This is a genomic window from Acidomonas methanolica (genome assembly GCF_004346035.1).
Classification (GTDB): Bacteria; Pseudomonadota; Alphaproteobacteria; order Acetobacterales; family Acetobacteraceae; genus Acidomonas; species Acidomonas methanolica.
Map to the genome: position 1 here is coordinate 1 of NZ_SLZN01000014.1, position 56,651 is coordinate 56,651.

Sequence of the window (56,651 nt, forward strand, 5' to 3'; positions counted from 1 at the left end):
CCATGTTCGGAAGAGCAGGCTTCGAACTCCTCAGGGCGCGTGTCCTTCAGCCCGCATAATCAAAAAACATCATCACGAAAAGTGCGGAAGAACCCGTTTTCCTCATAATCCAAAACGACGGCGGCATGCGGCTGGACGCCCGCAGTACCCTGTCCGGACTGGCCGGAAGGCGCTACGGGGTAGGCGCCCATTTCCTGACTTTTCGCATCCGGCGCGGTGTTTTGCCCAGCGTCCGCCGCCTCGTCCGTTATCGCCGCGGCGATGCTGGCAAGGATGGCCGCGTTCGCCGGCGTCGTCATGATCGCCGTATCGGATGACAGGAACCGCATGCCGGGCATCGCCGTCCCGCCTGTGCCCGGGACGGGCGGCATCGTCATGGTCGCGGCAGAGGCTGCCGGCGTGAACAGCGCCATCAAAGTCCGCAGATCGGTGGAGTGGGCCTGATAATCGTATTCGGCATGGCGTGGCGTCACCGATGTTCCACTGCCACCCGCGAGAAGCGCCAAGTAGGGGTCGGACGACGGGGATGAGGAAGACGACGCGACGAGGCCGGAGAGGTGCGTCTGGGTGCCGGGCACTGGGGGCAGGAGGTGTGTGCCGGCGGAGTCAGGCGCCAGGCCTGCTGGAACAAGTATCGTCGGGTCGGGCACTATGACTTATCCTTGCGAAGCGTATCACAACGTAAGCAGGAATAAATTATCGTTTAGTTTTGTCAATCTACACCAGCCAGGACGGCCAATCCTTTTCCGCGGCTCTGTCACAGAATTTGGCCACGTGACGTGACGATGTGTATGGATGCTGCTGTTTATTGGACAGCATGCGTGAGTGGAATTGCGAGTCGATCGCGGCAACGCCCTGCGCCACACGCGACCCGCAATTTCGCCCAGACCCTCCCGCAGAAGCCGGCGCACCGCCTCCTTCTTTCGGCGACGCGACATCCGGCCGCCATGCCCAGGCCGTTTTGCCTCGATCTTCAGATCGTTCGTCATCCTGACATTTCCGCACATTCCTCACGTGCTTATCGGGAGTCTCAGAAGACCAGGAGGCCGGAGAGTGGGGAATACCTATAAGAGACATAAAATAAAACTGATATTACAATTCCGTACTATCGGATATGGATAACTCCCCAACAGGCATCATTGAATGAGAAATAATGGTGCCCAACCTGCTTCCGGAGTAGTACACATGACAAAAAAGAGAAAGGTCGTTGCATTTATACTATGCGGAACGATCCTTGGTTCGGTGAGCCCTCACGCGCTCGCAGATGGAATCGAAAAACCGAACCAGTTTTACTGGCCCACGAGCCTCGATCTGGGGCCACTCCGTTTTCATAATGTGGAGTCAAATCCTTATGGCGCCGACTACCAGCGCGAGTATCACAAGAAGTTTTCGACGCTGAACCTCGCCGAAGTCCGCGCGGATATCCTCAAGGTCATTACCACGTCGCAGGACTGGTGGCCGGCGGATTACGGCAATTATGGACCGTTCTTCATTCGTATGGCGTGGCATAACGCGGGAACCTATCGCACTCTCGATGGACGTGGCGGAGAGGAAGGCGCGCAACAGCGTTTCGCCGAGCTCAATAGCTGGCCCGACAACGCGAGTCTGGACAAGGCGCGGCGCCTGCTGTGGCCGGTGAAGCAGAAATATGGCGAAAAACTCTCATGGGGCGATCTGATCGTTCTGACGGGTGATGTCGCGCTGACCTCCATGGGGTTCAAGACGCTCGGCTTCGTGGGCGGACGCCCGGACGACTGGCAATCCGAACTGGTCTATTGGGGGCCAGGCACGACGTTTTTCCCGAGCAAGTCCGCCATTCAAGGCAAGTTCGATGCGCACGGCGAGGCGCACCTCGAAAAGCCGCTGGGCGCCACGAACAAGGGGCTGATCTACGTCAACCCCGAAGGGCCCGGCGGCGTTCCCGATCCGGCTGCGGCGGCCAAGATGATCCGCCTCGCATTCGGTCGCATGGCGATGGACGACGAAGAGACGGTCGCGCTGATCGCCGGCGGCCACACCTTCGGCAAGGCTCATGGCGCGGCCCCGTCAAGCTGCGTCGGCCCGGCGCCGGAAGCCGCCCCGGTCGAGCAGCAGGGTCTCGGCTGGAAGAACAACTGCGTCAAGAGCCCGTTGAAGGCGACGGACGCGATCACCAGCGGCCTCGAAGGCGCATGGTCGTCCGATCCGATCCACTTCACCAGTCAGTATCTCGTCAATCTGCTGGCTTATGACTGGGTCCAGACGAAGAGTCCGGCAGGGGCCACGCAGTGGGTGCCCAAGAATGCGGCGAACGTCGTTCCCGATGCGAGCGAACCGACCAACCGTGCAAAAATGCACCCGCTGATGATGTTCACCACCGATATCGCCCTAAAGACGGACCCCGCCTATCGCGCCATCATCGAGCGCTGGGCCAAGAACCCAAAAGAGTTCGCCGATGCGTTCGCGCGCGCCTGGTTCAAGCTCGTCGTGCGCGACATGGGGCCGCAATCGCGCTATTTCGGGTCTGAAATGCCGTCGCAGACGTTCCTCTGGCAGGATCCCCTGCCGAAGGCAGAATACGCGCAGATCAATCAGGCGGATATTGCGATCCTGAAGTCTGCCATCGCCGCGTCCGGCCTGTCGAACCGAGAGATGATCAAGACGGCATGGGCGGCCGCGGCCTCGCACCGCACGACGGACCATCGCGGCGGCGCCAATGGTGCCCGCGTCGCTCTGGAGCCTCAAGACAACTGGGCCGTGAACGATCCGGAGGAACTGAAGGGCGTTCTGGCCAAACTCAAAGCTGTGAAGGATCACTTCAACGCGGGCCAGCATGGCGGACGTCAGGTTTCCCTTGCCGATGTGATCGTTCTGGCAGGCAATGTCGGTCTCGAAGCGGCGGCACATCAGGCCGGTGTGACCATCCACGTTCCCTTTGCTCCGGGCCGCGTCGACGCGACGCAGGCGCAGACGGACGTCGCTTCCTTCGCCGTGCTTGAGCCGACCGCGGACGCGTTCCGTAACTACTACCGCAGCGTGCCGGACGAAAAGTCGCCGACTGAAGCGCTGGTCGATCGTGCCAGCACGCTCGATCTCACGATCCCGGAGATGACGGTTCTCCTCGGTGGCATGCGCTCGCTCGATGTCAATGCCGGTCACTCTCCGAACGGTGTTCTCACCAACCGTCCGGGCCAACTGACCAACGACTTCCTCGTCAATGTCCTGAGCATGGACACGCGCTGGGAGAAGGCGGCCGATCAGCAGGGTGTTTATGAGGGCTTCGACCGCAAGACCGGCGCGAAACGCTGGACGGCGACGGATGTCGATCTGGTGTTCGGCGCGAACTCCGAACTGCGCGCCACCGCCGAGGCCTATGCCTCCGCGGACTCGCAGCAGAAGTTCTACAGCGATTTCGTAAAGGCCTGGACCAAGGTCATGACGCTCGATCGCTTCGATCTTCAGCGCTGAGGCCGATCGCAATATCCCGTCGCCGTGCCGGCGACGGGATCACAGGAGTGTAGCCCTGCGCGCTTCAGAGCGTTTTGGGCGGTCGATCTGGAGACGATGGGAGCAGATACCATCGTCGAAGCCGCGTCGAGACGAAAATGCACGGTATCAAGCGTCTCGGGCAGCGTCTGACGGCACGGGATTTCGACCGTCAGATCGCCGAACTTCTCGTCCGTATCGCCATCCTCAATCGATTTACAACGCCCGGAACCCGCTCACACACGCCGTCAGGTAAATAATAGACAATCCCGGCGCTCAACACGCTCAATTAACGAATTGTGCAACAAAGCCGTGCCAGCACGCCGCAGAGTGCCGCAAGCCATATCGGTTTCCGGTGCGCCGCCGACGCGGCCGCCTGCACCGGAGAACATGAGAAAAACCGCAATATGAAAAGGACCGGTCCCGATTTGCGGCCTGAGCATGCGATCGTGCGTCCGAAAGACTGATCGACGTCGGCAGGAGGCGTTCCCTGTTCTTTTTTCCGCATGCTGCGGAAACGGGCACCACGCCGCGACGGAAAATGTGTTCATGACCGTGCAAGGAGGTAAGTCAGTGACGAAGAGGCCATCATGACACCTGTCTTTCGCGCTTCCCCACTCCTTGCCGTCACGCTGTTTGCCATACCGGCAGCGGCGCAATCGCTCCCCGGCTCCGCGACTGCCGCGCCCGCACAGGGCGTTACGAGCGCACAGTTTATCGCCCATCACGTGGATCATTTCATGGCGGCCGACAAGGACGGCGACGGGAAGGTCAGTCTTTCGGAACTGGAAGCGTCTGGTCGCGGCAAGCATAAGGTCGCTCGTCTGTTCCAGCAGATGGATGCCAATCACGACGGGTTTGTGGATCGGAACGAGGCGCAGGCCTATTTCGCACAGCGTTTTCAGCATCTCGACCGGAATGGCGACGGCGTTCTGGAACCGGACGAACGACATCCGGCAAAGGGCGCCAGTGCGCGTGCCGAACCGGCAACGGTCGGGCCCTGATCCTTTGCGCCCCAACATGGGCCATGCGGACGAAACCGCCTGATGGAGGTCCGAGATCCTGATGTGGAACTTCTCCGGCAGGTCGCTCAGGGGGACGAACGGGCAGCGCGGCGGCTTGTGGCTGCCAGGTTGCCGCGCGTCCTCGCCTTCGCAACACGGGTTCTGGGCGAACGGAGTGATGCCGAGGACGTCGCCCAGGAGGTCTTTCTCCGCGTCTGGCGCCATGCGGGCCGCTGGCGTGCCGGAACGGCGCGCTTCGACACCTGGTTGCACACGGTGACCCTCAACCTGTGCCGGGACCGGATCCGCCGGCGTCGTGAGACACTGATCGCGGAACCGCCCGATCTTCCCGATCCGACCCCGGACGCACAGGCCCGGATGGAGGCGGCGGCCGGCGCGCGGTCCGTCGCAACGGCGATAGCGTCTCTGCCGGAACGTCAAAAGCTGGCGATTATCCTCGTCCATTACCAGGAGATGTCCAATATCGAAGCCGCGACTATCATGTCTGTCAGCGTCGAGGCTCTGGAAAGCCTGCTTTCCCGCGGTCGACGTACCTTGCGACACAGTCTCACCGGGGAGGAAAGACGTCATGACTGAACCATTGTCTCTCGCACGTTTCGCCGAACTGGCGGAGACTTATGGCGCACTTGCCCGCTGGCCGCAGGCCGAGCGCGACGCCGGCCGGGAGATGGCCGACACGCCGGAAGCGGCGGCGTTTCTGGCACGGGCGGCGGCGCTCGACGACCTGCTCGATCAATGGGCGGTCGCGCCTCCGGACGCGTCTTTGCGCGAGGCGATCATGGCTGGCCATCTCCGCCCGCTGCGCCGTCGCATCCGGGTGTGGTGGTCGGCGGTCGGTCTGGCAAGCGCGCTGGCTGGGGCCGTGGCGGGCGTCCTCGTCGTGGAGGCCGATCCCGCAGGATATCACGCGACCGAGGACACCGCTTTTGGCAGTCTTGTCGTTCAGGAGAAGTAGATGATTTTTCGTTCGTCCCGGGTCGTCTGCGCCATTTCCATCCTGATCAATATTTTTCTGATCGTCGGGGTGATCGCAGGCGTCGCCACGCTGCACGCGGGGCGTGTCCGCCTGCGGGCGGGTGCGATGCATATCGCCGGTTCCGAATTGCCGAAAACCGAGCGGGATGCCTTCCACCGAACGCTCCGCATGGCGCGTCAGGATGCCTGGCCGCTTATCCGCGCCGACCGGCAGGCACGGCAGGAAACCGCCGATCTTTTGCAATCTCGCGACGTGGACCCGCGTGCCCTTGCGGCCGCCCTCGCCCGGCTGCGGACCGCAGACATGGCCTTGCGCGCCTTCATCGAGGATCGTGCAAGCGCCTTCATCGTCACCTTGCCGGCCGCCGATCGCGCCAGGGTCGCCGAGAACATGGAACGCAAAGGCGCCGCATCCTCGCCATGAACGCGCGACGGAAACGACGCGTCGACACGTCTAAACAACAGAGTTGTCGCATTGGATGCGATGGCGGAAACCATGGGAGGATCTTTATGAAGCAAAGCGGCATCGTGAGAGCAGCGTCCCTCGTTGCGATCATGGCGGGTGCGTTGGCGGGCTGCGCGCCGACGTCATATGCGGCGCAGGGATGCGGGATCGGGTGGCATCGCGGCCCGTATGGCAGATGTGATCCCAATCGCCCCCCGCCGCCAGTCGTGGTCGCCGCCCCGCCCGGGCCGCTGGTTGTCGCTCGGCCTCCACCGGCGATCGGGGTCTATTATCGTGGTCGCGGCTGGTGGGACGGCCATCGCTACTGGTGGCATCGCTATCGGTGGCACGGCGGCTGGCGTTACCGCTGATGTCGCAAGTCCTTTCCAAACCCGGTGCCTGAGCGAACCGCCCCTGGACTCGACCGTCTTTCAGGGGCGCTTCGGATCGGCCACCTTTACCCGAGGATATTTTTGTCGCGCCCATATGCGATCGACACTTTATTTAGCGGCAGCCGGAAAATAGCATCTTGCCATGAGCAATGGCATTAGCCTCGCCGAGGCCAGGGTGCTGATCGAAGCGTGGCGGGTGCCATTACAATACTGTGCGCCCTCACAGCAGTCTCGGTTACCACCCGCGGACCCCGGAGGCCGGCCATGGCAAAGAGGCAGTCATGCACTAACAATCAAGCCGCCCCCCCTGGCGGCCGCTCATCCGATCCGATCATCATGGTGATGGAATCACGAAACCTCCACTGACTGACGTTCCATCAGCCTCTGCGCGACCCCGGTAAGGGTTGCCCGCCTCGCTGCCTGTGAGAAGAGGGGCGCGCCAATCATGAGTTCGTCGGGCTGATGCTGTTTTATGAAAGAGGAAATGCCGGCCGCGACGACATCAGCCGTTCCTGTGAATGTATAGCGGAGGGTCCGATCAATGAGAGCTCGCTCCTGTTCATTCCATGAGACAGATCGCGGTGCCGGGAACTGTGTCGGACGTCCACGGCGCAATGCAATAAAATGCTGCTCGAGTGAGGTGGCTGCATGCTGCGCCTCAGCGGGCGTTTCTCCGATAACCGCATTGACGGCCAACATCGCATAAGGCTTCTGAAGACGTTCCGAAGGTTCAAAACGCTGGCGATAAAGCACAAGGGCGTCTTCCATCAGATCCGGTGCGAAATGACTGGCGAATGCAAACGGCAGGCCCATGATCGCCGCCAGATGCGCGGAAAACAGGGAGGACCCCAGTAGCCAGACCGGCACACTCAATCCGGCTCCCGGCACGGCAAAGACCGTCTGACCCGGTTGAGCCTCCTCGAAATAATGCAGGAGTTCGGCCACATCCTGCGGAAAACGATCGGCGGAGCCGGGATCACGCCTCAACGCCCGCATGGTCGCCTGATCTGAGCCGGGAGCACGTCCCAGTCCAAGATCGATCCGTCCGGGATAAAGGGACTCCAGTGTTCCGAACGATTCGGCGACGGCGAGCGGTGCGTGGTTGGGCAGCATGATGCCACCTGCCCCCACCCGAATGGTTTTCGTCGCCCCCGCAACATAACCGATAGCCACAGCGGTCGCTGCCGAAGCAATACCCGGCATTGCATGATGTTCAGCCAGCCAGAAACGGCGAAACCCCAGACTTTCTGCGTGCAGAGCAAGGTCCGCGCTGCGATGCAGCGCATCTGCAGCCGAACTGCCTTCATTGATGAACGCAAGATCGAGAATTGAAAGCGGAATCATGCGGGGCCCCTTTCCTGTTCGCCGGATTATTATGTGGGGTCGTCACCGCGCCATACCAGAGTGCCTATGAAAGCATAGAAAATCGCGAAGATTCGGCTTCAGGGCGTCGCACAAAGGCGTGTGCGCGCCACATTTTCAATGATCGGCTGCCCCTTTTCCATGTCACGGACAAAGAAAACGATCAGCACAGACAGTCAGAAAGCAAAACCCTCAGCCCCAAGATCAGCGGTTAAAGGACGACATGTCGTAGTTCCATCGCAAGGCGCTCGCCGACATACTCCCGATTACGCCGGGAGGTGGGAAACGCCCTGACGGCGGACAATCCGGTCAGCCAGCCCGCGCGCCAGCAACCTTGGTGCGCAGATCACGCAGTTCGTTGAAACGGGCTGTGACGTCGCGCAGGATGGCACCTATGCCTACGATCCCGCCATCCTGATCGTGCAGGATCAGGATGGTGAACTCGACCGATATGCGGCGGCCGTCGGATGTCATCGCGGGGACGGAAAGCATCTGATCTGCCGCATAACGACTTCTGCTGGTCTGAACCACCCGTTTCCATCCTTCCCAGTGCCGCGCCCGCAGTTTTTCAGGAATGATGATATCGAGTGATCGACCGATCGCCTGATCTTCCGCGAAACCGAAGATCCTTATCGCGCCGGGATTCCAGAACCGGATGATCCCTTCCGGATCGGCGGCGAGGATCGCATCGGCGCGTGTTCCAAGCAATGCCTGAGCGAGGCGTAAGGAAAAATCGACCGGTTGCGTCATGACAGGCCCTTCCGTTTATGGTCCGGAGCGGGTACGGGCGCGGAATCGCACAGAAAATCCCGAAGAACGAGCGCATGATTATGGAGAGGGTCGTGCGCCGCATAAAGAAGCGTGACCCTGCCGTTCCGTGCGAACTCCACAAGGCGGGCAATCTCGGCATTTCCGCTTGAAAGCTCCTGACGGTATCGCAGCCGGAACTCGTCCCAATGCGCCGGATCATGACCGAACCACTGACGCAGACCCGGGCTCGGGGCCACATCCTTCAGCCACAGATCCATCTTCATATCGGTTTTGCGCAGCCCGCGCGGCCAGAGCCGGTCCACCAGCACGCGCAGGCCGTCGTCGGGCGTGGCCGCATCATAGACACGCTTGAGCCTCACATCCGGAATGTCATGCTTCACCGTCATGATGCGCTCCCCGTCGCGCGGCTCGCGGCCCGCGCCTTCGCGCCGGGGACGAGCCGCCGCATCCAGCCCGGATAGACCGGCGCGAGCTTGACGAAGAAGTCCCACGCCATGATCAGCGCGCCGGCTGCGAAGACGACGTCGCCCGGCAACCGCATCCATTGCCAGAAGAGGGTCTTGTCGTAGAATGCGGCACTGCGGGCGTAAGCATAACCATGCTCGTAAACCGCGAGCAGTTGAGGCCAGCCGATCGGGAAGAAGTTCAGCACCGTCCACAGGACCAGCCCCGTGTTGTAGAGCCAGAACGCCCACAGGCCGGCGCGCTCGGAGAAGCGGGACTCTTCGGCATGAAGGTAACGCAGGCAGAAATAGATCAGGCCGATCGCCAGTTCCCCGAAAGCGCCGAAAAGGGACGAATGTGCATGATTGAGCGTCAGGAACGTACCGTGCTCATAATAGTTCACCAGCGGCGCATTCAGCAGACCGCCCCCATAGACGCCGGCTCCGACGAAGTTCCAGAACGCCGCGCCGATGACGTAGATGGTGCCGAGCCGGTAGCGGAAATCCTCGCGCCCCTTGATCATCCGATAGTGGCTGATTCCCTCCATGACGAGCAGTACGAGCGGAAGCACCTCAATGAAGGAAAACATCGTGCCGAACGGAATCCACAGGCTCGGCGCGCCCGCCCAGTAGAGATGATGCCCGGTGCCGATCACGCCGCCCAGAAAGATCAGGATGACTTCGAAATACATGCCCCGTTCGGCAAGACGGCGCGAGATCAGGCCCGTGGCCATCAACGTCCAGGCGGTCATCGCCGCGGCGAAGAATTCGAAGGACTGTTCCACCCAGAGGTGGACGACCCACCAGCGCCAGAAATCCGAAATCGTGAAGGATTTCTCGATGCCCGTCAGCGGAATCATGCCGCAGGCATACAGCACGGCGACATTGACGGTCGACGCCCAGATGAGATGTTCGAGCCGAATGTGACCGGACCAGAAATCACGCGCCGCGCGGGTCCATAGCGAAACCGATGGCCACAGAGCGCGCATGACGAGGACGCTCCACAGGGCCAGGCCCGCAAAGAAGCCGATCTGCCAGAAGCGGCCGAGCTGGATATAGGATCGCCCCTGATTTCCGAACCAGAACCAGTTCCCGTCGATCACACCCAGAACGCCGAGATAATTCCCCGCCAGACCGCACACCACCACAAAGACCGTCGTCCAGAACAACGCGTCCACGAGCCAGCCCTGACCTCTGGCCTCCTTTCCGCCGGCGATGACCGGCGCGAGGAACAGCGCCGCGCCGATCCACGACAGCCCGATCCAGACGATCGGCGCCTGAATATGGAGATCGCGCATGACATTGAACGGAACGTAGCGATTGATGTCGAACCCGTAGAAACTCGTCCGATCGTAATACAGATGCGCCATGATGGAGCCGACGAGGATCTGTACCAGCAGGAGCACCGCAACCAGAAGGAAATACTTCCAGACTTTCTTCTGACTCGGCGTCAGCGGATGAACGACGAGAAGCTCGGCATCCCTCACCTCCGTATCCGCGTCGTCAAGCCAAAATTCATAGATGAACAGCACCACGCCGAAAGCCAGGAAGACGAAGCCGAAGCTGGCCCATGTCCAGATGAAGGTCTCGCCCGTCGGCGCGTTACCCACCAATGGTTCGTAAGGCCAGTTCTGCGTCCATGAATACTCTGTGCCGGGGCGCCAGGCGACCGTCGTCAGGGCCGAATAGATCAAGAAATCGGCCGTCTTGTCCGCAAGCGCGGGCGAGAGGCTCTCCGCCGCGGTCCAGCCGACCTTGCGATCTGGATGGAGCAGACCGTTCGCGGTCGCCGCGCGGATGGATACGATCGCCGCCGCAAGCTCGTCCGGCACCGTCACCGTCGGCGCGGTCAGATCGAGATGATGAAGGTCGCTGCGCATTTTCGCCGTGATGGCGTCCTGCCGTTCCGCAGGAAGGCTTGCGAACGCCGCGTGGTCGCTCGCGCTCGCAATGTTGTCGCGCGTGGCGAGCGCCAGCCGCTTCATGATCGAGGCGGTGTAATCCTCGCCATAATAGGAGCCCATGCCGTAGAGGCTGCCATAATCCATCAGGTCGGCTTTCTGGAAGCCACTCTCGCCCGAAACGATATCCGCGTCCGTCATGAGAACGACGCCCTCGGCCGAGACGAACGTCCCCGGCTGGGGAGGCGCGCCCCTGTAGGTCGCTGCCGTGGTCCAGATGAGAAGCGCTGCGGTGAGAACGCCGGTCGCGAGAAGAATCCATTTCAGGACGGTACTGATCGGATCCGCGGCCGGCCTGACGATGGAGGATGAGTCCGACATCGCACGAAGCTCCAGATATGGTCGTGCGAGGGAGTGCGATCCCTCGCACGGTGAGTGCCAAAAAAGAGTCAGGCGGCGGAAAGAACGAGAGCGGGATCGGAGGCGGACCCGAAGAACTCGTAGCGGATCTGCTCAGGCGCCAGTTTCTCGGCCCTCAGCGCGTCGACCATATCCCTCATGAAGGAATCCGGCCCGCAGACGTAATAAGTGGCGGAACGGTCGAGGTTCTCCGTCACCCAGGCGGCCGTGACCCGCCCCGCATGCGCGGCCACGCCGCGACGCCCAACGGGAGCATTCTCTTTCGCATAGAAGAAATCCGCCGTCAGAACGCCCCGGTCGACGAGCGCCTCGATTTCCGGGCGGAAAGCCGCCAGCGCCGTGGTATCCGCCCCGTGAACGTAGCGAATCTTGCGGCTCGAAGATGTCTGGGCGAGTGCGCCAAGCATCGATATCACCGGCGTGAGACCGACGCCGGCGGTCAGGAAGACGACAGGCAATTCACTCGACTCATCAAGGAAAAAATCTCCGGCGGGATTGGCGACCTGGAGTTGGTCTCCCACTTTGACGGTGTCATGCAACCACGTCGAGACAACGCCGTCGTCCTGCCGCCGCACGCTGATGCGATAGTGATCCGCGCCGGGCGCTGAGGAGATGCTGTAGTTCCGGCGCTGGGAGCCGTGACCGGGAACATCCAGCTTGAAGCTGAGATACTGCCCGGCCTTGTGGCGGAAGAGAGCGCCGCCATCGACGGGAGCCAGCTCGAAGGAGGCGATTGTCGACGTCTCGTTATGACGGGAGCGGACGCGGAAAGCGCGCCAGCCGGCCCAGCCGCCCGGTGCGTCTTCATGCTCCTCGTAAATCTGCTTCTCGCGACCGATGAGGATATCCGCCAGGAACCAATAGGCTTTGCCCCATGCCTCGGCGATCTCCGGCGTCGCGGCATCCCCGAGGACGTGGCCGATCGCGCCGAGCAACGCCTCGGCCACGTAGGGATAATGCTCGGGCAGGATATTGAGGCCGACATGCTTCTCGGCGATCCGCTCGACCATGCCGCCGAGCGCGCCGAGATCGTTGATATGCTCGGCATAGCACAGCACGGCCAGCGCCAGCGCCTTGGGCTGCTCGCCATCCTGCTGATGGGAGAGGTTGAACAGGTCGCGGATGGCCGGAGTGGAGAGCAGGCGCTTGTACATTTCCGTCGTAATCGCCGTTCCGTGCGCCTTCAGCGCGGGGACGGTCGCGGAGATGATCGCGCGTGTCCTGTCGTCGAGAGGGGCGGACATCGAGTCCTCCTTTAAGGTTTACGTTCCGCACATCTTTTCGAACGTATTGGAAAACCTGTCAAGATGGTGCATCTTTAACGGGCCATGAAACTGACGTTGCAAACCGACTATGCCCTGCGCGCGTTGATCTATCTGGGCGTCCGGACCGAACGACTCTGCTCCATTCGCGAAATCGCCGGGGCGTACGGGATATCCGAGGCGCATATGGTCAAGGTCGTCCATAAACTGGGCCAGGGAGGCTTTGCTGAAACCCTGCGCGGCCGTAACGGCGGGCTGCGGCTGGGACGTGCGGCAGACGAAATCGTGATCGGCGACGTCGTGTGCTATTTCGAAGAAAACATGGCTCTGCTCGCATGCATGGAAAACGGCGCGGCGGCGACCCTCTGCAAGCTGATGCCCGCCTGCCGCCTGCAGAACGTCCTGATTCAGGCGAGACGGGCGATGATGGCGGTTCTAAACGACCATACCTTGGCGGACGTGATTACGGCATTTGAAATCAATCGATTGACGAAAGATGAAAACTCTCAATCGTTCACTCTTACCGGTCGGTAAGTGAGTGTGATCGGAAGTGTAGAATCCGGCCGCAACCGCCCGGCATAGCGCCGGGAGACGAGCTTCCGGCAGAAAGCACGCAGTTGTCCCCGGTTTCGAAATGCTTGAAAACCGTGCGCTTTTTGAGCGTCCAATACCAACGCTTGATCTTCCCCAGCGTCTGGAGACCGCTCGCTTGTCCAATTTTCAAAGGGCGGCTTTTTCTACAAAAATGAACATATTTTTTGGTTCTACAGATTTTTTGAATGTTTTCCCGCCCGCCTGATTGCTTTCCGAGGCACACTGGCCTTGGGGCGCGGATCGAATGAGGAGACCCTCCGAGTTTCCTGATCCAATTCGCAAGAAACAGACTGCTTTCCCAGCCCGACGTCAGTCTTGGAAGGGAGTGCGTGCCACCAAATGATGCGTCTGAAAGATATCAAAGTGATCAGGGGCATGACTCCCGTAGGCGAGCCGCTCGACATAGCCCCAGAAATTCGGCGTCCCCTCCCGGTCCGTCGCCTTGTAACTCCAGATCGTCCAGCTCAGACGGGTGGCGTCGAGGCAGGTCGTGCAGAGGACGGCAAGCACGAGGCTTCCGGTTCGGAACCTGGACATTCGATGGCCTCAGTGGCAGTGCGAGAGACGGAAACGCCTTGTCGATTCCAAACGCGACATTTTTAAGGTGCGTCCGGCGACCGCTCCGCGAAAGCAGACGTGCCACGTGCGTCTTCGTCCCGGACATCTGGTGTTGCGTTTGATTGGCTGCAAAACCGGCAGCGAGCCGGCCCGCTCCTACGACACACTCATTCGACTGGTCAAATCACGCGTTTTCTGTTATTACTATGATATAGTCGAAACCAAATCGGCTTAACCCACCGCTTTTCACAATTTAAGCTCGCATCCATTCCGACCCCATGTCGGGCGTCGGCCCACTATACGACACGCAAAGCTCGCCCTCACCGGCGGGCTTTTTTTGTGTCCGCGTCACAGGATAGTCCATGTCCGAAACGGATCAGCATCCCGCCCTCACCTTCGTCATGAGCGCACATCACCTGCTCAGCGTCGTCAGGCGTCATTTCCCCAGTCAGGAGACCGTCATCCGCCTCGACGGGCTCGCGCGAACCGGCTTCGGAGCGGCCGAAATGGCCGGGGGCACCGCGCTGCTCGCCGATCCGGACCCGATCCTCAGCAAGATCGGCGGGGCCGCGCTCGTCGCACACGGGATGGACATGATCGCCTCAGGAAACCGCGCCTGGAACACCGGCCAGGCTTCGCCGACGATGACCGAGCGGGCGGCACGCGCCGCCGCTCTCATGGCCCATGCCTCACCGATCGTGGCCGACATGGCGGGGGCGACCGCCGATGCGATCGTCCCCATCGGCATCCTTCACATGGTCGGGGCGTTCGCGGCGACGCGCGCCATCCGGGTCGCCTCGGCCGATGCGCATCATCTCATCTTCGAGCACAGCGACATCCACCCGGAGCATTTCCACCAGCCTGCCCCGGCGTTCGGGCAGCCGGCCAACAGGAACCTGATCTTGCCACATCGGCAGAGCCGCCTGAACCTCGCCGATCATGAGGCGCCTCCCCATAACCGCAAAGCAGGCGGCCACGTCCTGCAGAAACATGTCACCCCGACCGAGGAGTATATCGAACGACGCTTCACGAAAGGGAAGCAACCCCTCGTATCTTTCTTCACTTCGAAACACGAGGCCGAGCGAGTCATCCATCAGGTTTTGCAGGATAATGCCCATCTGATCGATCGCTGGCTCGAAACGGCCGAAAAAGAGGTAAAATTCAATATTACGACTCATATTTCAGGACGCGGGACTGTCGTCATCCAGCAAGCCGATCGGGTAAGAAAGGAAGCGCGGCGAGTTGAGGTCACAATCAGGAACACTGAACATAACGGAATGATCTACCATGTTTTCACCGTCAAACTTTTCCCACGATGACATCCGGAACGAGTTTCCGAGGCTGTCTGATTTAGGGGCCGGCCCTTTAGGCGAGGACGCCGACATGTACGGCGACACACTGGACGAGGCCATTCAGGAGGGGGTGAACTGCCACGATCTCCAGTTCAACCTGCAAACGATCGAAGAACTACACAAGCTCCTGTCCTTCACCGACGAGGACATCGACCGGATCACCCGGACATGGGCTCTGAACTCGATCGACCCGACGGCTGATGTCGAGGAGCCTCCGAACTGGGGCCGGTATCCGACATACAGAGCGTTCTGGGAGGCGGTCCTGCGCGCCTTCGAAAACGACCCCGAAGTGCAGGAGCACAGGAGCGCCTGATCTCGGTCGCCCCTGTCACTGTCATCCGCCGCGATGAGCGATGTCGGTTATCAGGGTCACAATAAGGAACATTGAACATAACAGGATGATCTACCATGTTTTCGCCGTCAAATTTTTCCCACGATGACATCTGGAACGAGTTTCCCCGACTCACCAATCTGGGCGCCAGTTCCTTGGGCGAGGATGCCGACATGTGCGGCGACACGCTGGATGAAGCCATTCAGGACGGGCCAAGAGGGCGTAATATCGAATTCAAACAGCAGACAATTCAGGAACTACACAAGCTCCTGTCCTTCACCGACGAGGAGATCGACCGGATCACCCAGACATGGGTTCTGCTCTCGATCGACCCGACGGCTGATGTCGAGGAGCCTCCGAACTGGGGCCGATATCCGACGTACAGAGCGTTCTGGGAGGCGGTCCTGCGCGCCTTCGAAAACGACCCCGAAGTGCAGGAGCACAGGAGCGCCTGATCTCGGTCGCCCCTGTCACTGTCATCCGCCGCGATGAGCGATGTCGGTTATCAGGGTCACAATAAGGAACATTGAACATAACAGGATGATCTACCATGTTTTCGCCGTCAAATTTTTCCCACGATGACATCTGGAACGAGTTTCCCCGACTCACCAATCTGGGCGCCAGTTCCTTGGGCGAGGATGCCGACATGTGCGGCGACACGCTGGATGAAGCCATTCAGGACGGGCCAAGAGGGCGTAATATCGAATTCAAACAGCAGACAATTCAGGAACTACACAAGCTCCTGTCCTTCACCGACGAGGAGATTGACCGCCTCACTCAGACCGGAGTTCTGAACTCGATCGACCCGACGGCTGATGTCGAGGAGCCTCCGAACTGGGGCCGATATCCGACGTACAGAGCGTTCTGGGAGGCGGTCCTGCGCGCCTTCGAAAACGACCCCGAAGTGCAGGAGCACAGGAGCGCCTGATCTCGATCGCTTCTCCCGAACGGTTCGGACAGACAGGCACACGCATGGCGACAGGTTCCTGGCAATTCGGCCAGACGATCTGTGATCTCGGTTTTGCTGAAATGCCCGCGCTTGCTGGCGTAACCGAGCGGGAGTTCAGTCTCGATATGCATCAGCCCAATCGCTTTCGAGGCCAAAGCCGCTTGACAAGAACACATACCGGCACAAAACCGTATCACGTCCAGTGTTCGGCCTCGGCCATCCACTGCACAGCGTCTTCACCGGCTGCAATTTTGAGCGGTGCGCCCGGATCGGTGGCTGCCCGCCAGACCGCCGCCGCCACATCGACAGCATGGGTGATCGGACCACTTTCCTCGCGAAAGTTCGCGATCATGCCCTCGATCATCGGCTTGTAGTCGGCATTATCCAGGCCGCGCAGATGCGGCAGGGCGTTATTGCCGAAGCTCGTCTCGGGCGAGCGACCGGGAAGGACGATGTGCACACGCACGCCAAACGGCTCCATTTCGACGGCAAGACTCTCGGTGAGCGCGTTCACCGCCGCCTTGCTCGCCCGATAGACGCTGACCAGCGGCAGCGGCTTGAGGGTGACTGTCGACGTGACGTTGATGATCGTACCGCCGCGGCGTTCGCGGAATGCCGGCAAGACCGCCTGCATCATCGCCAGCGTGCCGAGCGTGTTGGTCTCGAACAATTCGCGCGCGGTGTCCGGCTCGATCAGTTCGACCGGCACGGCCGCGCCGAACCCCGCATTGTTGACCAGCACGTCGATATCGCCAATTTGCTCGACCGCTTTCCGGATACTGGCCGGATCGGTGACGTCGAGCGGCAGGACGGTCAGATGATCCGACACGGGCAGGATATCGGGCGTGGGCCGGCGCATCGTCGCGACGACCTTCCAGCCTTTCTCGAGGAACAGCTTCGCGGTCTCCAGACCGAAGCCCGAGGAACAGCCGGTGATGAGAACGGTAGGCATGAGCGCACTCCGATTTGGTTTGTGGTGATCCAGATATGGCCGTGAACCGCGAGACCATCTATGCTTGACCATCTCGAATTCATTGGCGATCGTCCTGTTATGACCGTTGACCCGCTTGCCGAGATCGTGACCCTGCTCCAGCCCTCGGCCAGCTACTCCAAGCTCGTCGAATATGCGGGGCGGTGGCGCCTCCATCGCAACGTCGAAGGCAAGCCGGTTTTTTTCGCGGTCCTGGAGGGCGAATGCCGAGTCGTGTCGTCCGGTCGACCGCCAGTCATCGTACGGAGCGGCGATTTCGTGCTGTCTCCTTCGACCAACGATCACGTCGTCGAGAGCATCGATGCGCCGCCCCGTGGAATCATCATGGTGCCGATGGAGATGGGCGAAGGACGTTTTCGGGTCGGGCCGCCCGACGAGCCGGTGACTCTCAGGATGCAGGTCGGTATTTGCAGCTTCGCTTCGCCTGACGCCGCGTTGCTCGTCTCCCTGTTGCCGACCATGATCGTCGCCAGTGGCGAACCGAGGCTCGCGCTTCTGCTGCAACTGGTGGCCGATGAGACGCGTCAGTCCCGGCCGGGGCGCGAGGTCGTTTTGGAACGTCTTCTCGAGGTGCTGCTCATCGAGGCCCTTCGGTGCGGCGCCGACGTCATGTCGATTCCGAGCCTCTCCCGGGGGCTGGCGGATGATCGTCTGGTCTCGGCCTTGCGGTCCATGCATGCGCGTCCGGCGCATGGCTGGACCGTCGTCGAGCTTGCCGCCGCTGCCGGAATGTCGCGTTCGGCATTCTTCGCGCGCTTCACGCGCGTCGTGGGACATCCGCCGATGGAATATCTGCTGTCATGGCGCATGGCGCTCGCCAAGCGGCGGCTGCGCACACGCGAGTCGGCGATCGAACATATCGCCGCGCAGGTCGGCTATGGCTCGGCGAGCACGTTCAGCACCGCCTTTGCCCGTCACGTCGGCATGTCGCCAACGCGGTACATTCGGGCGGTTGGGGATGCTGAATGACGGCCGTCATGTCCCGTGTCCAGGATACTGGAGAATTCCGAGGCTCCGAAACTGCCTCCATGGCTGGAAACGCGCTATGATCCACGGATCATGATCAAACGACTTATAACGTCCGTTGACGTCGCACGGCATGCGGGCGTCTCGCAATCGGCGGTATCACGCGCCTTCTCCTCGAACGCCAGTATTTCTCCGGCAACGCGCGCCAAGGTTTTCGAGGCCGCCGCAGCACTCAACTATCGTCCCAACCGCATTCCCGCCATCATGCTTTCGGGTCGCTCCGGCATGATCGGTGTCGTCGTCGGTGGATTGTCCAATCCTTTTTATGCGCTTGCTCTCGAGCATCTTACCATATCATTGCGCGATGCCGGCTTTCAGATCATGCTCGTTCATGTCGACGACGCCCTGACGTTCGACACAGCGTTAGATCAGTTGGCCAGCTACCGCGTGGATGCCGTGATTACTGCCCTGGCCGTTGGCACACGTGAGACCGCCCGTTCTCTGACTGAGCTCAATATTCCGGCAATTTGCTTCAATTCTCGAATCATAGGGCCCGGTATTTCCACCATCCTGTCGAACAACTACGCGTCCGGCTCTCTTGCGGCGCACATCATGCAGGAACAGGGTGTCGCTCGACCCGTATGGTTGGCCGGGCCGACCCGAAATGCGGCGTCACGGGAGCGGCGGCGGGGCTTCCTCGAAGCGTTTTCCGCCCGTCAGGGGACAGGAAAAATCGTCACCGAATTGCAGGGCGACGACACGTACGAAAGCGGCTTCACCGCCATTCGTGAATACCTCAGGCAAGATCATCGGCCCGACGGATTATTCTGCAGCAATGACCTCATGGCATGTGGTGCCTTGGACGCCCTGCGCGATCATGGCGTTTTTTCCTGTCCGGAAGACGTGATGGTGATCGGATATGATAATATCCCGCAAGGGGCATGGCATGCCTATCAACTGACAACTTTCAGTCAGAACCTTGCGGCACTGGTCGAGGCCGCAACTGAAATCCTGGCGAAAATCTTCTCCGCGCCTGCCGCCCGGATCTCGCAGCGGCGCGTCATTGAGGCCGACCTGATCGTTCGTCGCAGCACGAAGCGGACTGCGCCCACCTCCTGACTTGCCGGAATTTACAGCAAAAACTTGACAGATGACGCGTTTGCATAGCTATGCAAACATCTGCCGGGCAAACCACCCCTCAGGAGCGACAGTATGACGAACCGCAATTTCCGCGCCATTCTGACCGGATCATTCTCCAGCCCATGTGCCGACAATCCCACCGTGGCCATGATGGAGGCCGCGTATGCGCATGATGGCATCGACGCGCGTTATATCAATTGCGAGGTCACGCCGGACAACCTCGGGGCGGCGGTTAAAGGCGCGCTCGCCATGGGGTGGATCGGCTTCAACTGCTCGCTGCCTCATAAGGTCGCCGTCATGGCACATCTGGACGAGATCGCGGAAGCGGCCAAGATCATCGGTGCGGTGAACTGCGTCCGTATCCGCGACAAGCGGCTCATCGGCGATAATACGGATGGCAAGGGCTTTCTCGCTTCCCTCAGGACGGTGACGGACCCTGCGGGGAAGAAGGTGCTCCTGCTCGGCGCCGGGGGCGCGGCACGTGCTATTGCGGTGGAGCTGGGCCTTTCCGGCGCAAAGAGTATGACGATCGCCAATCGGAAGCCGGAAAAGGCAGAAGCCATCGCGGATCTGATCCGCAAGAATACGGAATGCGGGGCGGAGGCTGTTGTCTGGACGGGTGACATTCGCGTGCCCGAGGGCGTGGACATCGTCATCAACGCCACGTCGATCGGGTTGGGAGACAAAGACGCGCTGCCCCCCATCGAGCTGACCTCACTGACGGAAAAAATGATCGTCGCCGACGTTATTCCCAACCCGCCGATGACCAGACTGCTGACAGAAGCCAAATCGCGCGGCGGCACGACGCTCGACGGTCTTGGCATGCTGGTCAATCAGGGATTGATCGGCGCGGAGCTATGGTTCGGACGCAAGTTCTCGGCGGCCGTCATGGAGCGCACTCTGGAAGATATCTTCGGGGCCGCCGACTGAAAGGTCGTTCTTGAACCGGCATGATGAGACGGGCCTATGTCAGATGGGCGTGTCCATCGGGTCCGTGTCAAGCCAGAAGGAAAACGCGTCATGTCCTCAGCCGCCCATGTGTCTCAGGAACACGCTCGACGTCGCAACCTTATGCGGTCCCGGGTGTCCGAATTGCTGCCGGGGTTTTCGCATCTTGAAGATCGGCGAAAGGAGGCGGCTTCCAGCGCGGTATGGCCATGGGCGCCGACCGTGTTGACCCCGTCCGGAAGCGCCCTGGCATCGGCCAGCGCGCCGCGCACGGAACCGAGCAGGACCGCGTCGATGAACTGCCGTTGTGGACCCTCGGGGAAAGCAAGCCGAAAATGGCGGGAATCCGGCACATCCTCGTCATCGCTCTCTTGTGCATGCGCGCCCGCCGCCATCAGACAGAGAACGAGGACCGCCAGCACGATTCGGCGCAGCCTCCGGGCGATCTTCCAGTCTGTCATCGGGGCGGCCAGCGCCCGGCTTTTCGCGCTTCGAGAACCTGCTGGGGCGAAGGCGGCGGCCAGGGGAAACCTCGGCGCCGCAGGAGTGCGACCGTGCGGTCGAGCGCCTCGCGTTCGGGAGGCGGTTGAATGGCGGCGATCCGGGGCTCCAGATAGGTTTGTGCAGCATAACCCAAATTGTCTCCGAATCGATCGGTGACCCACGGATCGCCACCGTGGTGCAGCATCCACTCGACGATCGACCACCCGCCGGTGTCAGCCGCGTCAAGCAGAGGTGCCGGATAGCCGCCATGTCCATGATTCATGTCTGCGTGAAGAGCCGCGAGTGCCTCGACTGCGGCGAGATTTCCGTGCCGGGCCATGAGCCACATCAACGTAGCGCCATAGCTTGAGCCATCCACGTTCGCTCCAGCTTTCACGAGCACATTGACGGTGGCGATCCCGACGTCGGTGTCTTTCCGCGTGAACGCCAGCCCGATAGGGGCCCTGTCGGGAGCCCCGTCAGGCTTGGCACCTGCTGCGAGAAGGGCCGTGACCATCTTCAGATCGCCGCGATAGGAGGCGGCTTCCAGCGCGGTATGGCCATGGGCGCCGACCGTGTTGACCCCGTCCGGAAGCGCCCTGGCATCGGCCAGCGCGCCGCGCACGGAACCGAGCAGGACCGCGTCGATGAACTGCCGTTGTGGACCCTCGGGGAAAGCAAGTCGAAAATGGCGGGAATCCGGCGCATCCTCGTCATCCTCCTGCGCGTACGCACCCACCGTCGCCAGGAAAACAATCATGACCGCCGCCAGAAGTCGGAACAGTAGCCCGGCCATCCGCCCGCCTTTCCGACCTGTTCTTCTCACCGACATTGCAGAACGATCCGGAGTTGATCGAGATCGCGCTCGACGCGCCCGATCGAATGCCGGTCCATCATGGCTCCTAGCATTCCCTGCCTGGCGACTTTCCGATCCGGGACGGTTATCGAGCGTCCGTAGGCCGGAGGTATGGCGCCACCAAGCGGATCGCCGAATATCAGATAGGAAGGCCAGGTAACCGCCGGCAAATAGCTGAAAGCGGCCCAGGACAGGACGAGGCGCATCCTTGTCTGGAGAAACGTCAGCGGATCGCCATCCACGCTGTAAGCATCTACGGAAGGCGGCTTTACCCCTTTCGGAATATTGTTACGGTGCAATCCGGCAGAATTGAATATAACAGCCGGGCGGCCGCTATAAAACGCCGCCTCCGTCGCAAGCCCACCGCCGAGAGAATGTCCGGTGAGCACGATGGGAATAGTGGACGGAATCAAATGCAACTTATAACCGATTGAGCTCGCATCACGGTATTGGCTCGTATCGTAACCGAATGCTTGCTCAATATCGGCTTCATCATCTTCGGCATTGGTTGGATCGGTGCCGGCAAACGCTACTACATAATGTGTGATGGAACCCTGCACGGACGAAAACACACGTGCTCGAAAATGATCATCACTGACGTTGAGCAGCGCCGGCGTCAGGTTTAACTTCGCCAAAGCATGAGAATCATGGGTGATATCGATATAACCATAAGGCAATACACGCTTCTTCCCGTAAGCAAGATCGGCCAGCCGGGCAAGCGTCGAGGCCTGGACGAGGGCCTGGCAAGACATCTGCTGACTGGCAACCAACCGTATCTGAAGAGACGGGATTGCGGGCCGCCGCCCGGCAGGCGGGAGACGGACTGGGGAAAAGCCCCCGCGCGGGGCGCCTAGATACTCGGACACTGCTCCCTCCTACCCGTCCAGATCCCTCAAGCCCGTCACATCCGGGAATGCCACCAGCAGCGCAAAAATCCTCCCTCGTCAGCTTGACGCCCCATCCCGGAGCGGACCGGGGATCACCAACTCTACAAGGTTTATGCAAATCGGTCTCCGCTAATCCCTGGGCGATTCAATCCATTCCATGTAACGCCCCTCCTATGCAGCCCTCAAGATCATTGGCAGCGCTGCGTGACTCAAAGCAACTGGCCTCCGGAAAACTGGGACGCTTCACATGGGCGATCGGGGCACCGCTGAGTGAAGCGGTTCGCTTCCATGACACTATCGCCGGCCGCCCGCCAAGGTGACGCTGCGGGACGGGATGTCAAAAAAAGCTCTGGGACCTGACGGCACTATAATCGGGCCGATACGGCGGATCGCCGTGCCCTCCGTCAGAGCACGCCATGCGCGTGAATTAGATATGCTACACTTTGATACGCCGCGCGTCACATCAGCGTGAAGGCATGACGGTTGTGACGCGGCGCCCGGGGGCCGAGCGCGGATAAAGTGGCGCTCCCGGGCGCGCGGTGTCGTGCGTCCGGGCATGGGACGATCGGAGTTGAAAAAACATGTCTCTCTCAGGAAAAGTTGCCCTCGTGACAGGCGCAGGTCAGGGGATCGGGCGTGGTATCGCGCTGCGCCTGGCGCGGGACGGGGCCGATATCGCGATCGTCGATATCAACGGCAGCAACATGGAAAAGGTGGCGGGCGAGGTCGTCGCACTGGGACGGAAGGCCACGATCTTTCGCGCCGATGTGGGCGATCGCGCCCAGGTTTACGCGGCTGTCGACCACGCTGAATCGGCACTGGGCGGCTTCGACGTGATGATCAACAATGCCGGGATCGCGGCAATCGGCCCCATCGCGTCGGTCACGCAGGAAGAAGTGGACCGCCTGGTCCGCATCAACATGGAAGGTGTTTTGTGGGGCATCCAGGCGGCGGCGGCGAAGTTCAAGGCTCGTGGCCAGAAGGGCAAGATCGTCAGCGCGTCGTCCGTGGCCGGCCATGACGGGTTCGCGATGCTGGGCATATATTCGGCGACGAAATTCGCGGTGCGTGGCCTGACTCAGGCGGCCGCGCGGGAATATGCCAGCGACGGGATCACGGTGAATGCCTATTGCCCCGGCATCGTGGGCACGGACATGTGGGTCACGATCGACAGGCGTTTTTCGGAGCTCACCGGCGTGCCGCTGGGTGCCACCTACGCCAAATATGTGGAAGGCATCGCGTTGGGCCGCCCCGAAACTCCCGACGACGTGGCAGCCCTGGTGTCGTTCCTGGCGCAGACCGATTCCGATTACATCACCGGGCAGTCCATCATCACCGACGGTGGCCTCGTCTATCGCTGACATGGCAGCGTCAGCGGCTATTTTACCCTTCCGCTATAGTTGCGCGATCTCAGTCGAGGCACGGGAGCCCATGCCGCCATTTCTCGCCACGGCCTACAGGCAGAGGCGATGGACCTGCGTCGGAAAGATGGAGAGTTTCTGATGCCTTGAGGGGAGATCGGGGAGGATTTCGGGGTCAGTCTGTCGACCTTGACACAGTGGCTGTCTCAGAGACGGTCCGGAAGATGGAGGGCCCGGATCGGTGACCGCCGGGTGAAGATGGGGCGGCGAAGCAGAAGCGGCCTGACGCACCCCTTTCCCCAGCCGGCGGCAACGGCAGGATATGGTGCACCTCGCCCATGTCCGTTCGACCTTCGCCCTGTCGAGCGCTATCTGCGGGAGCCCACGCATGTGCCGGGAACTTCGCTGCGCCTTGCCGTAGGGTCGGCGGACAGCGCGGCCCATGCGAGACAACGGCCCATTTACCCGGCAGAAGCGTCGTTTCAAGCACACGACAGACAGCGAACAGGCTTGGCCGGTTGCTCTCAATCTTCTGGGGCAGGATTCAGCACCATCACGGCGCCAAACCAGAAATGGTCGGCCCCAGATAAGGTTTCGCTCCCGATAGAGAATGACATCTGTTTCCCGTTGTGTCGTTCTGTTGCGTTCTTGGGGGATGGCGGGGCAATCCCGCGCTCTGTCAGTCGATCGATCAACCTGTTTGCGTCATAGGCCCTGTCGGCAAGAAAGGCGTCCGGGTCGATGTTTTCCAGTCACCAAAACAGGCCCGAGGGTCACTCCACGGGATGCCTGCGCGATAGCGATATGGCACGGCTTCCACAAACAGACGGTTATCCGCAGCCGTACCGCCAACATGACCCTCCCTACAGGGCAGAAAATCCTTTACCCGCGCCCACTGGTCATCGCGCAAACCGTAACGTCGCATCCGTCTGTCTTTCCAAAAAGGGGAAACAGGTGGCACAGACAGCTAGAAAGTACACCCCTCATACGCCATAATCAGCGCTTAACTGACGACACGCCGTAACGGGAAGGAAGGACGGTTTGTTCCTCCGGCAATTGACCTATCTCGTGGCAATCGATCGGTTTCGGCATTTTTCGCGGGCGGCGGAACATTGCGGCGTGTCGCAGCCGGCGCTATCGGCGGCGATCCGGCAACTGGAGCATGAGCTGGGCGTGACCATCGTCCGTCGTCGGCAGCGGGTGCTGGGCCTGACGCCAGAGGGCGAGCGCGTGCTGGCCTGGGCGCGGCAGAGCCTGACGGCGCTGGACGGATTGCGCCAGGAGGCTGACTTTGCCCACGAGGTGGCGGGCGGAAGCCTGGCCATCGGCATCATGCCGCCAGCCCAGCAACTGGCGCCGCTGCTGATGGAGAGCCTGCGTGCCGCGATCCCGGCATTGCATCTGGACCTGACGGTCGCGGCGCATGCCGACATTCTGCGCGGGCTGGCCGAGCAGCGTTTCGGCCTGGGCATCGTCTATCTGGACCAGTTGCCGGTCGGCGGTCAGTTCGAGGTCCATGAGCTTTATGCGGAACAGCATGTGCTGGTAGGTGGCCCCGGCATCACCTTGCCGGGACGGACCCGCTGCGCGTGGGGCGACGCGGCGGAACTGCCGCTCTGTCTGCTGGACCGATCGATGCGGAGCCGCCAGATCATCGATCGCTGCTTCGCGGAAGCGGACCGCACCCCCGATGTGCGGTTCGAGACGAACGCGCTGGCGCTGCTGCATGCCGAGCTTGCGGCGGGGCGTCTGGCCTCGATCCTGCCGGTGGCGGCGCTGCCGCCCCGCAGCTGTGGCATGCCGTTGCAGGTCCGGCGTCTGGAGCCCTCGCCGACGCCTGCGGTGGGATTGGTGCGGGTCAGGCAGGCCATGACCAGTGCGTTGATGGCACGCTGCTGGCATGTGGCGTCGGGGCTGGTGCTGACGGATGCGCTGAAAATGTAGGCAAGCCGACCATCTTGATCGAAAGAAACCAGAGGGATTCTCCGCCGTGCGATCATAAGCGTTGCTTATGACCGGATCAGAAGAATGACTTGGACGCCTTCCCGGCGGCCCGCCACTGTCCGCCGCCGGAAACGGAATGTGGCGGACGGTGGAAGCGGGTGTGACCGGGGGACGATGGAACTGGCTGTTCGCGCCCTCGCGGGCCGATCTGGGTTTTGCAGTCCGCACGTCGTGTGCGGCCATCCTGTCGCTGCTGATCGCGATGTGGATGGAACTGGGCAGCCCGCAATGGGCGCCCCTGACCGTCTGGACCGTGGCGACCGCATCGCGTGGCGAGTCCTTTTCCAAGGCGCGCTGGCGTCTGGCGGGGACTGTCGTGGGCTGCGGTGTGGGGGTGGCGCTGATCGCCACCTTTCCGCAGGAAGTGGGCCTGTTCTTTCTCTGCCTCGCCCTCTGGGCGGGAACGTGCTGCGGTCTGGCCACGGTTTTCGACGGATATCGCAGCTACGGCTTTCTGGTTGCCAGCTTCACGGCCGCGATCGTGGCGACGGACGGCATTGCGGCGCCTGACGATGCCTTCTTCATCGCGATGGCGCGAGGGACGTATATCGCGCTGGGAATCCTCTGCGAGACCGTGCTGGCCGTGCTGTTCTCGCCCGGGTTGCGCGAGCGGGCGCGGGCGGCACTGCTGGCGCGGCTGCGCGGCGTATCGGTCGCGGTCGGGCAGAGGCTGGACGATTGGGCGCGGGCGGCGCCGGGACCGGCGGCGGAAAGCGCCCTGCTGGCGGAAATCATGGCGGCGTCGGCCCGTATCGAGTTCGATATGCTGGAAATGGGCCCCGCTGCCGGACGGGTGGCCGACCATGCCCGCGCGGCGGTTGCCGACCTGCTGGCGGCAGTGGCGCGCAGCCGGGCGGGGATGCCGTGGGAGGCCGTGCGGCGGATGCTGAAAGCCGCGGCGTTGCATGTCGCGGCCGTCGAGACGCCACGCCATGGAGATCGTTTTCGTTTCCGCAGCCGCTCGATACGGCAGGCGACGCAGGGGCTGCGGAACGGCGTGCGGGTGGCGGCGGGCGTATTCGGGGCCTCGGTCGTCTGGTATGTGACCGCCTGGCCGTCGGGCATCGGGTTCATCGGGTATGTCGTGCTGGTCTACGGGTTGCTGGCGACGCGCGAGGTGCCGGCGTTGGCCTCGTCCGGCTTTGCCCAAGGGGCGCTGTGGTGCGCGCTGGTCGCGGCCGTCTATGTGCTGCTGATCGTGCCGATGGTGACGGCGCCGGAGATGCTGGCACTGTTCCTGCTGGTGCCGATGGTGGTGGGAGGGCTTGCCGCACGGTCGCCGCGCCTGGCGAACCACGCCTTTTCCTTCAACATGTTTCTGCCCGTCCTGATCGGGCCGTCGAATGGTGGCCGGTATGACGAAAGCGCCTTTCTGAACGGGACGATGGCCTTTCTGGCAGCCGTATTCCTGGCCGGGGCGATGTTCCGGCTGGTACTACCTTTTCGCTCCGACGAGCATCTGCGCCGGACGATCGCCTGGGCCGAGCAGCGCTTGAGCGGATTGGCGGCGGGGCGTGCCATACCGCCGGCACGCGTCTGGCTGATGACGAACGCCGACAGCATGGTGCGTGCCGTGCGCACCGGAAACGGCGTTCCGTGCGCGCAACTGTTCGCCTATTTCGCCGCGCATATGGCCGTAATGGTGCAAGGGTTGTGCGTGATCGAGATTCGAGCGGCCATGGCGGATGGCAGGTTGTCGCGCGTTTTGGGCCGACGGCTGGCAGCGTTCCTGCGGGCATGGGCGCGCGATCCCGTGCGCGGGGCGGCCCTGGTGCCGGCATTGCTGCGCCAGGCCGAAATACAGGCCCCGGCACGGCAGGATCTGGCCATTGCGCTGCGGGCGATCATGCGGCGCGACCAGCCGGAGGTCGATATGCGCGGGATAGACGACGCGTCTTAAAGGCTGTCTCGAAAGTCGCTGTGTCGTGGCGGCGACGCTCCCGGGGCTCTGCCCCGAACCCTGCCAAAGGGCGGTCGCCCTTTGGAAACCCTTTGATTGAATTTATTGAAATTCATGGGGTGAAGGGGGTTTTGCCCCTTTCGGGTGCGGTGTAGACGCCCGCATCGGCGTGAGTCGCGACTTCTGAAACAGACTCTCAGAGTACGATCGAGAAGAATACGGACGGATGAAACGCAGTCGCTTTGCGGAAGAACAGATCATCCTCGACGATTTCTCGCGGTATATCATCGCCTGGAAGCTCTGCACGACCATGGCGGCGTCCGATGTGACGGACACGCTGGAACTGGCCCTGCAAACCGCGGGGCTCGAACAGGTCACAGTCAGGCACAGGCCGCGCCTGCTCTCCGACAACGGCCCCTGCTACGTCGCCGAAGACCTCGCGAAATGGCTGGATCAGCACGCAATGGATCACGTGCGCGGTGCCCCGAACCATCCCCAGACGCAGGGAAAGATCGAGCGCTGGCATCAGACGCTCAAGAACCGCGTGCTTCTTGAGCATTACTACCTACCGGGCGATCTCGAACGGCAGATCGAGGCGTTCGTCGAAAACTATAACCATCGCAGGTATCACGAGAGCCTGAACAATCTCACCCCGGCCGATGTCTGGTTCGGGCGGGGCCAGACCATCCTGCTCGAACGTGAGCGCATCAAACGAAACACAATCCAGAAACGGCGCTTGCTTCATCAGCAGCGTGCCGCCTAAACAGCATAACCAGAGGGGCCAGTTCCTCCGTTATCTCACGTCATCCAAAGTCCCAAATCTTTCGACGACGGACACCATCACGCCTCAAGCCATAAAAAACGGGAACTCTCCTTTTGAGCGGATACAAAAAAGGGGGCACGTCAGGCAGCGCGCGGGATTACCCTGGTCATCGTGAACAACGGCAAAAGAACGACACAACGGAAAACGGACTTCGCTTTTTACAGGAAACGAAACTTCATCGATTGGTTATTAAATAAAATCAAATAGTTCATGACCATCGCAACTCATCACGATAGACTGAAATCAACTTTTCTCGCAGTCGTTCAGTTCGCCTGAATTATCATTTTTCTTACCCGAGAGCGCACATGGCAGTATAAAATACCAAAGCAAAAGCACAAAAAGTAAATATGTGCAAATGTATATAAGTATTATATAGATAACGTATTTCGGATGGTTACGATCGGAAGTTCACCGTAGGTTTGGGCGTAATATCCCGCGAAACGTCCAAAATGAAAGAATCCACATTCCAGGGCGATCTGAGAAACGCCCTTACAGGCTTGCGTCGGATCGAGCATCGCGCGGCGTGCGCGGTCCAAAGCCCGTTGGCGAAGCCATACACGGGGAGAGACGCCTGTTGTCTGCACGAACGCTGACCGCAAGATATGCGGAGGAATATTCAGTTCGTCGGTGAGCAGGGTCACCGACATGATCGCATCGTCATAATCGTCGATAAAGCGTTGGGCCTTGAGGAACAGGCTGTAGGAGAAGGTGCCGCGCAGCGCGGCAAGGCTGGATTTCTGCTGGATGCCGATGAGGATGTCCTTGACGCGATCTAGAAGGGCGTCAGACAACATCTGCTCGATCGGTCCTGGAAAATGTATTTTCGACCGCCATGTGCCTGCGAAGATTGAGGCAAGCCAAGAGGACATCTGTGCGACATGAAAGCATGGTTCGACCGGTGTAATGGCGCCAAATTTCCGGAAGTCAAATTCTGGCAGATCGGCTTGCCGGACGAGCACGTAATAGGCGTGACAGTCTTCCTCGCCACTTACCGTGATTTCCTTGCCGCCGATATGAATGAACGCCTTATCCGACCGAATTTCCCCATTTATAGTTCCGTTTCCATTACGATCCACAGGAAGAACGACGGCGATCATGCCTTGCGGCGGACATGTCGTCTGGCCGATCGAAACATTGGTCGTTTCCTCGATGAGGGTCAGTTTGCCGAGAGTCAAAAACGTGACAGTGCCTTTAAACGTACCTTTCCCCAGCTGTATATAGCGCTGATTCCAAAAAGGGAGACCTGCCTCCTGAAAGGAGGGCGCAGAAAAAACACGAGTGATCAAATTCAGTTCTTGTGACATCTCCATAACCAGAATTCTCTTTTTCGATACCGAAACAGAATATATGATTGTCCAGGATTTCCATACAAAAAAAATTTTTGAAAATGGATATCGGTCCCTTCGGCGTTCTGCAACGCTCCCGAAATGAATGTTGGGGGTGAAGGCCACAATGAGTAGAAAGTCCACGGTCTGGTTCTGGTTGGTCGGCTTGGCTTTGCTTCCCGTCGGAAGCAGGGCTGATGAGGCGGCTTTCGTGCCCGAAGTGGTAACCGTGAAGGAGAGGATGTCACCGGGGACGAATGTCTTTGTCAACCAGATGGATATGGCGACCAGTACGATCTATATCTTTTCGACGAAGGACCTGACCTTAAAGGGAAATGTCAGTGGAGGGTCATGGGGGCTGGCCACCTTATCTCGTGACGGTAATACGGCGTATATGGCATCAGGATTTTTGAGCCGTGTTGCGTATGGTACTGGCGAAGACGTTCTCCAAATCTTTGACGTTCCGACCAATACGGTAAAAAAAGAAATAATTCTTCCTTTTAAATTGACGCAATATACTCCGGATGCCTCGCAGTTGCGCCTAAGTGCGGATGAAAAATTCATCTATATACAGAATGCGACCCCTGCGACATCGGTGACGGTCGTGGACCTTGAAAAAGGCAGCGTTGTAAAAGAAATCCCATCTCCCGGTTGTTATGGTATATATCCAACAGAAAATGGATATAGTTATTCGACGATCTGTAGCGACGGAAGCTTTGTGACGTTCAAACTGAGTCCGGATGGACAGAGTTTTACAAGTCGGAAAAGCAAAAAGATATTCGACGTCGATGAAGATCCGATTTTCCTTGCATCCGATCGCGTGAATTCTGACCTCGTATTTCTTTCCTATAATGGAAATATATATCGTCTGTCCGACGCCTCGGGAATTATCAAACGGGTTGATTTTATACCTGTGGCGAAAGGTATTGCTGGCAACTGGGGTGCATCCGGTTATGGTGTGATCAGTTATGACAGCGCGGCAGGGGTCATGTTCATGACCATGTCCTCCAATCGCCATGAAGGTAGTCATCATCATGGAGCGACCGAGATCTGGGCGTATGACATGAAGAAAAAGAAGATTTTATCCCGCTCTCCTGTAAAAGACATTTCGACGATTGCGGTCGTAAAGGGTGAGCAGACGAACCTCTTCGGTCTCGATATCAAAAAGAACATTATCGTAAAATACGATATCAACCCGAAGACCGGATATTCTCTGAGGAAGTCCGGGCAAAGAACCGACTTCGGTTTCGCCACCATGATTATGGGTGCGCATTGATGTCAATGCTCTCTATATCAATATCTACATTGATCGCCCTTGTGTTCTTGCGCGCCTTTTTGCACAAGATCATGGCGTTTCAGAGCTTCACTGGTTACGTTGAAGATTACAGGCTGATGCCTTTGCGGCTTGTGCAGGCCGTCTCTGTGTCCATCGTGGTTGCGGAACTGCTGGTCGTCATCAGCCAGAGCCTAGCTGCCGGGCGGATATTCGGTCTTTTGTTGGCAGCGGTTCTGTTGTTTTTTTACTCCTGCGGAATTTCCGTCAATATAAAGCGCGGGAGGTCACGTATTGAGTGCGGATGCGGAGGTGGTGCTCAGGCGTTGTCATGGTCGCTTGTCATGCGCAACAGTATTTTGATCGGATTGATAGCAATTGCGATAACCCAACAGAATCTGTCTTTGAGTATTCTGGGTAATACCGTGGGCGTTGTCGGCGGGATCTCCCTATGGACTCTCTTTCTGCTCGGCGATCAGATTATTGCCAATTCATCCATGATGGTGCGCGTCAACTAGCTTCTATCTGCGGGAGTCTGCCATGAAACTCATTGTCTTCGCCCTTGCGGTTCTTACCTTCGTGGTGCTGGCGCTTGCGATCGGCCTATGGGTCCTGGCACGTCAAATTGGGATTCTTTTTGAAAGAATTTCTCCCATGGGCGCGCTGGTCAACGATTCCGGTCCCGAGGTAGGGCAAAGCACGCCCGAATTCAATCTTCCCAGCCTGACGGGGGGACGCGCCGTCATAGGGCCGAAATCCATCCGGTCCACACTGGTATTCTTCCTGTCTCCGACTTGCCCGATATGTAAGAAACTCCTGCCCATATTGGATTCCGTTCGCAAGGCCGAAGGTGGCTGGCTGGATGTCATCCTGGCCAGTGACGGAGAGGACGCCCAGCATGAACGGTTCATCGAAAATGCCAGGCTTTCCAGCTATCCGTACGTCGTGTCGGCTGAACTTGGCCTCGCCTATCGTGTGGCACGCTTGCCCTACGCGGTGCTTTTCGACGAACACGGCGTCATCCGCGCTAAGGGACTCATCAACACTCGGGAACAGCTCGACAGTCTGTTCAATGCCTTCGAGATGAAGGTTGGTTCGATCCAGACGTATCTCGATCACCGAATGGCGGTGCAGTCCTGACGCCAACCTTTTCCAAATTACAGATCGACTCGTATCGTTTGTGCAAGATATTGGAAACGTCCAGATGAATAATTTGCTCGACAGTTTGCTTTCATGGGTCGACACGCGGGCGGAAGTCCGCACGCGGCGTCTGGCCGGGCGGGCCGGAAGACGTAGTTTTCTTCACAAGGCAGGAGGAATTTTTCTCGGCGGGGCGGTTTTGCCCATGCTGCCTTACGATAATTCCAATGGGATTGCCCATGCGAGCGATCTCGGCGATCCCAACGCAATTCCCGATAATTGCGATTATTGGCGTTATTGTTCCCTCCATGGATCGCTTTGCAGCAAGTGCGGGGGCAGCGTGACGCAGTGTCCTCCAGGAACGACGCCTTCGAAGGTCGCATGGGTCGGCACATGCAGGAATCCCAAAGATAACAAGAATTATCTTGTGTCCTACAATGATTGTTGCGGGAAGGCGGGTGCCTGCGGGGATGACTGCACGCGGCAGGAGCGGGATCGCCCTGGATATCGCATGGGACTTGCAAGTGAGTCGAGCTGGTGTATCGCGAATGGCGGCAGCGGCGTCCACTGCACCGTAGCCGTTGTGGTGGGGCTGGCGGAATGAAATATTTAACCGGAGTTCTCTTTCTGGCATTTACGTTTCTTGCCTCATCCGCGTATTGTGACGAGACTGGCAGGGATCTCTTTTTGAATAACTGCTCCGCCTGCCATCAGGCCAATGGAGATGGTCAGGCGGGTCTTGCGCCGCCATTGACGAACAAAAGGCTTTGGCGGGGGCTTGGTGATGACAGAACAAAATATATCGCAAGCGTTGCTCTGAGCGGTCTTGTCGGAAAGATCGTATCGGAGGGGGAAACATATTCGGACCTTGCCATGCCGTCGCAAAAGCGTTTGACCGACAGGGAGTTGGCTCTTGTCGCCAACTACATATTTAACGATCTGAACGGCGTCGCTTCACAGGTCACGGCAGATGATTTTGCGCGCACGCGCGCTGCGCTACCGTCTCATGCGAAAATTATGACGATGCGGGAAACGGCGTTAAAATGATTCGGGCGGCAATCGGGGCGGGGCTGCTGTTTTTGGCGTCTTCGAGCGCGGCAGTGGCAATTCCGGCTCGAAATCAATATTTGCTTAAATGTTCCGGATGCCATTTGGCCGATGGCGAAGGGATGCCGTCACAGGGCATACCCAATTTTATCGGTCAGGTAGGAATGTTCGCCGGTATCCCTGAGGGGCGCGTTTATATCATGCACGTTCCGGGGGTTATCGGATCCAGTCTGAGTGATCGGGAAATATCGACCGTATTGAATTACATCATGAAGAATTTCGCAGGCCAGTCCTTTCAGGCGGGTTCAAAGTTGTTTACGGCTGATGAGGTGGCCAGACTTCGCGCGGAAAATATAGGAAATGTCGTCGAATATCGCAGGAAGGTCGCGAATATTCTCGCATCCCGCGGCTTGACGGCGCCTGCGTATCCGTGGCCGTGACCGTGGTCGCGGAAAGTCACTGATAACGGCGATTAGTATCGTTTCTTCGTTTGTCCTTACTCATTGCTTGAGTTGGCGAGGAGGGCACTAAAGCACATTATTGAAAAGGAATGTTTCGATTATGAACCCATTGGCATTTCGTGCGGATCGCGTTCAGCATGCTTTGTTTCTGAAAACGAGTGACACGTTTGTGATCTGCGGCAGAGGTGATCGCGTCGATCCCTATGCACGAAAGCATTGCAATTCTGCTTCGCGTGGTCGAGTGATTCTGCCCTTACTATCTCTGCTCATGGCGTCTGGATGTATTTCGGCTTATGCTGCGGATACGGTCAGCAAGAAGAATCACGCACGGCCCGCTCATGGTGGCGCCGCCGGAAAGAAAATCACGCCAGCCCGTGATGAAGTGATCGGAGTCCAGGTTGCCCGTTTTCGTCCGCATGGGGCGGAAACAAGCGTCACGCGTCATGTCATGGATCGCTTTGTGGCTGGTACGAGCCCGATGCGCATCCTGTCCGCAACCACGCCGGGAGTCACATTCGCGTCCGACGATGCATTCGGTCTCGATACGCTGGCCAACACGCTTTATGTCCGTGGGTTCAATCAGAGCCAGATCGGGGCTACGCTTGATGGCATACCCATGGGGGATCAAGGGTTCCTTCAGTATAACGGGCTCAACATCGATCAGGCTGAGATCCAGGAGAATATTTCCGGAATGGAGCTGTCTCAGGGCGGGGGCGCTCTGACGGTACCGTCGACGCAGAATCTCGGCGGAGCCTTGCAGTTTTATTCCTCCGATCCGACGGACAAGTTTGGCGGAAAAGTATCTCAGCTCTTCGGCAGCAATAATTCCGTTAGAACATTCGTGCGCATTGATTCCGGGGCGCTCAATTCAACCGGTACCAAGCTGTTTGTCTCGATGGCGCGAACGAATAATGACAAATGGAAGGGATACGGAAACCAGTTCGAGCAGCAGGTCAATTCCAAGCTGGTTCAGCCCATTGCGTCACTGGGTAAAATTACGGCGCTGTTCAACTGGTCCCAGTTTCGACAATTCAATTATCTTGGCATGAGCATGAATATGTTCAGGAAACTGGGCCCGAACCTTGATTATTTGTATCCCGACTATAGCGCTGCATATAATGCGGCATTGGGAAATTACCCCAAAGCGTACGACGTTCTGGGTAATGAGTCCGACCTGCAGAATGCGACGTATCTGGATGGGGCGCAGAGCCAGCAAAACTATCTTATGGCCGTGATTGCCGACTTTCAGCTGACACCGCGTCTCGATGAGAAGACGATTATCTACGCGCATCTGTCCGATAGCGATATCGAAGCGACGGAGGATTTTCCGTCGCCAAATGGTGCGCCGCTGGTACAGGCGGACGGGCCTACGAGTCTGCGGCGTCTAGGCTTTGTCGAATCCCTCGATTACCATATTGCCGGAAATACGATCCAGACGGGTGTCTGGTACGAGAATAATGCCTATTCGTATCCGACCTATTTTTACCAGCAGCCTCTGCTGGGGGAGGGGCCGCCGCGCAATCCGCTCGGGCCGTTCAGGAATCCGTTTACAGAAGAACTGAATGATCAATTCAATACCAATACCTTTCAGTATTATCTTCAGGATACCTACGCAATCCGGCATGATCTGCGCGTCAGCGCCGGTTTCAAGTCGTTTATTCAGACGACGCATGGCGGGGCCAAGAGCAACAATTCCTTCTTCACAGGAGAGACGGAACTTCCGAGCGGCACGTTGACGGCCTCGAGCGCGTTTCTGCCTCATTTTTCCATCAATTATAAGCCCGATTCCCATAACGAGATTTACGTTGATATTTCTGAGAACATGCGTGCCTACAGCTATAGTCCCTGGTTCGTCGCAAACGGAGGGGCGTGGGCGGTTCAGAACCAGCAGCAGTTTGTGAATAACAAGAATTCGATCAAGCCTGAACGCGTATGGGATTATGTTCTTGGATATAGATATACGTCGAAGCATTTTGATATGACGGCAGATATTTATCATGCTGATTACTATGACAGGTTGCTCAACACGACGGCCGGCCTGATTGTCCAGCCGATCAGCACGATTGTGAATGCCGGCCGGGAATCGATATACGGCGCGGATGTGTCAGCGACCATACGACCGTTCGACGGGCTGGAGATATTCAACTCGGTCAGCTACAATGATTCGGAATACAAACAAGGCATCATGTATGAAAGTGCCTATGTCCAGCTGAACGGAAAGAAGCAGGTCGCTTATCCGAGCTGGATATACAAAACGAATGCTTCGTATTCATATCGAAAGTTTCGCGCGACATTCAACGCGACTTATACGGACCGACGTCCGCTTTCCTATGTCAACGACGTTTTTGTGCCGGCTTATTGGCTTGCGGGCGTATCGGCGGGTTACGAGTTCGGGCGTATCGGCGTATTGCGGCACCTGCGGGCGGATCTCGGCGTAACCAATCTGTTCGGCAGCAAATATATCGGCGGAATGGGTTTTTCCGGATTCCCCGTGACGGGCGATTATCCCACCCTGTTCGCCGGTGCGCCGCGACAGTTTTTCGGCACGCTGTCCGCGAAATTCCGATGATTTGCTTTCGGCATCGTCATTGCGGTCGACGGTTCGAATGTCGCCAAGTCAAAGCCTGACACCCGTCAATATCGGGAACATGTTCCGGCGGACGGTCGTCATGTGTCGGCACGCATGGGGCAACTGGTTTTGCAAGCTTTCCCGGGAGAGGGCCAGATAATGAGATATCGCCCTTTATGTCGCGCAGTGATCCTCGCCGCATGCGTGGCGCAGCCGTTGAGTGCGTATACATCCAGCGTGGCGATCGCATCGACCCCGCCGCAGCAGGTACTTGTGCAGACCGTGCGCGCCGCGCCGTTCACCAGGACGACAGATCTGCCCGGAAGAACCGAGGCCGTGGAGATCGCGCAGGTTAGACCACAGGTGAACGGGGTCATTAAGCAGCGATTGTTCAAGGAAGGGTCCGACGTGACGGTCGGTCAGCAGCTTTATCTGATCGATCCCGCACCCTATCGGGCGGCTTACGATGCGGCCGCCGCGCAGGTTCTGCACGCTCAGGCGGCGAAAGCCTCGGCTCAGGCGAGACTGGATCGATACGGCCCACTGGTGCGTATTCACGCGGTCAGCCGGCAGGATTATGACGACGCCCTGGCGGTGGCGCGTGAGGCCGATGCCGATATCGCCCAGGCGAAAGCCAATGTCGAGCGCGCAATGGTTAATCTCAATTATACCCGCGTGCGTGCGCCTATTTCCGGTCGGGTCGGTCGTTCCCTCATGACTGTCGGCGCATTGGCGGCGATCGGGCAGAATTCCAACTTGGCCGTCGTCACGCGACTTGACCCGATTTATGTGGACGTCAATCTTCCTGCGACCCGGCTGCTGCAATTGCGCCGGGAACTTTCCCAGGGACGTTTGCAGCGCATCAGCGACGATGCCGCCACGGTCACGCTGACGCTGGAGGATGGCAGCCGGTATGAGCAGGCCGGACGTCTGGAGTTTTCCGAAGTCAATGTGGATGAGGCGAGCGGAACCGTCGTGGTTCGCGCGATCATGCCGAATCCCGCACATATGCTGCTTCCGGGCATGTATGTCCATGCCAGGCTCGAAGAGGGTGTCGACCCCGCCGCGCTACGAATACCGCAGGATGCGGTTTTCCGTAACTCGCATGGCGATCCGATGGTCATGGTTGTGGGTGACGGCAACGTCGTCGGCGCACGGATGATTGCGACCGGTCCGGCCGTCGGGGGCGACTGGATCGTGACATCGGGCCTGAAGGACGGTGAACGGATCGTGGTGAGCGGCTGGCAGAAGGTCCGGGCGGGAGACACCGTAGACCCCGTTACGGCGCGCCAGTCCGTGTCCCCCGGCAAAGCCGATTAACGGCGGAAGAGAATATGTCTCGTTTCTTTATCGATCGGCCGGTTCTCGCATGGGTCGTCGGGCTGATTATCGTGCTGCTGGGGGGAATCTCCCTTTTCCGTTTGCCGATTGCCCAGTATCCGTCGATAGCCGCACCGCAGATCGCGATCAGTGTCACGTATCCCGGCGCCTCCGCCGAGACGGTGAACGGCACGGTGGTTCAGCCTATCCTTCAGCAGATGTTCGGCCTCGATCATCTGGAGTATGTGGCGTCCCAGTCCTACGCCAGCGGGCGGATGGAGATCGACCTGACCTTTGCGCAGGGCACGGATCCGGATATCGCCCAGGTTCAGGCGCAGAACAGGTTGCAGCTTGTGCTGCCGCGTCTTCCGATCGCGGTGACGGCGCAGGGCTTGACGGTCACGAAGGCGGTCAAGGATTTCATGATGGTGCTGGCGTTCATTTCCAAGGATGGCAGCATGTCGGGTTTCGACATCGCCGATTATGTGGCGTCGAACGTGTCCGATGCGATCAGTCGTGTCTCCGGTGTCGGCGACCATACGCTGTTCGGGTCGGAATACGCCATGCGGATATGGATGGACCCCGGGAAGCTCTATAAATATGGGCTGACGATCAGCGATGTGCGGGCCGCGCTGATGGACCAGAACGTGCAGGTATCTTCTGGCGAGATAGGCGGTCTGCCGGCTGAATCGGGCACGCGCATAGACGCCACGATCATCGGCCCGACCCGGCTGACATCGCCCGAAGAGTTCGGCGACATTATGCTGCGGGTCGAACGAGGGGGCTCGCAGGTTCGCCTGAAGGACGTCGCACGGGTCGAACTGGGACCGCAGAATTATAATGTGACGTCGTTCTACAATAATCAGCCGACGGTCGGTCTGGCGCTGAAACTTGCACCCGGAGCGAACCAGCTGACCACCGAAGCGGCCGTGCGTTCCGAGGTGAAGAACCTCGAGAAATTCTTCCCGCCGGGTTTGCAGGTCATCTATCCGCTGGATACCGAGCCTTTCATCGTACTGTCGATCAAGGAAGTCATTATCACGCTGATCGAGGCCATCGCGCTGGTTTTCATGGTCATGCTGGTCTTTATCCAGAATTTTCGTGCGACACTGATTCCGACGATCGCCGTGCCCGTCGTGCTTATGGGGACCTTCGGTATTCTCGGCGCTCTGGGATTTTCGATCAACACGCTGACGATGCTTGCGATGGTGCTCGCCGTGGGGCTGCTCGTCGATGACGCGATCGTCGTTGTGGAGAATGTCGAGCGCGTGATGGCGGAAAGGAAGCTTTCGCCCCGGGAGGCCGTGCGCATCTCGATGGACGAAATTTCGGGCGCTCTTGTCGGGATCGTGCTGGTGTTGACCGCCGTATTTCTCCCTATGGCGGCGTTCGGCGGTTCGACCGGGGTGATCTATCGCCAGTTCTCGATCACCATCGTCGCCGCCATGTGGCTGTCGGTGCTGGTGGCCATGATCATGACGCCTGCCTTGTGCGCGACAATGCTCAAATCCGGCATGCAGCAGAAGATAACGGGGCCGGCGGGTTGGTTCAACCGTGTCTTTGCCCGACTGACCGACGGGTACCGGTCGAGTGCCAACTGGATGCTTGGGCACGGCATGGCGTCGCTGGTGATATATGTTCTGTTGAGCGGTCTGGTCGTCTTCCTGTTCGTCCGGCTTCCGGAAGGGTTCCTCCCGGATGAGGATCAGGGGCTGATCTTTGGTCAGGTGACATTGCCTCCCGGGGCGACGGCGGAGCAGACGGCGGCGGTCAACCGTCGGGTCAGCGATTATATTCTCAGGAGCGAACGTGAAAACGTGGTGTCCGTCTTCGCGACGAACGGCTTCAATTTCGCGGGCGAAGGCCAGAATGTCGGCGCCTTCTTCATCCGCCTGAAAGAATGGAGCGTCCGTCGGGGGCCGGAGCGTTCGTCCGCGGCGATCGCGATGCGGATCATGACGCATTTCGAGGGGGACAGGGAGGCCGAGATTTTTGCCATCAATCCCCCGGCTGTCCTGGAACTGGGCAATGCGACCGGTTTCGATCTGGAACTGGAGGATCGCGGGCATCTTGGACATGAGAAGTTGCTGGCCGCCCGCGACCAGATACTGATGGCGGCAGCCAAGGACCCGCGTCTGGCTGCCGTTCGCTCGAATGGTCTGGAGGATGCTCCGCAGTACAAGCTGGAGATCGATCGCGAAAAGGCGAATGCGCTCGGTGTGACCAACGCTGAAATCAATACGACGATCGAAGGTGCCCTCGGATCGATCTACGTCAATCAATTCATGCACAACGATCGCGTCAAACAGGTTTACATTCAGGGTGAGGCCAGCGGCCGCCGCTTACCCGCAGATCTCGGCAAGTGGTATCTGCGGAATGCCGGGAACGGGCTGGTGCCATTCGATGTGATCGCGAAAGGTCACTGGGCCGTCGGCCCGCAGAAGGTCGAGAATTATAATGGCCTCAATTCTTATGAAATTCTCGGCCAGCCGGCTCCCGGATACAGCAGCGGTGCGGCCATGGCAGCCATTCGGGAGATCATGGACAGGCTGCCGCCGGGCATTGGATACGAATGGACGGGTCTTTCATTTGAGCAGATGCGGTCGAGCAGCGCGACAGGTCCGCTTTATGCTCTGGCGGCGACGGTGATTCTGCTCTGTCTGGCCGGTCTGTATGAAAGCTGGGCTGTACCTTTCGCTGTGATGCTGGTCATTCCGCTGGGTGTTCTGGGCGCACTGACGGCCACGTTGTGGCGAGGGCTGGCCAACGACGTCTACTTTCAGGTGGGCCTGCTGACGACTGTAGGGCTGACTGTCAAAAATGCCATTCTCATCGTCGAGTTCGCCAAGACATTCTTTGAAGCCGGAGATCCGCTTGCGGAAGCGGTAATCAAGGCGGCATGCGAACGACTGAGACCGATCCTGATGACATCGATCGCGTTCGTATGCGGCGTATTTCCTCTGGCGATCGCAACCGGAGCCGGTTCCGGGGCGCGGACTGCGATCGGCACCGCGGTCGTCGGCGGCATGATGTCCGCAACCGTGTTGGCAGTCTATTTCGTCCCTGTGTTTTTTGTGCTCGTGCTCCGGGTTTTTCGGGTTCGCCGGCGGAAGGATCGCGTGGAACTCTCCTGTGCTGGAAAGCTGGGTTCATGACGAGACATCTTATGCGCTGGTTTGGTCCGATGCTGTTTACGGCGCTTTCGGGATGTACGATGATACCGGATTACCATCGGCCTGCCCTGCCGGTCGCGGCGAGTTGGCCGCAAGGGATGGCCTATCATGCCGGCGCGTCGAAATTTGTCAAAACTGCCGCAACCGATCTGGGATGGCGTGATTTTTTCGTCGATCGACGGCTCAAGGCGCTGATTGCCCTCGCCATACGGGAAAACCGCGATCTGCGATCGGCGGCGTATGCCGTGGTGCAGGCGCAGGGGCTGTATCGAGTACAGAACGCCTCGCTGTTCCCGCAGATCGGCGCGACGGGCCAGTCGCTCTATCAGGCGCCGTCGGAAAATGCTGGATTAAGCTTTGCGCCGGGATTGCAGCAGGGCCGCGGCAACGCTGCTTATGCGAACGGCAATGTCTTCAAATTTTATCAGGCGGATATCGGCTTCTCCGCGTATGAGGTGGATTTCTTCGGCCGTATCCGCAGCCTCACGCGCGAGGCCGCGGACCGGGCCCTGAGTCAGTCCGCCAGCCAGCGTACACTTCTGATCAGTGTGATCTCGCAGGTGGCCACGACTTATGTTGCCTGGCTTGCGCACAGGGAAGAACTGAAAATAACGGAGCAGACTATGGCGTTACGGAGCGAAACGCTGCGTCTGACCCGCGCAAGCTTCGAAAGCGGTGAAGCCAATCAACTTACCCTTCGGCAGATCGAAGGACAGTTTCGACAGGCTGCGGCAAATTATGCGCAGTTCCAGAGACAGGTCGCTCAGGATGAAAATGAACTTGCGCTGTTGGTTGGCGAACCGCTACCTGAGGATCTGCCGCCTCCGGCGCCGTTCGGGCAACAGACGCTTCTGGCCGATCTGCCGGCGGGGCTTCCGTCCGACCTACTGGATCGGCGCCCCGATATTCAAGCGGCGGAGTTTTCCCTGCTTGCGGCCAATGACGATATTGGCGCGATGCGGGCCGCTTTCTTTCCTCGCGTGATCCTTACGGCGTCGAACGGTGTGTCGAGCTTGCAGTTTCACAATCTGTTTACGAGGGGCGGGACCACGTTCGGCCTGAACCCGCAGATCCAGATTCCGTTATTCACCTGGGGACAGAACGAAGGAAACCTGCAGGCGTCCAAAGCCCTGCGGCAGCAGCGTATGGCAGCTTATGAAAGGGCGATTCAGACCGCATTCCATGAAGTGGCCGACTCGCTGGCTGCGCGAGCCACGTTTTTGGATCAGTCGCAGCAGATCGACGCGCGGGTGAAATCCTGGGCAGATGCTTGTCGGCTGGCGCGAGCGCGCTTCGCAGCCGGAGTGGATTCCTATTTGACCACTCTGGACGCGGAACAGACGCTTTATGCCGCGCAGCAGAGCCAGATCGAGGTGCAGGCGGCAAGATATCAGAACCTGATCACCATTTACCGCGCCTTGGGCGGCGGGTGGAAGGAATACACAGCCAAGCCGGACAAGGAGAATCCCGACCGCACCTCCACTCCGGCCTCAAGAAGGCAGACCGGAAAATAGAGAGGGAGTCGTATCGGCTTGTCCGTCATCAAATAATTTGAGACCTTTTCAATCGCTGGTGGTCATGGTCTGATCATGCGACGTCTACCTGTCGGAATGGCGGCGACGCCGAAACGAAGTTCGGCCACGGTGACGGCGGACAGGTAGGAGCTTTCCACAAGCTGGGCGTCGATATCGTCGCACAGCTAACTCGCCGTACTCATGCCAATTCGCGCGAGCCTCATGGCCAAACCAGATCGTCGACGCGGCGTATGGGAACACCATCGATCCAGACCTCCAGGATCAAGACCACCAGCGCTTTCTCCGTCAGCTTCCGGGGCTCCAGATCGGTAGTTGTTCCGGCTCGACGGCCCTCTTTTTCCTGTGACACACGACTGTGATACAGCGTTGCCAACACGCCATGCATAGCAACGGAAAGTTCAGGATTCGCGCGACCTGGCGCTGCAAACGACATAACTTTCTATGGCAACGCCCCCTTGAGTCGCAGCCTCACCCCTCGGCCGGCGGCTCCCTGATCGCGCCGGCATCGCCCACCAGTCCGCGCGCGTATTCCGCCGCCGAAAAGGCGCGCAGATCCTCCACCTGCTCGCCCACGCCGACCAGATGCACCGGCAGGCCCGTCGCCTCCGCCAGCGCGACCACGATGCCGCCACGCGCCGAGCCGTCCAGCTTGGTGACGATCAGGCCGGTGACGCTCACCATCTCGCGGAACACACGCACCTGCTCCAGCGCGTTCTGGCCGGTGGTGGCATCCAGCACCAGAAGAACGGAATGGGGCGCGGTCTCGTCGAATTTCCTGATCACGCGGATGATCTTGGCGAGTTCCTCCATCAGCGCGCCCTTGTTGTGCAGGCGGCCCGCCGTGTCGATGAACACGATGTCCGCCCCCTGCTCGCGCGCGCGCTTGATGCCCTCGAAGGCCAGCCCCGCCGGGTCCGCGCCCGGCTTGCCCGCGATGACCGGCGCGTTGGTCCGCTCGCCCCAGACCTGCAACTGCTCGACGGCCGCGGCGCGGAAGGTGTCGCCCGCCACCATGACGACGGACTTGCCCTGCCCGCCGAACCAGCGCGCCATCTTGCCGATGGTCGTCGTCTTGCCCACGCCGTTGACGCCGACGACGAGGCAGACATGCGGCTTATGCGTGAAATCCGGCTCGAACGGAATCGCGACCGGCTCCAGCACGCGCGCGATCTCGGCGGCCAGCGCCTCCTGAATCTCAGCGGGTGTCACGTCTTTCCCGAAGCGCGACTTGCGGAAGCCATCGATAACGCGCCCCGCCACGGCGGGACCGAGATCGGCGGCGATCAGCGCCTCCTCGAGTTCCTCCAACGCCGCCTCGTCGAGATGGCGATGGGTCAGCGCAGCATTGAGCTTCTGCGTCGAGCGGGCGAGGCCCTGCTTCAGGCGGGAGAAAAATCCGGACATTCAGGCGGTCTCGGCCAACAACACGCCGCCGTCAAGAGCGATCGGGCGCAAGGTCAGGCGCGCACCGCGCCGCACGGGCGCGCCCCGCACGCGAAGAAGGGCGAATTGCGCGGACCGCCCGGTCCCCTCCCCCTCCATCAGCACGTCGAGATCACGCCCGATCAGCCCGCGCCAGAACGCATCCCGCATCTCCTCCCCCGCCTCGCGCAGCGCCGCCGCCCGACTCCGCCGCAGGGCGTTGGGCACGGAAGGCATGCGAGCGGCAGGCGTGCCGGGGCGCTCGCTATAGGGAAAGACATGGAGATAGGCGATGCGATGCGCGCGCACGAAATCCAGCGTCTCGGCGGCCTGCTCGTCCGTCTCGGTCGGGAATCCCGCGATGAGATCGGCGCCGATGCCGATATCGGGCCGCACCGCCCGCGCGCGAGCGATCAGTTCCCCCGCCTGCGCACGGCTGTGGCGGCGCTTCATGCGCTTCAGCACGAGATCCGAGGCCGCCTGAAGCGACAGATGCAGATGCGGGGCGAAGCGCGACTCCCCCGCCAGCACCGCCCAGAAATCCGGATCGCTCTCCGGCAGGATCGCGGCGGGATCGAGGGAGGACAGACGCAGCCGCGCGAGGCCGGGGACCGCGTCGAGGATCGACCGGCAGAGCGTCCCGAGCCGTGGCCGGCCCGGCAGATCGTGCCCCCAGGAGGCGATATCCACTCCGGTCAGCACGATCTCCGCATGCCCGGCGGCGACGAGGCTCCGTGCATTGGCGATGACCGCTGCGACCGGCACCGAACGCGACGCCCCCCGCCCTTGCGGGATGATGCAGAAGGTGCAGCCGTGATCGCATCCCTGCTGCACTTGCAGCAAGGCGCGGATATGGCTGCCATGCTCGACGACCGGCGTGGCGGGCGGCGCGTCCGTCAGGGCCGGCAGCGCGGCCCGTTTCCCGGCGGTCTCGCCGGTGCCCTCCCCGGCGGTCCATGTCTCGGGCCGCAATTTCTCGCCATTGCCGACGATCCGCGCGACACCGGGCAGAGCAGCCCATCGCGCGGGAGCAATCTGCGCGGCGCATCCCGTCACGACGATGCGCGTCGCGGGCGAGGCACGGTGCAACTTGCGGATCGCCTGGCGCGCCTGACGCTCCGCCGCCGCCGTGACGGCGCAGGTATTGACGATGGCCGTCTCGTCGAGATGACCCGCCAGCGCGGCGATCCTGTCGCTCTCGTGCAGGTTGAGGCGGCAGCCGAACGTCAGAACCTCCGCGCCGCTCATGCGTGCTCTCCTCCGCGCCACTCCCCTTCGAAAACCAGAGTCGCCGGGCCGGTCATGAGCACATGCCCGTCCGCCTCCCGCCAGGTGATGGTCAGCCAGCCGCCATCCATCTCGACGCGACAGGTACGGTCCAGCAGCCCGAGCCGCACGCCGTTCACCACGGCCGCACAGGCGCCGGACCCGCAGGCCGGCGTCAGCCCAGCCCCGCGCTCCCACACGCGCAGGCGGATCTCGTCCCGCGCGCGGATGTGGGCGAAGCCGATATTCGCCCGCTCGGGGAAGAGCGGATCATGTTCGAGCGCCGGCCCGCGCGACACCGCCTCATCCGCCCCGGTGAAGAAGGTCGCGTGCGGATTGCCCATGGAACAGGCCGCCGGCGCGCCCGGCAAAGGCAGGGCCAGCGTGTCCGCCTCATGCGCCAGCGGAATCTCCGCCCAACCCAGCTTCGGCGCGCCCATATCGACGCCGATCCGCCCGTCCGGCGCGACGAAGCTCGGCAGCAATCCGGCCTGCGTCTGCAATACCGGCGCATTGCCGAGCAGCCGGGCGACGCAGCGCGAGGCGTTGCCGCAGGCCCCGGCCTCCGATCCGTCGGGATTGAAAAATCTCACTTTTACGTCAGCACCGGGCAGATCGGGCGGTTCGAGAATCACCAACTGATCGCACCCGACGCCCAAACGGCGATCACACAGCGTGACCAGAAAATTTAATATCGGCGCAAAAGCCTGATTTCGCGCGTCGATGACGACAAAATCATTGCCGAGCCCTTGCATCTTTTGGAACCTGAAGCACATGGGCACCCTTATAGAGCCCCGAAGGCAGTTCGACACGGGATTTTCGCCGACATCGCGGCGTTAACGTCTGGGAAAGACTGCCGACGCATATTCTGGCCAAGACACATCTGGCCCGGGCAACGGCGTCGCCCGGCTCCAGGCAGGAAGACAGAGTAATGTATATCGCGCCTTTCGATCACTACGCTCCCCCCGGAGCGCTCCACCTCATCTGGTCCCTGACCGGCCGGTCAGCGGATGATATCCTCGCTCTCGTGTCGCAGTTCCATCAGGGCGCGGCCGTGCTGGTGGACCCGGAGGCCTTGCCGGCCCTGCGCGCCGCCGCGCCGAAGCTGCGGATATTCCTGCGTGACGGCGACAGCATCGTCCGCCTGTCCGCCGAAGGACGCGCGATGGACCGCTTCCATCTGAGCGCGAACAAGCTGCCGTCCCAGATGGCCGCGACGCGCGGACAGACATCCGGTGAGCAGGAGGCCGTGGCGCTGGACATCGTCATGGGAGAGACGACCGACGAGGCATGGGAGCGGATGGAGGCGCTGACCGAAGCCGGCCTGCCCGCCGGCGTCGCGGCGTCAGCACTCGTCGGCACCCCGACCGAGGTGGCGCGACGGCTCGAGGATTACCGCATGGAGCATGTGCGCCACATCGTGCTGACCGCGCCGCCGGAGCGCGCGCCTTACGAGATGGTGCGACGCGACCTCGTGCCGCTGCTGACGCGTCGCCCGACCGCGGGAAGCCCCGCCCCGCTGCCGGACCGTGTCGAGACGGACGCCATCACCTGGCATGGCGTCGCGCTGTAACAGCCGGTCAGCGCGTCTCCGGCCGCCAGCCGCCGGGACGCCACAGCAGGTCGTCCTCCCCGTCCCGATTCGCGTGACGGGAGAGAACGAACAGGAAATCGGAAAGGCGGTTGAGGAAGCGCACCGCCTCCGCCAGAGCGGGGTCCTGTAGCGCCACGACACGGCGTTCCGCCCGCCGCGCGACGGTGCGGGCGAGATGCGCCCGTGCCGCCGCCTCGCTCCCACCCGGCAGGACGAAGCTCGTCAGCGCCTTCTGCCGCACCCGCAGCGCCTCCGTCTCGTCGTCCAGCCAGAGCGTCGCTTCCGGTGGAAGAGACGGGCAGCGCCCGCTCGCGCCATGCGGTTGGCAGAGATCGGCCCCGAGATCGAACAACGCATCCTGCACCCCCGGCAGGGCGGAGATCTCCGGCAGCGCGACTCGCGCAAAGCCGATCGCGGCATTGAGTTCGTCCACTGCCCCGATCGCCTCGATCCGCGCGTCGTGCTTGGACACGCGCGTGCCGTCTCCCAGCGAGGTCTGGCCGCCGTCTCCACCGCGCGTGACGACGCGATCGATCCGGACAGTCATCAGCGGCGATGGCGGCGTGAGACGCGCGCGGGCGCCAACGCTTCGGCGGACGCCTTGTGCGCCGCGATCTTGCTCTGGCTGTCCTTCGCCAAGGCGATCAGATCGGCATTCTTCGACTGGGCGATAGCGCTGGCGATCGCAGCGGACAAAATCGGCTCGCCCTTGCGCAGATGCGCGAGATAAGCGCTGTCGAAACGCGCGCCATACAGCTTCGCCATCCGGTCGATCATCTCCTGGTCGTCGCGCATCGGCGCCGTGGTCAGAGAGAGATCATGCGGGCTGACGATCTCGCCCAGTTTCGTCCGGGTTTCCGCGCTGTCCCTGGAGACCGTGTCGGACAAGGCCCTGACGTCATTCCGCGCCGCATTGGTCGTGGCGAGTTTCGCCAGCGCGATATCCGTCAGATCCGCCTCGTTCAACGCCTGAACGAAAGCCGCATCCGCCGTGGTCAGAGGCTGCCCCTTGGACAGAGGCGGCAGCGGCGCGGGAGCCGGCTTCGGCGCTATGCCGAAACAGCCTGACAGGACGAGCATGCTCATGAGCGGCGCGGCCACGCGGAGGGAAGCGGAAAGAGAAAGAGCGAAACGCGGCATGGTCGGCAGGTGCTCCTTGCGTTATGTCGGATGCAAGACCCTTCATCGCCCGTCTCACGCGGAGTTGCAATGTCCGCCCCCTGCCCGTCCGCGCCCCCGTCCCCTCCTCCGTCCCATGGGCCGTTCGCGACCTGGCGGCGCGTCAGCCTCGCCTTCGCCGGGCTGTCAGGCGCGACGGCCGTGGCTATGGCGGCCCTTGCCGCCCATCTCCCGGACCGCATGCTCGCCCCGAACGGACGCGAGATGATGGGGCGCGCGGTGGAAATGCAAATCTGGCACAGCCTCGTCTTGCTGGTCCTCGCCTTCGCGGGACGCAACGTCTTCCGCTGGGTCGCGCCCGGCTTCGCCTTGGGGCAGGTCCTGTTCTGCGTGCCGGTCTATCTGCTGGCGCTGAAGGGACCGGCCATCGGCTTCATCGCGCCATGGGGCGGATCGGTGCTGATCCTGTCCTGGCTGGGGATGGCGATGCTGGCCGTGCGTCGCTCCATCTGACCGGCCATCTGACCGGCCATCTAGCGGGAACGGATGCGCGCCCAAAGCGCGAGAGCGCCAAGTTGCGCCGCCAGGGCCACGCAGAAGCTGGCCAGCACGATGCCGATGAGGATCAGTTGTTCGCGCTCGACCCCGCTTTCGACGCCGAACAGCGTATAGAGGGACTGCCATGCCTGCGTTCCGGCCACATACTGGACGAGATGGACGGCCGGCGGCAGGAACCGCGCACTCGCGGCAATCAGAACGGTGAGGACGACCAACGCCGCCGTCCGCGCCAATGTCGTGACGATGCTGACCTCACCGAGATGCGCCGCCGAACGAGCAGGTTTGAGTGTGGATTTCATGCTACCCTCGTTTCAGTGCGTATAATTTAACCGACAGGGCTCACCCGATGGGCTATCATGCATTCTTCGTCTGATACCCAACCTGCCTCCGCCCGATCAATGCCGGCGGAGGCGTTTGGAGATAATAAGTCTTGGAGACTATGAAAATGACACAGCGGACCGCTCTCTTTCCACGCTTCGGCGCGCTGCTGGCCGGTCTGGTCGTCGTCGCGACCTCTATTCCCGGAGCGGGTCACGCGGCGGAACCGCCGCCGGGCAGCGTCCCGGTCCCGCAACTCGACGCGTCCCAGCCCATCACCCCGGCGCAACACGTCTATCCCGACGCGGCGCTCGCCCACACACAGGTGACGGAAGCCTTCAAGACCGCCCTGCGGACCCATCGCAAGGTGCTGCTGGATTTCGGCGGCAACTGGTGCCCGGACTGCCTGAAGCTGGCGGGCGTGTTCGACGTGCCGTCCGTCGCACAGTGGCTCGATGCGGAATTCGTCGTGGTGCCGGTCAATGTCGAGCGCATCAACCAGAATCTCGACATCGCCAAGCGTTATGGCGTGACGATCCACGAAGTGCCGACCGTGCTGATCTTCACCGCGAACGGCAAGCTGCTGAACGCCGACGGCGCGAACACGCTGGGCAATGCCCGCGCCATGTCCGCTCAATCGGTGATCGACCTGCTCGCAAGCTGGAACAGGCGGAGCTGACGTCGTTCCCGCCTCACAGGGGAGGGCGCGTCGTCAGGCGCCTTCGAACTGACGGTAGTTCTCGGCGAAGCGCGCCAGCAACGCTTCGGCCTGACGGTCATAGGCGGCCGGGTCCGCCCAGCTCGCCTTGGGGTCGAGAACCTCCGGAGGCACACCCGCGACGCTGAGCGGCATTTCGAGCCCGAAATGCGGATCGACCTTCCATTCGGAGGCGTTGATCTCGCCGTTGAGGATGGCGCGCAGGATGGCGCGGGTATGCGCCAGCGACATGCGCCGCCCCGTGCCATACGGCCCGGCGATCCAGCCCGTATTGACCAGCCAGCATTTCGCGCCGCTCTCGGTGAGATATTTGCCGAACAGCTCGGCATAGACTTTCGGCTTGCGCGGCAGGAAGGGAGAGCCGAAACAGGCCGAGAACGTCGCCTGCGGCTCGCTGACGCCTTTTTCCGTCCCGGCGACGCGCGCGGTGTAGCCTGACAGGAAGTGATACATCGCCTCCTTCGGCGTCAGCCGCGCGACGGGCGGCAATACGCCGAAAGCGTCCGCCGTCAGCATGATGACGTTGCGCGGCGTGCCGCCCTGCCCGTCCGGACGGAAATTCCCCAGGAAATCCAATGGATAGCAGGAGCGCGTATTCTCCGTCAGACTGCCGTCATTGAAGTCGATATGGCCCTGCGCATCGGCGACGACATTCTCCAGAACCGCGCCGAAGCGATGGGAGGCGTCCCAGATTTCGCGTTCGGCCTCCTTCTTGAGATTGATGACCTTTGCATAGCAGCCGCCCTCGAAGTTGAAGACGCCTTTCGGGCTCCAGCCATGCTCGTCATCGCCGATCAGGGCACGCTCGGGATCGGAGGAGAGCGTCGTCTTGCCGGTGCCGGACAGGCCGAAGAACAGCGCGACATCCCCGTCCACGCCGATATTCGCCGAGCAGTGCATCGGAAAGACGCCCTCGACCGGCAGCCGCCAGTTCATCACCGAGAAGATCGATTTCTTGATTTCCCCGGCATATTCCGTGCCGGCGATCACCACGAGCCGGTGCGTGAACGACATGGCCACGGCGGTCGAGGAGCGCAGACCCAGCGCCTTGGCGTCGAGATGCAGCTCCGGCGCGTGAAGAAGGACGTAATCCGGTGTGAAATCCGTCAGTTCCGCCTCGGTCGGGCGGATGAACATGTTGCGGGCGAAGAGCGCGTGCCAGGCATTCGTCGTCACGAGGCGGATGCGGATGCGATGGGCCGGATCGGCTCCGGCGAACAGATCCTCGACGAAAAGAACCTGCTGGTCGAGATAGGCGCGCACCGTCTCGGCGAGACGGTCGAACGCTTCGGGCGGGAGCGGGTTGTTGCCGGGATGCCACCAGACCTCTTCGCCGATATCGGGATCGTTGGCGACATATTTGTCCTGGGCGGAGCGGCCCGTGTACTCCCCGGTCCGCGCCATCACCGCGCCATCCTCGGAAAGCCGGATTTCATCGCGACGGACCGCCAGCGTGACGAGCGGGGCCGTCCGCAGGTTGACGTAAAAAGGCTGGACGGGGGAAAGGCCGGTCCCCGCCAGGGCAGTCCTGTCCGTGCCGGTGCCCTCCGGGACAATCCCCGGCTGGGCCTCGATGGTCGTGACTGCACTCATTCTTCCAACCTTTCTGTCACCTAACGCCTGCGGACCGACATTTCATAACGAAGGATGTGCGATCTATCTCACCTGACATGTATAGAACCGCCCAGACAGGTTCAAGAGATTTGCTCCCGAAATCGTGAGGAAAACATGCGGCGGCGTGAGCCGGGCAAAGAGCGACCTGCGGGGAGCGACCTGTCCGGACCCTTCTTCACCTCTTGAAAACCCCCGGCGTCGGCGTAGTCTCGCGCTGACTCACTCAGGGAAAGAACCGACAGGTGGCGAACGAGCAGGCGACGGATCAGCAGGCGATTGAGGACGCGCGGGACGGTCTGCCGATTTCGCCCGACGTGATCCGCGCATGTTTCGCGGCGGCCATGTCGGAGATGTATCGCCGCGAGGTCCCGCTTTACGGCACGCTGCTCGATATCGTCGCGGCAGTGAACCGCCGGACGCTCGACGCCGATCCCGCTTTGCGGGACCGGATCGAGGCGGAGGGCGGGATGGAGCGCCTCTCCGTCGAGCGTCACGGCGCGATCCGCCTCGGCACGGCGGAAGAACTCGCCACCTGCCGCCGCCTGTTCGCCGTGATGGGGATGGAGCCGGTCGGGTATTACGATCTGTCGGTCGCCGGCGTGCCGGTCCATTCCACTGCCTTCCGCCCGGTGACGGTGCAGGCGCTGTCCCGCTGCCCGTTCCGCATCTTCACCTCGCTGCTCCGGCTGGAGCTGATCGAGGACAACGCGCTCCGTGCCGAGGCCGAAGCCATTCTCGCCCGCCGCCGCATCTTTTCGCCCGCCCTGCTGGACCTGCTCGACACGGCGGAGGCCGGGGGCGGGCTGACCGAGGCGCAGGCGGAGCGTTTCGTCAACGAGGCGCTCGAAACCTTCCGCTGGCATCCGGACACGACGGTCAGCCGGGAGACCTATGAGCGGCTGAACGCGGCGCACCGGCTGATTGCCGATGTCGTGTGTTTCCGCGGCCCACATATCAATCATCTGACCCCGCGCACGCTCGATATCGACGCGGTCCAGGCGGAGATGATCGCACGCGGCATTCCCGCCAAGGCCGTGATCGAGGGACCGCCGCGCCGCGCCTGCCCGATCCTGCTGCGGCAGACCAGCTTCACCGCGCTGGAAGAGCAGGTCGCGTTCCAGGCGGCGGACGGTCGCTCCGTGCCCGGATCGCATACGGCGCGGTTCGGCGAGGTCGAGCAGCGCGGCGTGGCGCTGACTCCCGCCGGACGCGCGCTCTACGACCGCCTGCTGGACGAGGCGCGCGGCGCGGACCCGGCAGACTACGCCGCGACGCTCGAACGTGCCTTCGCCGCCTTCCCGGACGATCTGGAAACCTTGCGCGGCGAGGGGCTGGCCTATTTCCGCTATCTCGGCCGGCCGCATCACCGCGTGCCCCATTACGCCACGCTGGACGATCTCGTGCAGTCCGGCGCCGTGACGGCGGTGCCGCTGACCTATGAGGATTTCCTGCCTGTCAGCGCGGCGGGTATTTTCCAATCCAATCTGGGCGGCGGGGCGCGCACGCATTATGCCGCCGAGGCAAGCCGGAGCGCTTTCGAGACCGCGCTCGGCACATCGGTCGCGGATGAGACGGCGATCTACGCCGCGCAGCAGGCCGCCTCGCTGCGCACGATCGGCATCGATGGTCCGGGATGAAGGACGTTCCGTGCCGCCATGGGCACCGGGGCGCGTTTCTCCCCTGACGGGTTGATGGATCGATCTTCATAATATAACGCAAGCGAAACTGATCATGTCCCTTCGCCGGAGACCGTCTTTGCCCAGCTCCCTCAGTCGGACCGCGCCCCGCATCGCCCTGGGCGCCCTCGCCGCGCTCAGCCTCTTGACCCGGCCGGCCTGCGCAGCACCCGCCCCTCCCGACGCCGTCGGCGCGCTGGTGAAGGAGTACGATGCGTTCTGCACGCGGGAAGACCCGATTTCCGCCGCCGCGCGCGGGGATGTGGCGGCGTCCGAACGCTGGCCCGATGACAGCCCGGCGGCGGACACCGCCCGCTATCACCAGTTGCTCGCCTTTCGCGACCGGCTGAAGGCGATCGATCCCGCCACCCTCTCCGGCGAGGCGGCGATCAATATCGGGCTGATCCGCTGGAGCGTCGATCTCGCCATCGAAGGCCACCGATTCGACGAGGCGCGCATCCCCTTCACCAGCGACGAGGGATTCTACCTCACCCCCGGCTACGCCGCCGATAATTCGCCCCTGCGGAACGAGGCGGCGGCCCGGCACTGGCTGGCGCGGATGACGGCGCTGCCCGCCTATTACGCCCAGCAGATCGCCAACATGCGGCGCGGCATCGCCACCGGCTTCGTGCAGCCGACGCTGATCGCGCGCAAGGTCGCCGCCGCCACGCAGGCGATCGCCGATCTGCCGCCCGAGCAGGACGCGACACTCCGGCCCTTCGACACGCTCCCGTCAACGATGCCGGAGGCGCAGCGTGCCGCCCTGCGCGCGGAGGCGCTGGCGATCGTTCGCCGGTCGATCAAACCGGCCGAGCGGCAGGTCGCTGAGTTTTTCGCCCGCGACTATCTCCCGGCCAGCCGCGCGACGCTCGGCGCGTCAGCTCTGCCCGATGGCCGCGCCTATTATGTCTATCGCGTGAAGACCGAGACGACGACCGGCATGACGCCGGACCAGATCTTCGCGCTGGGTCAGTCGGAGATCGCCCGGATTCACCGTGAGATGGACGCGCAGATGCAGGCGGTGGGCTTCAAGGGCGATTTCAAGGCGTTCGTCACGACGCTGCGGCATGATCCGCGCTTCTATGTCGCCACGCGCGAGGCGCTGCTGGAAAAAGCGAGCCGCCTCGCCAAGATCGTGGACGATCACCTGCCGCATGTCATCGGCAAGCTCCCGCGCCTGCCCTATGGCGTGCGTCCCGTGCCGCGCGCCATCGAGGACGGCTACACGTCCGGCCGCTACGATCCCGGCAGCCCGGCGCTCGGCATCGCGGGCGGGCTGATGATCAACACCTCGCATCTCGACCAGCGCCCGCTCTACGAGCTTCCCTCCCTCGTGGCGCATGAGGGCGCGCCGGGGCATCACATCCAGATCGCGCTCGCGCAGGAAATGACCGATCTCCCCGGCTTCCGGCGCGATTACGCCACCACGGCCTTCGTCGAGGGCTGGGCGCTCTACGCCGAGCAGCTCGTCGGGGAGTTCGATCTCTATCCGACGCCCTACGAACGCTTCGGCCAGCTTTCCATGGAAATGTGGCGCGCCTGCCGGCTGGTGATGGATGTCGGGCTGCACTGGAAGGGCTGGACGCGCGATCAGGCCGTCGCATGCCTGCGCGACAATACCGCGCTGGCGGAAAAGAATATCCAGAACGAGGTCGATCGTTATATTTCATGGCCCGGCCAGGCGCTGGGCTACAAGATCGGCGAGATCACCCTTCTCGGGCTGCGCCGTCAGGCCGAGACGGCGCTGGGCCCGCTCTTCGACGAACGGAGGTTCCACGACGTGGTGCTGGACGAGGGCGCGATGCCGATGGAGCAGCTGAAATCCCGGGTCGCCGCATGGATCGCGACGGAAAAGGCCGGGAAGGACAAGGCCGGGTAACGGAACGGCCGCGCAGGCCGGCCCGGTTCATACGCGAGGGAGACGGACATGAACATGACGGGTGCTCTTCTGATCGGCGCGCGGAATGTTTTTCGCGAAACGCGCTTTCATGCCGTCGCGGCGGAGGATGGCGCCCCGTTGCCGGTCGCCTTCTCCTGCGCGGAAGCGAGGGACGTCCGGGCGGCCTGCGCTTTGGCCGACGACGCGTTCGACAGCTTCCGCGCCACCGCTCCCGACGCGCGCGCGGCGTTTCTGGACCGCACCGCCAGCGGAATCGAGGCGCAGGGCAAGGAGTTGATCGCGCGCGCGATGGCGGAAACCGGCCTCCCCCACGCCCGGCTCGCGGGTGAATGCAACCGGACGATGGGCCAGTTGCGGCTTTTCGCGCGCGCCTTGCGTCAGGGCCGCTGCTTCGATGTGCGCATCGACCCGGCCCTGCCGGACCGCACGCCGCTGCCCCGCCCCGACCTGCGGATGATCCGTGTCGGCGTCGGGCCCGTCGCGGTGTTCGGGGCGAGCAATTTCCCGTTCGCCTTCTCCGTGGCGGGCGGGGACACGGCCTCGGCGCTGGCGGCGGGATGCCCCGTCGTGGCGCGCGCCCATCCGGCGCATCCCGGCGTGAGCGAGTTGATGGGCCACATCGTGCGCGACGCCGTCGCCGCCAGCGGCCTGCCGGAAGGCGTGTTTTCGCTGCTGGGCGGCCCGTCCCATGAGATCGGCGCGGCGCTGGTGCGCGATCCGGCCATCATGGCGGTCGGGTTCACCGGCTCGCGCGCGGGTGGCCTCGCCCTGGCCGCGATGGCCGCCGCGCGGCCCGTGCCGATCCCGTTCTATGGCGAACTCAGCGCGATCAACCCCGTCTATCTCCTGCCCGACGCGCTGGAGGCGCGCGCCGAGACGCTCGGGAAGGACTTCATCGCCTCGCTGACCAGGGAAGCGGGACAGTTCTGCACCAATCCGGGCCTGATTCTGGCGGTGGAAGGCCCCGCGCTCGACCGTTTCCGCGCCGCCGCCCGCGCGGCTCTGGAAGACTCCGCGGCCCAGACCATGCTGACCGGCGGGATTCACGAGGCATACGAGTCCGGCGTGGCGGCTCTGGCCGAACGGCCGGGCGTGACATGTCTGGGACGCGGCGCGCCCGGCGGCCCGCGAGCCTGTCAGGCGGCGCTGTTCGAGACGAGCGCCGCCGCCTTCATGGCGGGCCCCGCTCTGGGGCAGGAGATTTTCGGCGCGACATCACTCCTGGTGGCCTGCCCGGACAGCGCGACGATGCAGGCGTTGACGGCCGGGCTCGAAGGGCAGTTGACCGCGACGCTTCATATGGCGCCCACGGATCTCCCCCTCGCCCGGAGCCTGATGCCGATGCTCGAACGCAAGGCCGGGCGGATTCTTGCCAATGGCTGGCCGACCGGCGTCGAACTCTGCGACGCCATGGTGCATGGCGGCCCTTTTCCCGCCACGACCGATCCACGCACGACCTCGGTGGGCACGGCGGCGATCGAGCGCTTCCTGCGCCCCGTCTGCTATCAGGACATCCCCGAGACGCTCCTCCCCGACGGCCTGAAGCACAGCAATCCGTTCAGCCTGCCGCGCGGGCTCGACGGCGCCTACTGACGTCCGGTTTTTTCCGACCCGGCTTCGGAGATGCGGGACGCGTCAGACCGTCAGACCGGGCACGCCGCCCATCAGAGGATCGGTGATGCTCGGCCGGTCGTTTTCCAGATGTCCCGCGAGTTGAAGGGCGAACTGACTGTCGCCCGCCGCCGTGATCGTGACGTCATACCAGCCGCCTTTGTGTGACGCGGCGACGGTGAGCGCATGCGCGGCCAGCGGCGCGATCCTCACCGGCGCGAAACTGAGACCGCCATAGGCATCGGCGACGTTCAGCACGACGCTTCGATCCCCGTGATTACGCAGTTCGATGACGAGACTCTGTGCGAACCGATGCGATTCCGTCATGACGGACACCTTTGTCGCAACTGCGCCCGCCAGCCCGGCAAAGGACCGGAAGAAACCATTCGGACCGTGAACGTCCAGCAC

Annotated in this window: 53 protein-coding genes and 6 pseudogenes (1 of these 59 running past the window's edge); 36 read left to right on the forward strand and 23 right to left on the reverse strand. The window is 61.5% G+C overall.

All coding sequences use genetic code 11. The features are described 5' to 3' along the window. Positions 1-59: 59 nt before the first annotated feature. Positions 60-650, reverse strand: a complete 591-nt coding sequence (locus EDC31_RS10780; RefSeq protein WP_132127041.1) for a hypothetical protein — start codon at positions 648-650, stop codon at positions 60-62. Between the two features lie 535 nt (positions 651-1,185). On the opposite strand from EDC31_RS10780, the gene katG reads away from it, so the two are divergent. The 8 genes and pseudogenes from katG to EDC31_RS17715 form a co-directional block, all read left to right on the forward strand. After that, complete coding sequence (gene katG, locus EDC31_RS10785; RefSeq protein ID WP_042061437.1) at positions 1,186-3,447, forward strand: catalase/peroxidase HPI; 2,262 nt, start codon at positions 1,186-1,188, stop codon at positions 3,445-3,447. A gap of 43 nt (positions 3,448-3,490) precedes the next feature. Beyond that, positions 3,491-3,725: pseudogene (locus EDC31_RS10790) on the forward strand (IS5/IS1182 family transposase); the annotation flags it as partial. A gap of 330 nt (positions 3,726-4,055) precedes the next feature. Further along, complete coding sequence (locus tag EDC31_RS10795; RefSeq protein WP_042061438.1) at positions 4,056-4,469, forward strand: EF-hand domain-containing protein; 414 nt, start codon at positions 4,056-4,058, stop codon at positions 4,467-4,469. Between the two features lie 42 nt (positions 4,470-4,511). Continuing rightward, the gene (locus EDC31_RS10800) at positions 4,512-5,066 is read left to right on the forward strand and encodes an RNA polymerase sigma factor (protein WP_042061439.1); all 555 of its coding nucleotides are present in this window, start codon (positions 4,512-4,514) and stop codon (positions 5,064-5,066) included. Next, positions 5,059-5,445 (forward strand): hypothetical protein, encoded by a 387-nt coding sequence (locus tag EDC31_RS10805; RefSeq protein ID WP_132127042.1) that lies wholly within the window; start codon positions 5,059-5,061, stop codon positions 5,443-5,445. The genes EDC31_RS10800 and EDC31_RS10805 overlap by 8 nt, the downstream gene beginning before the upstream one ends. Continuing rightward, positions 5,446-5,889 (forward strand): periplasmic heavy metal sensor, encoded by a 444-nt coding sequence (locus EDC31_RS10810; RefSeq protein ID WP_042061442.1) that lies wholly within the window; start codon positions 5,446-5,448, stop codon positions 5,887-5,889. 104 nt (positions 5,890-5,993) lie between these two features. Beyond that, positions 5,994-6,281 carry a GCG_CRPN prefix-to-repeats domain-containing protein gene (locus EDC31_RS10815; protein WP_207912122.1) on the forward strand — a complete coding sequence of 96 codons (288 nt, stop codon included), beginning with the start codon at positions 5,994-5,996 and terminating at the stop codon, positions 6,279-6,281. Between the two features lie 178 nt (positions 6,282-6,459). Further along, positions 6,460-6,592: pseudogene (locus EDC31_RS17715) on the forward strand (integrase core domain-containing protein); the annotation flags it as partial. Between the two features lie 58 nt (positions 6,593-6,650). Here the strand turns inward: EDC31_RS17715 and EDC31_RS10820 are convergent. The 5 genes from EDC31_RS10820 to hmpA all read right to left on the reverse strand — a co-directional run bounded on the left by EDC31_RS10820 (position 6,651) and on the right by hmpA (position 12,443). Beyond that, positions 6,651-7,646 (reverse strand): LLM class flavin-dependent oxidoreductase, encoded by a 996-nt coding sequence (locus EDC31_RS10820; RefSeq protein WP_042061444.1) that lies wholly within the window; start codon positions 7,644-7,646, stop codon positions 6,651-6,653. A gap of 327 nt (positions 7,647-7,973) precedes the next feature. Next, positions 7,974-8,414, reverse strand: a complete 441-nt coding sequence (locus tag EDC31_RS10825) for a PAS domain-containing protein (RefSeq protein WP_042061446.1) — start codon at positions 8,412-8,414, stop codon at positions 7,974-7,976. Continuing rightward, positions 8,411-8,821, reverse strand: a complete 411-nt coding sequence (locus EDC31_RS10830; protein WP_042061448.1) for a DUF488 domain-containing protein — start codon at positions 8,819-8,821, stop codon at positions 8,411-8,413. Before EDC31_RS10830 ends, EDC31_RS10825 begins: the two co-directional genes overlap by 4 nt. Then, complete coding sequence (locus tag EDC31_RS10835) at positions 8,818-11,160, reverse strand: nitric-oxide reductase large subunit (RefSeq protein WP_042061450.1); 2,343 nt, start codon at positions 11,158-11,160, stop codon at positions 8,818-8,820. Before EDC31_RS10835 ends, EDC31_RS10830 begins: the two co-directional genes overlap by 4 nt. Before the next feature lie 68 nt (positions 11,161-11,228). Further along, positions 11,229-12,443, reverse strand: coding sequence for an NO-inducible flavohemoprotein (gene hmpA, locus EDC31_RS10840; protein WP_042061452.1), 1,215 nt, complete (start codon positions 12,441-12,443; stop codon positions 11,229-11,231). Positions 12,444-12,527: 84 nt separating this feature from the next. Between hmpA and EDC31_RS10845 the strand changes: the two genes are divergently transcribed. After that, the gene (locus EDC31_RS10845) at positions 12,528-12,995 is read left to right on the forward strand and encodes an Rrf2 family transcriptional regulator (RefSeq protein WP_042061454.1); all 468 of its coding nucleotides are present in this window, start codon (positions 12,528-12,530) and stop codon (positions 12,993-12,995) included. A 369-nt stretch (positions 12,996-13,364) separates the two neighbouring features. Here the strand turns inward: EDC31_RS10845 and EDC31_RS10850 are convergent, their stop codons facing one another. Beyond that, complete coding sequence (locus EDC31_RS10850) at positions 13,365-13,592, reverse strand: hypothetical protein (protein WP_042061456.1); 228 nt, start codon at positions 13,590-13,592, stop codon at positions 13,365-13,367. Positions 13,593-13,975: 383 nt separating this feature from the next. On the opposite strand from EDC31_RS10850, the gene EDC31_RS10860 reads away from it, so the two are divergent. From EDC31_RS10860 to EDC31_RS10875, 4 genes are all read left to right on the forward strand, one after another. Beyond that, positions 13,976-14,932 carry an RNase A-like domain-containing protein gene (locus tag EDC31_RS10860; RefSeq protein WP_042061458.1) on the forward strand — a complete coding sequence of 319 codons (957 nt, stop codon included), beginning with the start codon at positions 13,976-13,978 and terminating at the stop codon, positions 14,930-14,932. Beyond that, positions 14,901-15,278, forward strand: a complete 378-nt coding sequence (locus EDC31_RS10865; protein ID WP_132127043.1) for a hypothetical protein — start codon at positions 14,901-14,903, stop codon at positions 15,276-15,278. Before EDC31_RS10860 ends, EDC31_RS10865 begins: the two co-directional genes overlap by 32 nt. A 95-nt stretch (positions 15,279-15,373) precedes the next feature. After that, on the forward strand, positions 15,374-15,751 hold the full coding sequence (locus EDC31_RS10870) for a hypothetical protein (protein ID WP_132127044.1): 378 nt from the start codon (positions 15,374-15,376) through the stop codon (positions 15,749-15,751). Positions 15,752-15,846: 95 nt separating this feature from the next. Continuing rightward, on the forward strand, positions 15,847-16,224 hold the full coding sequence (locus EDC31_RS10875) for a hypothetical protein (protein WP_132127045.1): 378 nt from the start codon (positions 15,847-15,849) through the stop codon (positions 16,222-16,224). Positions 16,225-16,438: 214 nt separating this feature from the next. On the opposite strand, the gene EDC31_RS10880 is transcribed toward EDC31_RS10875, so the two are convergent. Beyond that, a complete protein-coding gene (locus tag EDC31_RS10880) occupies positions 16,439-17,197 on the reverse strand; it encodes an SDR family oxidoreductase (protein ID WP_042057709.1) in 759 nt (252 codons plus the stop codon). Positions 17,198-17,296: 99 nt separating this feature from the next. On the opposite strand from EDC31_RS10880, the gene EDC31_RS10885 reads away from it, so the two are divergent. From EDC31_RS10885 to aroE, 3 genes are all read left to right on the forward strand, one after another. Continuing rightward, positions 17,297-18,205: an AraC family transcriptional regulator gene (locus tag EDC31_RS10885; RefSeq protein ID WP_042057712.1), complete on the forward strand. Its 909-nt coding sequence runs from the start codon at positions 17,297-17,299 to the stop codon at positions 18,203-18,205. A gap of 90 nt (positions 18,206-18,295) precedes the next feature. Further along, positions 18,296-19,321 (forward strand): LacI family DNA-binding transcriptional regulator, encoded by a 1,026-nt coding sequence (locus EDC31_RS10890; RefSeq protein WP_042057710.1) that lies wholly within the window; start codon positions 18,296-18,298, stop codon positions 19,319-19,321. A 93-nt stretch (positions 19,322-19,414) separates the two neighbouring features. Beyond that, complete coding sequence (gene aroE / locus EDC31_RS10895) at positions 19,415-20,272, forward strand: shikimate dehydrogenase (RefSeq protein ID WP_042057706.1); 858 nt, start codon at positions 19,415-19,417, stop codon at positions 20,270-20,272. Positions 20,273-20,385: 113 nt separating this feature from the next. Here the strand turns inward: aroE and EDC31_RS10900 are convergent, their stop codons facing one another. From EDC31_RS10900 to EDC31_RS10910, 3 genes are read right to left on the reverse strand one after another with little or no spacing between them, the layout of a single operon-like run. Further along, positions 20,386-20,751 (reverse strand): hypothetical protein, encoded by a 366-nt coding sequence (locus tag EDC31_RS10900; protein WP_132127046.1) that lies wholly within the window; start codon positions 20,749-20,751, stop codon positions 20,386-20,388. Beyond that, positions 20,748-21,569 carry an ankyrin repeat domain-containing protein gene (locus EDC31_RS10905; RefSeq protein ID WP_132127047.1) on the reverse strand — a complete coding sequence of 274 codons (822 nt, stop codon included), beginning with the start codon at positions 21,567-21,569 and terminating at the stop codon, positions 20,748-20,750. The genes EDC31_RS10900 and EDC31_RS10905 overlap by 4 nt, the downstream gene beginning before the upstream one ends. A 26-nt stretch (positions 21,570-21,595) precedes the next feature. After that, positions 21,596-22,399, reverse strand: coding sequence for an alpha/beta hydrolase family protein (locus tag EDC31_RS10910; protein ID WP_132127048.1), 804 nt, complete (start codon positions 22,397-22,399; stop codon positions 21,596-21,598). A gap of 698 nt (positions 22,400-23,097) precedes the next feature. On the opposite strand from EDC31_RS10910, the gene EDC31_RS10915 reads away from it, so the two are divergent. After that, positions 23,098-23,877: an acetoin reductase gene (locus EDC31_RS10915; RefSeq protein WP_042060429.1), complete on the forward strand. Its 780-nt coding sequence runs from the start codon at positions 23,098-23,100 to the stop codon at positions 23,875-23,877. A gap of 733 nt (positions 23,878-24,610) precedes the next feature. Here the strand turns inward: EDC31_RS10915 and EDC31_RS10920 are convergent. After that, a pseudogene (locus tag EDC31_RS10920) lies at positions 24,611-24,802 on the reverse strand (transposase); the annotation flags it as partial. A 116-nt stretch (positions 24,803-24,918) separates the two neighbouring features. Here EDC31_RS10920 and EDC31_RS10925 point away from each other — a divergent pair. The 3 genes and pseudogenes from EDC31_RS10925 to EDC31_RS10935 all read left to right on the forward strand — a co-directional run. Continuing rightward, positions 24,919-25,821, forward strand: coding sequence for a LysR family transcriptional regulator (locus EDC31_RS10925; protein WP_042060432.1), 903 nt, complete (start codon positions 24,919-24,921; stop codon positions 25,819-25,821). A gap of 136 nt (positions 25,822-25,957) precedes the next feature. Beyond that, positions 25,958-27,781, forward strand: coding sequence for an FUSC family protein (locus tag EDC31_RS10930; protein ID WP_042060433.1), 1,824 nt, complete (start codon positions 25,958-25,960; stop codon positions 27,779-27,781). 259 nt (positions 27,782-28,040) lie between these two features. After that, positions 28,041-28,544 (forward strand): annotated as a pseudogene (locus EDC31_RS10935) (transposase); the annotation flags it as partial. 428 nt (positions 28,545-28,972) lie between these two features. On the opposite strand, the gene EDC31_RS10940 reads toward EDC31_RS10935, so the two are convergent. Beyond that, positions 28,973-29,914: a helix-turn-helix domain-containing protein gene (locus EDC31_RS10940; RefSeq protein ID WP_081797485.1), complete on the reverse strand. Its 942-nt coding sequence runs from the start codon at positions 29,912-29,914 to the stop codon at positions 28,973-28,975. Between the two features lie 142 nt (positions 29,915-30,056). Here EDC31_RS10940 and EDC31_RS10945 point away from each other — a divergent pair, with 142 nt between their 5' ends. From EDC31_RS10945 to EDC31_RS10990, 10 genes are all read left to right on the forward strand, one after another. Further along, positions 30,057-31,205: an amine dehydrogenase large subunit gene (locus EDC31_RS10945; protein ID WP_158310312.1), complete on the forward strand. Its 1,149-nt coding sequence runs from the start codon at positions 30,057-30,059 to the stop codon at positions 31,203-31,205. Then, positions 31,205-31,720, forward strand: a complete 516-nt coding sequence (locus EDC31_RS10950; protein ID WP_042057260.1) for a MauE/DoxX family redox-associated membrane protein — start codon at positions 31,205-31,207, stop codon at positions 31,718-31,720. Before EDC31_RS10945 ends, EDC31_RS10950 begins: the two co-directional genes overlap by 1 nt. Positions 31,721-31,742: 22 nt before the next feature. Continuing rightward, complete coding sequence (mauD, locus tag EDC31_RS10955; RefSeq protein WP_042057258.1) at positions 31,743-32,342, forward strand: methylamine dehydrogenase accessory protein MauD; 600 nt, start codon at positions 31,743-31,745, stop codon at positions 32,340-32,342. A 64-nt stretch (positions 32,343-32,406) separates the two neighbouring features. Beyond that, positions 32,407-32,946, forward strand: a complete 540-nt coding sequence (locus EDC31_RS10960; RefSeq protein ID WP_081797483.1) for a methylamine dehydrogenase light chain — start codon at positions 32,407-32,409, stop codon at positions 32,944-32,946. Further along, a complete protein-coding gene (locus EDC31_RS10965) occupies positions 32,943-33,389 on the forward strand; it encodes a c-type cytochrome (RefSeq protein WP_081797482.1) in 447 nt (148 codons plus the stop codon). Before EDC31_RS10960 ends, EDC31_RS10965 begins: the two co-directional genes overlap by 4 nt. Continuing rightward, entirely contained in the window at positions 33,386-33,829 is a 444-nt protein-coding gene (locus EDC31_RS10970) for a c-type cytochrome (protein WP_132127049.1), read from the forward strand. Before EDC31_RS10965 ends, EDC31_RS10970 begins: the two co-directional genes overlap by 4 nt. 121 nt (positions 33,830-33,950) lie before the next feature. Then, positions 33,951-36,419 (forward strand): TonB-dependent receptor domain-containing protein, encoded by a 2,469-nt coding sequence (locus tag EDC31_RS10975; protein ID WP_239641588.1) that lies wholly within the window; start codon positions 33,951-33,953, stop codon positions 36,417-36,419. A gap of 159 nt (positions 36,420-36,578) precedes the next feature. After that, complete coding sequence (locus EDC31_RS10980) at positions 36,579-37,739, forward strand: efflux RND transporter periplasmic adaptor subunit (RefSeq protein WP_052511754.1); 1,161 nt, start codon at positions 36,579-36,581, stop codon at positions 37,737-37,739. A 14-nt stretch (positions 37,740-37,753) separates the two neighbouring features. Further along, on the forward strand, positions 37,754-40,894 hold the full coding sequence (locus tag EDC31_RS10985) for an efflux RND transporter permease subunit (RefSeq protein ID WP_042057256.1): 3,141 nt from the start codon (positions 37,754-37,756) through the stop codon (positions 40,892-40,894). After that, positions 40,891-42,426 carry an efflux transporter outer membrane subunit gene (locus EDC31_RS10990; RefSeq protein WP_042057254.1) on the forward strand — a complete coding sequence of 512 codons (1,536 nt, stop codon included), beginning with the start codon at positions 40,891-40,893 and terminating at the stop codon, positions 42,424-42,426. Before EDC31_RS10985 ends, EDC31_RS10990 begins: the two co-directional genes overlap by 4 nt. 71 nt (positions 42,427-42,497) lie before the next feature. On the opposite strand, the pseudogene EDC31_RS18520 reads toward EDC31_RS10990, so the two are convergent. From EDC31_RS18520 to dapF, 5 genes and pseudogenes are all read right to left on the reverse strand, one after another. Further along, positions 42,498-42,599 (reverse strand): annotated as a pseudogene (locus tag EDC31_RS18520) (VapC toxin family PIN domain ribonuclease); the annotation flags it as partial. Positions 42,600-42,614: 15 nt separating this feature from the next. After that, a pseudogene (locus tag EDC31_RS18165) lies at positions 42,615-42,751 on the reverse strand (IS256 family transposase); the annotation flags it as partial. Positions 42,752-42,915: 164 nt separating this feature from the next. Then, positions 42,916-43,851 carry a signal recognition particle-docking protein FtsY gene (gene ftsY, locus EDC31_RS11000; protein WP_042057250.1) on the reverse strand — a complete coding sequence of 312 codons (936 nt, stop codon included), beginning with the start codon at positions 43,849-43,851 and terminating at the stop codon, positions 42,916-42,918. Beyond that, positions 43,852-45,117, reverse strand: a complete 1,266-nt coding sequence (locus EDC31_RS11005; protein WP_042057248.1) for a MiaB/RimO family radical SAM methylthiotransferase — start codon at positions 45,115-45,117, stop codon at positions 43,852-43,854. Further along, positions 45,114-45,911 (reverse strand): diaminopimelate epimerase, encoded by a 798-nt coding sequence (dapF, locus tag EDC31_RS11010; RefSeq protein ID WP_042057246.1) that lies wholly within the window; start codon positions 45,909-45,911, stop codon positions 45,114-45,116. The genes EDC31_RS11005 and dapF overlap by 4 nt, the downstream gene beginning before the upstream one ends. A gap of 155 nt (positions 45,912-46,066) precedes the next feature. Between dapF and EDC31_RS11015 the strand changes: the two genes are divergently transcribed. Further along, positions 46,067-46,708, forward strand: coding sequence for a hypothetical protein (locus tag EDC31_RS11015; RefSeq protein WP_042057244.1), 642 nt, complete (start codon positions 46,067-46,069; stop codon positions 46,706-46,708). Between the two features lie 7 nt (positions 46,709-46,715). Here EDC31_RS11015 and EDC31_RS11020 read toward each other — a convergent pair whose 3' ends face one another. Beyond that, entirely contained in the window at positions 46,716-47,276 is a 561-nt protein-coding gene (locus EDC31_RS11020; protein ID WP_042057241.1) for a cob(I)yrinic acid a,c-diamide adenosyltransferase, read from the reverse strand. Then, entirely contained in the window at positions 47,276-47,869 is a 594-nt protein-coding gene (locus EDC31_RS11025) for a DUF4142 domain-containing protein (RefSeq protein WP_042057239.1), read from the reverse strand. Before EDC31_RS11025 ends, EDC31_RS11020 begins: the two co-directional genes overlap by 1 nt. A 69-nt stretch (positions 47,870-47,938) precedes the next feature. On the opposite strand from EDC31_RS11025, the gene EDC31_RS11030 reads away from it, so the two are divergent. Beyond that, positions 47,939-48,361, forward strand: a complete 423-nt coding sequence (locus EDC31_RS11030) for a DUF423 domain-containing protein (RefSeq protein ID WP_081797480.1) — start codon at positions 47,939-47,941, stop codon at positions 48,359-48,361. A gap of 20 nt (positions 48,362-48,381) precedes the next feature. Here the strand turns inward: EDC31_RS11030 and EDC31_RS11035 are convergent, their stop codons facing one another. Continuing rightward, positions 48,382-48,705 carry a hypothetical protein gene (locus EDC31_RS11035; RefSeq protein ID WP_042057237.1) on the reverse strand — a complete coding sequence of 108 codons (324 nt, stop codon included), beginning with the start codon at positions 48,703-48,705 and terminating at the stop codon, positions 48,382-48,384. 146 nt (positions 48,706-48,851) lie between these two features. Here EDC31_RS11035 and EDC31_RS11040 point away from each other — a divergent pair, with 146 nt between their 5' ends. Then, on the forward strand, positions 48,852-49,403 hold the full coding sequence (locus tag EDC31_RS11040; RefSeq protein WP_042057276.1) for a thioredoxin family protein: 552 nt from the start codon (positions 48,852-48,854) through the stop codon (positions 49,401-49,403). A 33-nt stretch (positions 49,404-49,436) separates the two neighbouring features. Here the strand turns inward: EDC31_RS11040 and pckA are convergent, their stop codons facing one another. After that, on the reverse strand, positions 49,437-51,035 hold the full coding sequence (gene pckA, locus EDC31_RS11045; protein WP_081797479.1) for a phosphoenolpyruvate carboxykinase (ATP): 1,599 nt from the start codon (positions 51,033-51,035) through the stop codon (positions 49,437-49,439). Between the two features lie 263 nt (positions 51,036-51,298). On the opposite strand from pckA, the gene hglS reads away from it, so the two are divergent. The 3 genes from hglS to EDC31_RS11060 all read left to right on the forward strand — a co-directional run bounded on the left by hglS (position 51,299) and on the right by EDC31_RS11060 (position 56,225). Beyond that, complete coding sequence (hglS, locus tag EDC31_RS11050) at positions 51,299-52,693, forward strand: 2-oxoadipate dioxygenase/decarboxylase HglS (protein WP_239641586.1); 1,395 nt, start codon at positions 51,299-51,301, stop codon at positions 52,691-52,693. Between the two features lie 118 nt (positions 52,694-52,811). Then, on the forward strand, positions 52,812-54,611 hold the full coding sequence (locus EDC31_RS11055; protein WP_204366647.1) for a DUF885 domain-containing protein: 1,800 nt from the start codon (positions 52,812-52,814) through the stop codon (positions 54,609-54,611). A gap of 48 nt (positions 54,612-54,659) precedes the next feature. Continuing rightward, on the forward strand, positions 54,660-56,225 hold the full coding sequence (locus EDC31_RS11060) for an aldehyde dehydrogenase (NADP(+)) (RefSeq protein ID WP_042057234.1): 1,566 nt from the start codon (positions 54,660-54,662) through the stop codon (positions 56,223-56,225). A 42-nt stretch (positions 56,226-56,267) separates the two neighbouring features. Here the strand turns inward: EDC31_RS11060 and EDC31_RS11065 are convergent, their stop codons facing one another. Then, positions 56,268-56,651, reverse strand: the end of a protein-coding gene (locus EDC31_RS11065; protein ID WP_042057233.1) for a phosphocholine-specific phospholipase C. Its footprint extends 1,710 nt past the window's final position; only the last 384 of its 2,094 coding nucleotides appear in the window; the start codon falls outside the window, past its right edge — the gene reads right to left on this strand; its stop codon occupies positions 56,268-56,270.

Coding starts and splice junctions, on each gene's coding strand:
- EDC31_RS10830 (WP_042061448.1), bottom strand. CDS start 8,821: ATGACGGTGAAGCATGACATTCCGGATGTGAGGCTCAAGCGTGTCTAT.
- EDC31_RS10845 (WP_042061454.1), top strand. CDS start 12,528: ATGAAACTGACGTTGCAAACCGACTATGCCCTGCGCGCGTTGATCTAT.
- EDC31_RS10970 (WP_132127049.1), top strand. CDS start 33,386: ATGATTCGGGCGGCAATCGGGGCGGGGCTGCTGTTTTTGGCGTCTTCG.
- ftsY (WP_042057250.1), bottom strand. CDS start 43,851: ATGTCCGGATTTTTCTCCCGCCTGAAGCAGGGCCTCGCCCGCTCGACG.
- EDC31_RS10850 (WP_042061456.1), bottom strand. CDS start 13,592: ATGTCCAGGTTCCGAACCGGAAGCCTCGTGCTTGCCGTCCTCTGCACG.
- EDC31_RS10945 (WP_158310312.1), top strand. CDS start 30,057: ATGAGTAGAAAGTCCACGGTCTGGTTCTGGTTGGTCGGCTTGGCTTTG.
- EDC31_RS10800 (WP_042061439.1), top strand. CDS start 4,512: ATGGAGGTCCGAGATCCTGATGTGGAACTTCTCCGGCAGGTCGCTCAG.
- EDC31_RS11040 (WP_042057276.1), top strand. CDS start 48,852: ATGACACAGCGGACCGCTCTCTTTCCACGCTTCGGCGCGCTGCTGGCC.
- EDC31_RS10885 (WP_042057712.1), top strand. CDS start 17,297: ATGACCGTTGACCCGCTTGCCGAGATCGTGACCCTGCTCCAGCCCTCG.
- EDC31_RS10860 (WP_042061458.1), top strand. CDS start 13,976: ATGTCCGAAACGGATCAGCATCCCGCCCTCACCTTCGTCATGAGCGCA.
- EDC31_RS10795 (WP_042061438.1), top strand. CDS start 4,056: ATGACACCTGTCTTTCGCGCTTCCCCACTCCTTGCCGTCACGCTGTTT.
- EDC31_RS10990 (WP_042057254.1), top strand. CDS start 40,891: ATGACGAGACATCTTATGCGCTGGTTTGGTCCGATGCTGTTTACGGCG.
- EDC31_RS10915 (WP_042060429.1), top strand. CDS start 23,098: ATGTCTCTCTCAGGAAAAGTTGCCCTCGTGACAGGCGCAGGTCAGGGG.
- mauD (WP_042057258.1), top strand. CDS start 31,743: ATGAAACTCATTGTCTTCGCCCTTGCGGTTCTTACCTTCGTGGTGCTG.
- EDC31_RS11025 (WP_042057239.1), bottom strand. CDS start 47,869: ATGCCGCGTTTCGCTCTTTCTCTTTCCGCTTCCCTCCGCGTGGCCGCG.
- EDC31_RS11015 (WP_042057244.1), top strand. CDS start 46,067: ATGTATATCGCGCCTTTCGATCACTACGCTCCCCCCGGAGCGCTCCAC.
- EDC31_RS10810 (WP_042061442.1), top strand. CDS start 5,446: ATGATTTTTCGTTCGTCCCGGGTCGTCTGCGCCATTTCCATCCTGATC.
- EDC31_RS10965 (WP_081797482.1), top strand. CDS start 32,943: ATGAAATATTTAACCGGAGTTCTCTTTCTGGCATTTACGTTTCTTGCC.
- dapF (WP_042057246.1), bottom strand. CDS start 45,911: ATGTGCTTCAGGTTCCAAAAGATGCAAGGGCTCGGCAATGATTTTGTC.
- EDC31_RS10890 (WP_042057710.1), top strand. CDS start 18,296: ATGATCAAACGACTTATAACGTCCGTTGACGTCGCACGGCATGCGGGC.
- EDC31_RS11030 (WP_081797480.1), top strand. CDS start 47,939: ATGTCCGCCCCCTGCCCGTCCGCGCCCCCGTCCCCTCCTCCGTCCCAT.
- EDC31_RS10835 (WP_042061450.1), bottom strand. CDS start 11,160: ATGTCGGACTCATCCTCCATCGTCAGGCCGGCCGCGGATCCGATCAGT.
- EDC31_RS11005 (WP_042057248.1), bottom strand. CDS start 45,117: ATGAGCGGCGCGGAGGTTCTGACGTTCGGCTGCCGCCTCAACCTGCAC.
- EDC31_RS10930 (WP_042060433.1), top strand. CDS start 25,958: ATGTGGCGGACGGTGGAAGCGGGTGTGACCGGGGGACGATGGAACTGG.
- EDC31_RS10880 (WP_042057709.1), bottom strand. CDS start 17,197: ATGCCTACCGTTCTCATCACCGGCTGTTCCTCGGGCTTCGGTCTGGAG.
- EDC31_RS10820 (WP_042061444.1), bottom strand. CDS start 7,646: ATGATTCCGCTTTCAATTCTCGATCTTGCGTTCATCAATGAAGGCAGT.
- EDC31_RS10870 (WP_132127044.1), top strand. CDS start 15,374: ATGTTTTCGCCGTCAAATTTTTCCCACGATGACATCTGGAACGAGTTT.
- EDC31_RS10905 (WP_132127047.1), bottom strand. CDS start 21,569: ATGGCCGGGCTACTGTTCCGACTTCTGGCGGCGGTCATGATTGTTTTC.
- EDC31_RS11060 (WP_042057234.1), top strand. CDS start 54,660: ATGAACATGACGGGTGCTCTTCTGATCGGCGCGCGGAATGTTTTTCGC.
- EDC31_RS10960 (WP_081797483.1), top strand. CDS start 32,407: ATGAATAATTTGCTCGACAGTTTGCTTTCATGGGTCGACACGCGGGCG.
- EDC31_RS10865 (WP_132127043.1), top strand. CDS start 14,901: ATGTTTTCACCGTCAAACTTTTCCCACGATGACATCCGGAACGAGTTT.
- pckA (WP_081797479.1), bottom strand. CDS start 51,035: ATGAGTGCAGTCACGACCATCGAGGCCCAGCCGGGGATTGTCCCGGAG.
- EDC31_RS10985 (WP_042057256.1), top strand. CDS start 37,754: ATGTCTCGTTTCTTTATCGATCGGCCGGTTCTCGCATGGGTCGTCGGG.
- EDC31_RS10805 (WP_132127042.1), top strand. CDS start 5,059: ATGACTGAACCATTGTCTCTCGCACGTTTCGCCGAACTGGCGGAGACT.
- katG (WP_042061437.1), top strand. CDS start 1,186: ATGACAAAAAAGAGAAAGGTCGTTGCATTTATACTATGCGGAACGATC.
- EDC31_RS10950 (WP_042057260.1), top strand. CDS start 31,205: ATGTCAATGCTCTCTATATCAATATCTACATTGATCGCCCTTGTGTTC.
- EDC31_RS11020 (WP_042057241.1), bottom strand. CDS start 47,276: ATGACTGTCCGGATCGATCGCGTCGTCACGCGCGGTGGAGACGGCGGC.
- EDC31_RS10975 (WP_239641588.1), top strand. CDS start 33,951: ATGAACCCATTGGCATTTCGTGCGGATCGCGTTCAGCATGCTTTGTTT.
- hmpA (WP_042061452.1), bottom strand. CDS start 12,443: ATGTCCGCCCCTCTCGACGACAGGACACGCGCGATCATCTCCGCGACC.
- EDC31_RS10940 (WP_081797485.1), bottom strand. CDS start 29,914: ATGGAGATGTCACAAGAACTGAATTTGATCACTCGTGTTTTTTCTGCG.
- aroE (WP_042057706.1), top strand. CDS start 19,415: ATGACGAACCGCAATTTCCGCGCCATTCTGACCGGATCATTCTCCAGC.
- EDC31_RS11035 (WP_042057237.1), bottom strand. CDS start 48,705: ATGAAATCCACACTCAAACCTGCTCGTTCGGCGGCGCATCTCGGTGAG.
- EDC31_RS10900 (WP_132127046.1), bottom strand. CDS start 20,751: ATGACAGACTGGAAGATCGCCCGGAGGCTGCGCCGAATCGTGCTGGCG.
- EDC31_RS10875 (WP_132127045.1), top strand. CDS start 15,847: ATGTTTTCGCCGTCAAATTTTTCCCACGATGACATCTGGAACGAGTTT.
- EDC31_RS10825 (WP_042061446.1), bottom strand. CDS start 8,414: ATGACGCAACCGGTCGATTTTTCCTTACGCCTCGCTCAGGCATTGCTT.
- EDC31_RS10980 (WP_052511754.1), top strand. CDS start 36,579: ATGAGATATCGCCCTTTATGTCGCGCAGTGATCCTCGCCGCATGCGTG.